The organism is Streptomyces sp. SM11 (genome assembly GCF_002910905.1).
Taxonomy (GTDB): Bacteria; Actinomycetota; Actinomycetes; order Streptomycetales; family Streptomycetaceae; genus Streptomyces.
Map to the genome: position 1 here is coordinate 1 of NZ_NEUE01000226.1, position 41,191 is coordinate 41,191.

At 72.0% G+C, this 41,191-nt stretch carries 41 protein-coding genes and 4 pseudogenes; 28 read left to right on the plus strand and 17 right to left on the minus strand.

What is annotated here, in order from left to right:
* Window positions 1–639 (plus strand): annotated as a pseudogene (locus B9S58_RS22885) (Tellurium resistance); the annotation flags it as partial.
* A gap of 60 nt (window positions 640–699) precedes the next feature.
* Here the strand turns inward: B9S58_RS22885 and B9S58_RS22890 are convergent.
* Window positions 700–1,881 carry a glycosyltransferase gene (locus B9S58_RS22890; protein ID WP_103533952.1) on the minus strand — a complete coding sequence of 394 codons (1,182 nt, stop codon included), beginning with the start codon at window positions 1,879–1,881 and terminating at the stop codon, window positions 700–702.
* Between the two features lie 58 nt (window positions 1,882–1,939).
* Between B9S58_RS22890 and B9S58_RS22895 the strand changes: the two genes are divergently transcribed.
* From B9S58_RS22895 to B9S58_RS22910, 4 genes are all read left to right on the plus strand, one after another.
* Complete coding sequence (locus tag B9S58_RS22895) at window positions 1,940–2,725, plus strand: glutamate racemase (protein WP_103533953.1); 786 nt, start codon at window positions 1,940–1,942, stop codon at window positions 2,723–2,725.
* A 70-nt stretch (window positions 2,726–2,795) separates the two neighbouring features.
* Window positions 2,796–3,359: a hypothetical protein gene (locus B9S58_RS22900; RefSeq protein ID WP_103533954.1), complete on the plus strand. Its 564-nt coding sequence runs from the start codon at window positions 2,796–2,798 to the stop codon at window positions 3,357–3,359.
* A gap of 334 nt (window positions 3,360–3,693) precedes the next feature.
* The gene (lnt, locus tag B9S58_RS22905; protein WP_103533955.1) at window positions 3,694–5,274 is read left to right on the plus strand and encodes an apolipoprotein N-acyltransferase; all 1,581 of its coding nucleotides are present in this window, start codon (window positions 3,694–3,696) and stop codon (window positions 5,272–5,274) included.
* A gap of 33 nt (window positions 5,275–5,307) precedes the next feature.
* Window positions 5,308–5,790 (plus strand): NUDIX domain-containing protein, encoded by a 483-nt coding sequence (locus tag B9S58_RS22910; RefSeq protein WP_103533956.1) that lies wholly within the window; start codon window positions 5,308–5,310, stop codon window positions 5,788–5,790.
* Between the two features lie 4 nt (window positions 5,791–5,794).
* Here the strand turns inward: B9S58_RS22910 and B9S58_RS22915 are convergent, their stop codons facing one another.
* Window positions 5,795–7,855, minus strand: coding sequence for a neutral/alkaline ceramidase (locus tag B9S58_RS22915; protein WP_103533957.1), 2,061 nt, complete (start codon window positions 7,853–7,855; stop codon window positions 5,795–5,797).
* A gap of 170 nt (window positions 7,856–8,025) precedes the next feature.
* On the opposite strand from B9S58_RS22915, the gene B9S58_RS38115 reads away from it, so the two are divergent.
* From B9S58_RS38115 to B9S58_RS22925, 4 genes are all read left to right on the plus strand, one after another.
* Window positions 8,026–8,193, plus strand: coding sequence for a hypothetical protein (locus B9S58_RS38115; RefSeq protein WP_181009416.1), 168 nt, complete (start codon window positions 8,026–8,028; stop codon window positions 8,191–8,193).
* Window positions 8,194–8,359: 166 nt separating this feature from the next.
* Window positions 8,360–8,536, plus strand: a complete 177-nt coding sequence (locus B9S58_RS38120) for a hypothetical protein (RefSeq protein WP_181009417.1) — start codon at window positions 8,360–8,362, stop codon at window positions 8,534–8,536.
* An 18-nt stretch (window positions 8,537–8,554) separates the two neighbouring features.
* Window positions 8,555–9,091 (plus strand): hypothetical protein, encoded by a 537-nt coding sequence (locus tag B9S58_RS22920; RefSeq protein ID WP_258044903.1) that lies wholly within the window; start codon window positions 8,555–8,557, stop codon window positions 9,089–9,091.
* Window positions 9,092–9,105: 14 nt separating this feature from the next.
* Window positions 9,106–10,059: a 5'-nucleotidase gene (locus B9S58_RS22925; protein WP_103533958.1), complete on the plus strand. Its 954-nt coding sequence runs from the start codon at window positions 9,106–9,108 to the stop codon at window positions 10,057–10,059.
* Window positions 10,060–10,082: 23 nt separating this feature from the next.
* Here B9S58_RS22925 and B9S58_RS22930 read toward each other — a convergent pair whose 3' ends face one another.
* A complete protein-coding gene (locus B9S58_RS22930) occupies window positions 10,083–10,664 on the minus strand; it encodes a hypothetical protein (RefSeq protein ID WP_181009418.1) in 582 nt (193 codons plus the stop codon).
* A 289-nt stretch (window positions 10,665–10,953) separates the two neighbouring features.
* A complete protein-coding gene (locus tag B9S58_RS38125) occupies window positions 10,954–11,118 on the minus strand; it encodes a hypothetical protein (RefSeq protein ID WP_181009419.1) in 165 nt (54 codons plus the stop codon).
* A 206-nt stretch (window positions 11,119–11,324) separates the two neighbouring features.
* On the opposite strand from B9S58_RS38125, the gene B9S58_RS22935 reads away from it, so the two are divergent.
* Window positions 11,325–12,110 (plus strand): SAM-dependent methyltransferase, encoded by a 786-nt coding sequence (locus B9S58_RS22935; protein WP_103533959.1) that lies wholly within the window; start codon window positions 11,325–11,327, stop codon window positions 12,108–12,110.
* A gap of 77 nt (window positions 12,111–12,187) precedes the next feature.
* Window positions 12,188–12,343 carry a hypothetical protein gene (locus B9S58_RS39340; protein ID WP_258044905.1) on the plus strand — a complete coding sequence of 52 codons (156 nt, stop codon included), beginning with the start codon at window positions 12,188–12,190 and terminating at the stop codon, window positions 12,341–12,343.
* A 154-nt stretch (window positions 12,344–12,497) separates the two neighbouring features.
* Here the strand turns inward: B9S58_RS39340 and B9S58_RS22945 are convergent, their stop codons facing one another.
* From B9S58_RS22945 to B9S58_RS22955, 3 genes are all read right to left on the minus strand, one after another.
* On the minus strand, window positions 12,498–13,967 hold the full coding sequence (locus B9S58_RS22945) for a SulP family inorganic anion transporter (RefSeq protein ID WP_103533960.1): 1,470 nt from the start codon (window positions 13,965–13,967) through the stop codon (window positions 12,498–12,500).
* A 75-nt stretch (window positions 13,968–14,042) separates the two neighbouring features.
* Window positions 14,043–14,639 (minus strand): carbonic anhydrase, encoded by a 597-nt coding sequence (locus B9S58_RS22950; RefSeq protein ID WP_103533961.1) that lies wholly within the window; start codon window positions 14,637–14,639, stop codon window positions 14,043–14,045.
* A gap of 317 nt (window positions 14,640–14,956) precedes the next feature.
* Window positions 14,957–15,628 carry a class I SAM-dependent methyltransferase gene (locus B9S58_RS22955; RefSeq protein WP_103533962.1) on the minus strand — a complete coding sequence of 224 codons (672 nt, stop codon included), beginning with the start codon at window positions 15,626–15,628 and terminating at the stop codon, window positions 14,957–14,959.
* Between the two features lie 153 nt (window positions 15,629–15,781).
* Here B9S58_RS22955 and B9S58_RS22960 point away from each other — a divergent pair, with 153 nt between their 5' ends.
* Entirely contained in the window at window positions 15,782–16,051 is a 270-nt protein-coding gene (locus B9S58_RS22960) for a hypothetical protein (RefSeq protein WP_103533963.1), read from the plus strand.
* A gap of 63 nt (window positions 16,052–16,114) precedes the next feature.
* Here the strand turns inward: B9S58_RS22960 and B9S58_RS22965 are convergent, their stop codons facing one another.
* Window positions 16,115–18,013: an ABC transporter ATP-binding protein gene (locus B9S58_RS22965; RefSeq protein WP_103533964.1), complete on the minus strand. Its 1,899-nt coding sequence runs from the start codon at window positions 18,011–18,013 to the stop codon at window positions 16,115–16,117.
* 185 nt (window positions 18,014–18,198) lie between these two features.
* On the opposite strand from B9S58_RS22965, the gene B9S58_RS22970 reads away from it, so the two are divergent.
* Window positions 18,199–18,912 (plus strand): ribonuclease H, encoded by a 714-nt coding sequence (locus tag B9S58_RS22970; RefSeq protein WP_103533965.1) that lies wholly within the window; start codon window positions 18,199–18,201, stop codon window positions 18,910–18,912.
* Window positions 18,913–18,984: 72 nt separating this feature from the next.
* Here B9S58_RS22970 and B9S58_RS22975 read toward each other — a convergent pair whose 3' ends face one another.
* Window positions 18,985–19,395 (minus strand): ATP-binding protein, encoded by a 411-nt coding sequence (locus B9S58_RS22975; RefSeq protein ID WP_103533966.1) that lies wholly within the window; start codon window positions 19,393–19,395, stop codon window positions 18,985–18,987.
* Between the two features lie 184 nt (window positions 19,396–19,579).
* Between B9S58_RS22975 and B9S58_RS22980 the strand changes: the two genes are divergently transcribed.
* Together B9S58_RS22980 and B9S58_RS22985 are read left to right on the plus strand one after the other, a co-directional pair.
* Entirely contained in the window at window positions 19,580–20,413 is an 834-nt protein-coding gene (locus B9S58_RS22980; protein WP_103533967.1) for a Scr1 family TA system antitoxin-like transcriptional regulator, read from the plus strand.
* A 68-nt stretch (window positions 20,414–20,481) separates the two neighbouring features.
* Entirely contained in the window at window positions 20,482–21,585 is a 1,104-nt protein-coding gene (locus B9S58_RS22985) for a PP2C family protein-serine/threonine phosphatase (RefSeq protein ID WP_103533968.1), read from the plus strand.
* Window positions 21,586–21,597: 12 nt separating this feature from the next.
* On the opposite strand, the gene B9S58_RS22990 is transcribed toward B9S58_RS22985, so the two are convergent.
* Window positions 21,598–22,662, minus strand: coding sequence for a serine hydrolase (locus B9S58_RS22990; RefSeq protein ID WP_181009420.1), 1,065 nt, complete (start codon window positions 22,660–22,662; stop codon window positions 21,598–21,600).
* 362 nt (window positions 22,663–23,024) lie between these two features.
* Here B9S58_RS22990 and B9S58_RS22995 point away from each other — a divergent pair, with 362 nt between their 5' ends.
* Complete coding sequence (locus B9S58_RS22995) at window positions 23,025–23,291, plus strand: WhiB family transcriptional regulator (protein ID WP_103533969.1); 267 nt, start codon at window positions 23,025–23,027, stop codon at window positions 23,289–23,291.
* Between the two features lie 86 nt (window positions 23,292–23,377).
* On the plus strand, window positions 23,378–23,704 hold the full coding sequence (locus B9S58_RS23000) for a YkvA family protein (RefSeq protein WP_103533970.1): 327 nt from the start codon (window positions 23,378–23,380) through the stop codon (window positions 23,702–23,704).
* A gap of 85 nt (window positions 23,705–23,789) precedes the next feature.
* Here the strand turns inward: B9S58_RS23000 and B9S58_RS23005 are convergent, their stop codons facing one another.
* Window positions 23,790–25,172, minus strand: a complete 1,383-nt coding sequence (locus tag B9S58_RS23005) for a DUF6777 domain-containing protein (protein WP_258044906.1) — start codon at window positions 25,170–25,172, stop codon at window positions 23,790–23,792.
* Window positions 25,173–25,363: 191 nt separating this feature from the next.
* Between B9S58_RS23005 and B9S58_RS23010 the strand changes: the two genes are divergently transcribed.
* Window positions 25,364–26,650 (plus strand): streptophobe family protein, encoded by a 1,287-nt coding sequence (locus B9S58_RS23010; RefSeq protein ID WP_103533971.1) that lies wholly within the window; start codon window positions 25,364–25,366, stop codon window positions 26,648–26,650.
* 7 nt (window positions 26,651–26,657) lie between these two features.
* Here the strand turns inward: B9S58_RS23010 and B9S58_RS23015 are convergent, their stop codons facing one another.
* The 5 genes from B9S58_RS23015 to B9S58_RS23035 all read right to left on the minus strand — a co-directional run bounded on the left by B9S58_RS23015 (window position 26,658) and on the right by B9S58_RS23035 (window position 32,075).
* A complete protein-coding gene (locus tag B9S58_RS23015; RefSeq protein WP_103533972.1) occupies window positions 26,658–27,686 on the minus strand; it encodes a serine/threonine-protein kinase in 1,029 nt (342 codons plus the stop codon).
* A gap of 6 nt (window positions 27,687–27,692) precedes the next feature.
* Window positions 27,693–28,412 (minus strand): hypothetical protein, encoded by a 720-nt coding sequence (locus B9S58_RS23020; protein WP_103533973.1) that lies wholly within the window; start codon window positions 28,410–28,412, stop codon window positions 27,693–27,695.
* Window positions 28,413–28,421: 9 nt separating this feature from the next.
* Complete coding sequence (locus B9S58_RS23025; protein ID WP_103533974.1) at window positions 28,422–30,797, minus strand: FHA domain-containing protein; 2,376 nt, start codon at window positions 30,795–30,797, stop codon at window positions 28,422–28,424.
* 155 nt (window positions 30,798–30,952) lie between these two features.
* Complete coding sequence (locus B9S58_RS23030) at window positions 30,953–31,369, minus strand: ATP-binding protein (protein WP_103533975.1); 417 nt, start codon at window positions 31,367–31,369, stop codon at window positions 30,953–30,955.
* Window positions 31,370–31,475: 106 nt separating this feature from the next.
* Entirely contained in the window at window positions 31,476–32,075 is a 600-nt protein-coding gene (locus B9S58_RS23035) for a hypothetical protein (RefSeq protein WP_103533976.1), read from the minus strand.
* Window positions 32,076–32,160: 85 nt separating this feature from the next.
* Between B9S58_RS23035 and B9S58_RS23040 the strand changes: the two genes are divergently transcribed.
* Entirely contained in the window at window positions 32,161–32,577 is a 417-nt protein-coding gene (locus B9S58_RS23040) for a thioesterase family protein (protein ID WP_103533977.1), read from the plus strand.
* A 408-nt stretch (window positions 32,578–32,985) separates the two neighbouring features.
* Here the strand turns inward: B9S58_RS23040 and B9S58_RS23045 are convergent, their stop codons facing one another.
* Window positions 32,986–33,519 carry an EF-hand domain-containing protein gene (locus B9S58_RS23045; protein WP_103533978.1) on the minus strand — a complete coding sequence of 178 codons (534 nt, stop codon included), beginning with the start codon at window positions 33,517–33,519 and terminating at the stop codon, window positions 32,986–32,988.
* A gap of 190 nt (window positions 33,520–33,709) precedes the next feature.
* Between B9S58_RS23045 and B9S58_RS23050 the strand changes: the two are divergent.
* The 9 genes and pseudogenes from B9S58_RS23050 to B9S58_RS23090 all read left to right on the plus strand — a co-directional run.
* Window positions 33,710–33,916, plus strand: a pseudogene (locus tag B9S58_RS23050) (AraC family transcriptional regulator); the annotation flags it as partial.
* A gap of 185 nt (window positions 33,917–34,101) precedes the next feature.
* The gene (locus B9S58_RS23055) at window positions 34,102–34,275 is read left to right on the plus strand and encodes a hypothetical protein (protein ID WP_374935705.1); all 174 of its coding nucleotides are present in this window, start codon (window positions 34,102–34,104) and stop codon (window positions 34,273–34,275) included.
* A 108-nt stretch (window positions 34,276–34,383) separates the two neighbouring features.
* Entirely contained in the window at window positions 34,384–35,643 is a 1,260-nt protein-coding gene (locus B9S58_RS23060) for a cytochrome P450 (protein WP_258044907.1), read from the plus strand.
* A complete protein-coding gene (locus B9S58_RS23065) occupies window positions 35,582–36,796 on the plus strand; it encodes a type III polyketide synthase (RefSeq protein WP_258044908.1) in 1,215 nt (404 codons plus the stop codon). The genes B9S58_RS23060 and B9S58_RS23065 overlap by 62 nt, the downstream gene beginning before the upstream one ends.
* A gap of 99 nt (window positions 36,797–36,895) precedes the next feature.
* Entirely contained in the window at window positions 36,896–38,086 is a 1,191-nt protein-coding gene (locus tag B9S58_RS23070; protein ID WP_103533981.1) for a S8 family peptidase, read from the plus strand.
* 246 nt (window positions 38,087–38,332) lie between these two features.
* Window positions 38,333–38,602: pseudogene (locus B9S58_RS39345) on the plus strand (hypothetical protein); the annotation flags it as partial.
* Between the two features lies 1 nt (window position 38,603).
* A pseudogene (locus tag B9S58_RS23080) lies at window positions 38,604–39,053 on the plus strand (substrate-binding domain-containing protein); the annotation flags it as partial.
* 44 nt (window positions 39,054–39,097) lie between these two features.
* The gene (locus B9S58_RS23085; RefSeq protein WP_103533985.1) at window positions 39,098–39,415 is read left to right on the plus strand and encodes a cupin; all 318 of its coding nucleotides are present in this window, start codon (window positions 39,098–39,100) and stop codon (window positions 39,413–39,415) included.
* Between the two features lie 364 nt (window positions 39,416–39,779).
* Window positions 39,780–41,108 carry an IS110 family transposase gene (locus B9S58_RS23090; RefSeq protein ID WP_103531105.1) on the plus strand — a complete coding sequence of 443 codons (1,329 nt, stop codon included), beginning with the start codon at window positions 39,780–39,782 and terminating at the stop codon, window positions 41,106–41,108.
* Window positions 41,109–41,191 lie beyond the last annotated feature (83 nt).

A 41,191-nucleotide genomic window follows, 5' to 3' on the forward strand; every position in this document is an offset into this window, starting at 1 on the left:
GTGCGGCTGACCAAGGTCACGCTGACCAAGAGCGCGCCGTCCGTCTCGCTCGCCAAGCAGGGCGGTACCTCCGGCGGACTGCGCGTCAACCTCAACTGGGAGGTGCGCAAGCAGTTCAAGGGCTGGGGAGCGAAGCTCGGCCGGGCCGTCGCCATGCACGCCGATCTCGACCTCGACCTCTGCGCACTGTACGAACTCGCCGACGGCCGGAAGGGAGTCGTGCAGGCGCTCGGAAACGCGTTCGGTTCACTGAGCCGGCCGCCCTTCATCCATCTCGACGGAGACGACCGCACCGGCGCGCTCTCCACCGGCGAGAACATGACCATCAACCTCGACCACAAGGACCTGCTGCGGCGCGTGCTGATCTTCGTCACCATCTACGAAGGCGCCCGGAGCTTCGCCGATCTCCATGCCACGGTCACCCTCCAGCCGCAGAACGGCGCGGCCATCGACTTCTCCCTCGACGAGTGCACCGTGCCGTCCACCGTCTGCGCCCTGGCCCTGATCAGCAACAACGGCGGCGACCTCACCGTGCAGCGCGAGGCACGCTATCTCGTCCCCGAGCGAGGCGTGAGCCCGCAGCGCACCATCGACGCCGCCTACGGCTGGGGCATGAACTGGACGCCCGGCCGCAAGTGACCCGCCCCAGGGTGTGTCTCGCCGCGCCCGCCCGGACCGGCCGCCCGCCTTCCGGCGGCGTCACCGGTCGGGCGCGGCCTCCGGGCGCGCATAGGTACGGCCCTTCCAGGCGGCGCCCCGCCCCCGGTAGTGCTGCACCGCCGAGTCCACCGTCATCAGCAGGTACAGCACCGCCGTCAGCGGGAGCAGCGGACCCAGCCACAGCGACTGGCGGTAGTACGCCAGCATCGGCAGATACGTCGCGGTCATCACCGCCCACGCCGCGCCGCCCGCCCAGGCCGCCGCCCCGTCACCCGTCAGCACCCCCGCCACCAGGGTCGCGGGCGGCGCCACGTAGACGAGCAGCAGCCCCGGGACCGTCCCCGCCAGCAGCAGCGGGCTGTGCCGCAACTGCGCGTACGCGCTCCGCGCGACCATCCGCCAGAGATCCGCCAGACGCGGATACGGCCGCACACTGTCCACCCGCTCCGCGAGCCCCAGCCAGATCCGGCCGCCGCCGCGCCGTACCTCCCGCGCCAGCGACACGTCGTCGATCACCGCCTGCCGGATCGAGTCCGGGATCCGCGCCCGCTCGGCGGCCTCGGTACGCAGCAGGACGCAGCCCCCCGCCGCGGCCGCCGTCCGCGACCGGGCCCGGTTCACCCGGCGGAACGGGTAGAGCTGCCCGAAGAAGTAGACGAACGCGGGCACCACAAGACGCTCCCAGACGCTCTCCACCCGCAGCCGCGCCATCTGCGACACCAGGTCGAAGCCGTCCGGGCCCCCGGAGCCTGCCGCGGCCACCAGATCGCGCAGGCTGTCCGGCTCGTGCGCGATGTCCGCGTCGGTCAGCAGCAGGAAGTCCGGCTTGTCCCGCCGGGCCACCGAGATCCCGTGCCGCAGGGCCCACAGCTTGCCGGTCCAGCCCTGCTCGGGCTCCCCGGGCGACACCACGGTCAGCGGGAGCCCGCCGTACCGGGCGGCCAGGTCCCGCGCCAACTGCCCGGTGCCGTCGCTGCTGCAGTCGTCGACGAGGATGACCCGGGCGTCCCCCGGATAGTCCTGGACCAGCAGCGACGGCAGGCTCACCGGCAGCATCTCCGCCTCGTCGCGGGCCGGCACCACCACCGCCACCGACGGCCAGCGCGCCGGGTCGGTGCGCCGGGGGAGCCGCTGGTCCGTCCGCCAGTAGAAGCCCTGCCCCAGCAGCAGCCACACCCACGCGATCAGCGAACCCACGGCGATCCAGGCAACGGCGCTCATCCGCCGAAGTCTGCCCCACTGAGCCCGGTCCGCAAGGGCTGTCGGCTAGGGTGACCGGGTGAAGATCGCGCTCATGGACTCCGGAATCGGCCTGCTGGCGGCAGCGGCCGCGGTGCGCCGCCTGCGGCCCGACGCCGAACTCGTACTTTCCTCCGACCCGGGCTCCATGCCCTGGGGGCCCCGCACGCCCGAGGAGATCACCGCGCTCGCCCTGGACGTCGCCCGCGCCGCCGCCGCCCACCGGCCGGACGCGCTGATCGTCGCCTGCAACACCGCCTCCGTCCACGCCCTGCCGGCGCTCCGCGCCGAGCTGGAGCCCGCGCTGCCGGTCATCGGCACGGTCCCCGCGATCAAGCCCGCCGCCGCGGGCGGCGGCTCCGTCGCCATCTGGGCCACCCCGGCCACCACCGGCAGCCCCTACCAGCGCGGACTGATCGGTGAATTCGGCGGCTCCGCCGAGGTCACCGAGGTGCCCTGCCCCGGGCTCGCCGACGCCTTGGAGCACGGCGACGAGGCCGGGATCGACCGGGCCGTCGCGGCGGCCGCCGTCCTCACCCCGTCCGACGTGCGGGCCGTCGTCCTCGGCTGCACCCACTACGAGCTGGTCGCGACCCGGATCCGCGACGCCGTGCAGCGGCCCGGCCGCCCGCCGCTCGCCCTGCACGGTTCCGCCGGAGCGGTCGCCGCCCAGGCGCTGCGCCGGATCGGAGCGGCCCCCGCCCCGACGGCCGAACCCTCCGGCGCGCTCACCGTGCTCCGGGGCGGCCGCCCCGCCGGCCTGCCGGAAGCCGCCCTGACCTACTCCGAGGGCCGGATCCTGACCGCCGCGGCCCCCGTCCGCTGACCGCGCTTCTCGCCCGATCGGCCCCCCGCGTCCCCGGCCGGGAGACCGGAACGCGGCTACGCTGCTGAATATGACGGACCACCCCGAGAGTGCGAGGCACGGGTCGAGCCAGGCGCCGCCCACGGCGTGGAACGGCCGCGCCACCAATCGGATCCAGTGGCTGCTGGCCCTCGCGGGCGCGGGCTGTGTGGCCCTCGGCATCGAGCTCGCCGTCGACGGCGCCTGGACCTCGGGCATCGCCCCGCTGCTCATGTCGGTGATCGGCTGCCTCGCCGCCGGACTGCTGATCCTCTTCGGAACGCTCGCGTTCGTCCATGTGGCCGTCAAGGTCGACGGTGACAGCCTGGAGGTGCGCTGCGGCCACGCCGGCCTGCCGCGCCGCCGGATCCTGCTCAGCCATGTGACGGCCGCGGATTTCGTCCCCCGGATCAACCCCCGCCAGTGGGGCGGCTGGGGCTACCGCTGGCGTCCCGAGCAGGGCACCGCCGTCGTCGTCCGCAAGGGCGAGGGCATGGCCCTGCGCCTCGGCGACGGCCGCACCTTCACCGTCACGGTCGACGACGCCGAGACGGCCGTACGGTTCATCCGGCAACGCCTGCACCTGCCGGCCTCCGGCAAACGACCGGGCGACTGACCGGGCCGTCGGCCACCGTCCCGGCGACCGACCTGACCGCCGTCGGAGCGTGAGGTTTCCCCGTGTCACGATCCGTGATCACGCGTCGTCACGTCCGCGGCGGACTCCGCGGGGACGGCCGAGGACCGCGGGTTCGATGATGCCGGTTCCGTACCTCTGCCGAGCGCGGTCCTGGACGGCCTCGATGCGCATCATGCAGCCACGGTACGAATCCGGACCGCACACAGGACCGTTCGGTCACACCTTGGCACCCGCCGCCCGCGCCCCTGCCCGACGCAGGTCGCCGCCGCCGCTCACAGCCGCCCACCGTAGACTCCGCCGAGTGAGCGCCACCATGACTCCCGTCGCCGACCCGCCGCCCCCTTCCCCGGCCACCGGGCCGCTGCTGCGGCTCCTTCGCCCGGCCGCCGCCGTGCTGTCCGGACTGCTGCTCTACGCGAGCTTCCCGCCCCGGCCGCTGTGGTGGCTCGTGCTGCCCGGATTCGCGCTGCTGGGCTGGGTGCTGCACGGGTGCAGGCTGCGGGCCGCCTTCGGCCTCGGTCTCCTGTCGGGTCTCGGCTTCATGCTGCCGCTGCTGCACTGGACCGGCGAGGACGTCGGCCCGGTGCCGTGGCTGGCGCTCGCGGCCGCGGAGGCTCTGTTCATCGCGGTCGGGTGCCTGGGGATCGCCGCGGTGACCCGCCTCGCGTACTGGCCCGTGTGGGCGGCCGCGGTCTGGGTCCTGGACGAGGCGGTCCGCGCCCGGATCCCGTTCGGCGGCTTCCCCTGGGGCAAGATCGCCTTCGGCCAGTCCGAGAGCGTTTTCCTGCCGCTCGCCGCGCTCGGCGGCACCCCACTGCTCTCCTTCGCCGTCGTGCTGTGCGGCTTCGGGCTCTACGAGGCCGTGCGCCGGTGCATCGCGTACCGCAGGACCGGAAAGGTCCCGCGCGCGGCCGTCGCCGCCGCCGTGAGCGTCCTCGTGCCGGTCGCCGGGGCGCTCGCCGCGCTGCCCCTGGTCGACGACTCGGCGGAGAACGGCACGGCCACCGTCGCCGCGATCCAGGGCAACGTGCCGCGTCTGGGCCTCGACTTCAACGCCCAGCGCCGCGCCGTCCTCGACAACCACGCCCGGCGCACCGCGCAGCTGGCCGAGGACGTGAAGGCGGGCAAGGAGAAGCAGCCCGACTTCGTGCTCTGGCCGGAGAACTCCTCCGACCTCGACCCCTACCTCAACGCGGACGCCCGCCAGGTCATCGACGACGCCGTCAAGGCGATCGGCGCCCCCACGGTCGTGGGCTCGGTCGTGGAGAAGGGCTCCGACAGCCTCCGCAACACCCTGATCGAGTGGGACCCCGACCAGGGCCCCGTCGACACCTACGACAAGCGGCACATCCAGCCGTTCGGCGAGTACATGCCGATGCGCACGGTCGCCCGCTTCTTCAGCGAGGACGTCGACCGGGTGCAGCGTGAGTTCGTCCCCGGCACCGAGGTCGGCGTCTTCGACCTCGCGGGGACGAAGGTGGGGCTCGTGACCTGTTACGAGGCCGCCTTCGACGACGCCGTACGCGACACCGTCACGCACGGCGGCCAGATGATCGCCGTGCCGAGCAACAACGCGACCTTCGGCCGCAGCGAGATGACCTACCAGCAGCTGGCCATGTCCCAGGTGCGGGCCGTCGAGCACGGTCGGTCCGTCGTCGTCCCCGTCACCAGCGGGGTGAGCGCGGTGATCCGCCCGGACGGCACGATCGTCGAGAAGAGCGGGATGTTCACCCCCGACGCCCTCGTCGACGAGGTCCCGCTGCGCTCCTCGCTCACCCCCGCGACCCGGATGGGCCCCCTGCCCGAGGGTGTCATCGCGCTGCTGGCCCTGGCGGGCCTGGGCTGGGTGAGCGTCTCGGCGGTCCGGGCACGCCGGAGCAGGGGGACCGCGTAGGAGTACCTGCTGCGGCCACGTAGGCTCGGATCCATGGCTACTCCCGACTTCATCCGCGACATCCGCGCCACCGCCGGGCACCAGTTGCTCCTGCTGCCCGGGGTGACGGCCATTGTCCTCGACGACGAGGGCCGCGTACTGCTCGGGCGGCGCGCGGACACCGGGAAGTGGTCGGTCATCGGAGGAATCTCCGAACCGGGGGAGGAGCCGGCGGCGACGGCGGAGCGCGAGGTGCTGGAGGAGACCGGCGTCCACTGCGTGGCCGAGCGGGTGGTGCTCACGCAGGCGCTGGACCCCGTGCAGTACGCCAACGGCGACCGCTGCCAGTATCTCGACGTCACCTTCCGCTGCCGGGCGACCGGCGGCGAGGCGCGGGTCAACGACGACGAGTCGCTGGAGGTGGGCTGGTTCCCGCTGGACGGGCTCCCGCCGCTTGGCGAGTTCGCCCTATTCCGGATCAAGCAGGCCCTCACCGAGGGCCCCGCCTGGTTCCAGCCCACCCCGCGCACTCCGTAACCCTCTAGTCCACCGTGAAGGTCCCGGTGGCCCCGGTGAACGGCGTGATCTTCCCGAGCAGGCTCCTGGCGTCCCCGTGGTGCACGATCCGGTAGGTGCCGGGTGCGGTGTCTGCCGCGATGTCCCAGGTGACCGTGGCCTTCGAGGTGCCGGTCAGGCCGTTGAGCCTGGTCCAGCGGTAGGTGGTCTCCCAGTCGCCGTCGTCCAGCACCCGTTTCCATGAGCCGTTCTCCAGCCGCTGCACCTCCAGGAAGGTGGAGCCCCGGCGGACGTTGTTCTTCGGGTGGCCGGTGGCGAACTCGACGGTCGCGGTGGAGCCGCGTGCGTACGAGCTCTCCGGGGCCTTCAGGACCGTGCCGAACGCCTTGCCCGCGGGCGGGTTGTCGTACACGACCCCCGTCTGGAAGCTGAACTGCCGGCCCGACTCGTCCGGCGGCGCCGTGCCCCGCTCCAGGTCGGTGCCCTCGCGCAGGGATTCCGCGATCCGGGCGTACTCCTGCTGGTGGGCGGGCAGCGTGTAGCGGCCGTACAGCGTGGAGCCGCCCTCGTAGTTCTGCGTGTCGTACTCCTCCGGTGTCGTGACGTACTGGCTGTAGGCGTTGGCGTACCCCTGGAGCAGTACGCGGTCGAGCGGGACGCCCAGCTGCTCGGCCACCGTGCGGCGGACCCGCAGGCCGGCCGTGATCGTGAACTCGCCCGGAGCGGCCACCAGGTGCAGCTCGCCGATCTTCATGATCTGCAGGGGGAGGCGCTTCGGGGTGACCGGGTGGACGTTGCTCAGCAGGCCCGTGGGGATCAGGCTCGCCTTCGGATACTGGCAGGTCGCGAGCCAGGACGGGGTGTCGATACGCAGCGCGTCGATGATGCCCGCCACCGGGGTGCGGGTGCCCTCCTCGAAGCCGGGGATCGCCGGACCGTCCTCGACGCTGCCCGCGATCGTGGACGCGCCCACGACGGCGGGACAGGTGCGGTGCTCCTTCCCGTCCGGGGTGTACTCGGGGCGTACGGTCACGTTCTCCATGTCGACATAGGCGAGCCGGGAGTCGACTCCTCCGGCGACGGGCCGCGCGTCGGCATAGATCTCGCGGGCCGTCTCGAGCTGGCGCTCGCCGATGATGCGCGTGTTCTCGAACTCGTCCTCGGTGGGCCCGGATCCCGGCTTCAGGTTGAGGTTCGGCGACATGTCGCCGGCGTTGGTGTTGGGGAAGGCCGCGACGAAACCGGGGGAGTCGTCGAGATGGCTCACGTCCTCGTGGTCGTGCTCCCAGGCGTAGGCGGCGTACCCCTTGTTGTCGGGGCTGATGAGCGTGTTCTTGTTGGTGATCGAGGTGTTGTGGGTGGCGAACCAGCTGATCGCACCTGCGTCCTTGTCGCCCTGTTTGAAGCGCAGCACGGTCATCGCCGGGTCGATCGCGTCGGGGAAAGCTGCCCGGTCGGAGGCCGGGTTGCGGTCGAACGCCTCCCGGGAGCGGTTGACGCTGGCGTTGGTGAGGGTCCCCGTGCCCAGGCTCATCGTGCCGGGCTTCAGGTCCTCGTGCGCCTCGGCGACCGAATCGGTGATGCCGTCGACGATCGCCCGGTAGGTCTCCTTCTGGAAGCCGAGGACGGAGAGGTTGTAGGCGACGTGGTGGGAGTATCCGCCGGGCCCCGAGTGGGTGTGGGTGGCCGACAGCAGGACGTTCTCCTCGTCGTACAGGTCCCCGTAACGCTCCTTCAGCCGGGCGATGACCCCCTGCTGGACGGACTGGAAGACCATCGCGAGGTCGGCGTTGACGTACACCACGCGCTTGCCGCTCGACCGGTCGACGACGACGAAGGCGCGCGACCTCTGCCGCTGGTGGATGCCCGACGTCTTCTGGTCGAAGCTGGAGTAGCCCATCATCCCGGTCTCGGCGGCCTCGCCGGTGACATCGGCGATGCCGCGCCCCACGAGGTAGTCCCCGTCGTGAGCGGTGTCCGACGCGGATGCGGGGGAGGGGGTGCCGAGGGTGACCGCTCCGAGGACGGCGGCGAGCACCACGACGGGGAACCTGCGCCGGGAGCGGCGAGTGGTGGGGGGTGGCATGGAACCTCCTGGGGCGGGAGACGGGGATGCCCGGGCCCGGTCGGCGGCTCACCGATGTGGAGGAGGGCGGGGCAGTGCCCCGACCGTAGAGGAGTGTGACCTGCGTCGCATAGATGTCTACCGGACAGTAAAGCGATGCGCCTGTGTCGTGTCCGCGTTGCGCCCGCGTCGTGCTCATCGAGGTCCAGGGCGGAACAGACCGGAACATCGATGATCCGTTCGATCCGGTGATCGGCGATCCGCAACAAGAAATTCCGTCGCTCGCCTCACCGGCGAGATCGGACAGCGGTACCGATCACTCCGGTGCCACCCGGGCGCATCGCGCCTCCCCCAAGTGACGCATCGGAGTGCTGCTGTGCCGGATTCATCTGTGGACACCGAGCCGCTCCGGGAGACGAGTGCGCCCGATGGGCGGCCTCGGTCAGGGGCCGAACGGGACGGATCGCCCCAGCTCTCCCCGGTGGCGTGGTGGATGATCGACGCCGTCCGGAAGAGGGGGGCGAGGTGTTCCCGCCCGTCTTCATGGAAGGCCCCGAAGCGACGGTCGCGATCGACCGGCTGCTCGGCGGCGAGGCCGATGCGCGGATGCTCGAACACACGGTGCGCGACCGGCGGTTCGCTCCACTGTTGGACCTGTTGGACCTGTTGGACCTGTTGGACCTGTTGGACCTGTGGGGCTGACTGGACGCCTGGTGCGTCATGTCCGGACAGCGCTACGTCGGCCTGGGTCTCGCCGCTGTCCCGCCCGAGCACCGCCGACGGAGCCGGCCCGCTCCGTGCAGCCGGCCGGAGCCGCGCTGGACCGGGGCGGACCGGCGGGCCGAGGCGGGGGCCGCACTGCGCGGCGCGCTGACCGCGGCGAGCGACGAGCTGGTCCGGGACTCCGCGCTGTGCCACGGCTGGGCCGGGCTGCCGCAGATCGTCCTGCGTACGGCCCACGACAACGACGACCAGGACCTCCACGCCGTTGCCGACCGGCTGGCGGCACGGGTGCTGGACGGGTTCACCCCCGAGCCCCCGTTCGGCTTCCGCTACGCATACGCTCGCGACGCGCGCACTCGGCCGCTCCGGCTTCCTGGAGGGGGTCGCGGGCATCACCCTCGCCATGCACACGTACGCCACCGGGAGTGTGCCGGGGACATCCTGGGACAGCGCCCTGCTGCTGAGCTGACTTCGGCCCGTGCGGGAACAGCCGTGCGACGGTGCGATAGTGGGGGCGCGTCAGCAAGGGGCTGACCGGAGGGGGTGCCGTGCACTACGAACTGGCCGACCGGCTGGTCATCGGGATCGCGTCCAGCGCTCTCTTCGACCTGACCGAATCGGACGCCGTCTTCCAGGAACAGGGCGAGGAGGGCTACCGCGCCTATCAGGAGCAGCACGTGGGCGACCGGCTCCGCCCGGGGACCGCGTTCCCCTTCATCCGGCGTCTGCTGTCGCTGAACGACCTGGGCGAGGTGAACGACCCCCTGGTCGAGGTCATCGTCCTGTCCCGCAACGACCCGGACACCGGACTGCGGGTCATGCGTTCCATAGAGAGCCACGGCCTGCCCATCAGCCGGGCCGTCTTCATGCAGGGCCGCTCGCCTCACCGGTTCATGCCCGCCCTCAACATGTCCCTGTTCCTGTCGGCGAACGAGAGGGACGTCCGGGAGGCGGTCGCCGCCGGGCTGCCCGCCGGACACGTCCTGGGCGCTGCCTACGAGGACGACGAGGACGACCACGACCTGCGGATCTCCTTCGACTTCGACGGGGTCCTGGCCACGGACGCGTCGGAGCAGGTGTTCCAGGAGGGCGGGATCGAGAAGTTCCGCGCCCACGAGGTCACCAACGCCGGGGTTCCGCACGACGCCGGGCCGCTGAGGGACTTCCTGGCGAACGTGAACCGGATCCAGCAGCGGGAGGAGCAGGAACGCCGGAAGAACCCCGACTACCGGACCCGCCTGCACGTCTCCATCGTCACGGCGCGCAACGCGCCCGCGCACGAGCGTGCGGTGCAGAGCCTCAAGGGATGGGGCGTGACAGTCAACGACGCGTTCTTCCTCGGCGGCATCGACAAGGACCGGATCATGAGGATCCTGAAGCCGCACATCTTCTTCGACGACCAGCAGGGCCACCTGGAGAGCACTGCGCGGACCACCCCGAGCGTGCACGTGCCGTTCGGCAAGCTCAACGAGCTGCTGGCACCCGAGGCCCCGGACGCCTGAGCGCGTACACGGTACGTACTGGATCAGCCGGCGCCCGTCGGCCGGTGGACCGCCACCCGCCCCGGGGAACCGACGACGCCGGGGACGGGCAGCAGGTGGAGCCGGATGTCCGAGAAGGTGGTGAGGCGCACGGTCCCGGGAACGGCCAGCCGGCAGCTCGTCGCGTCGCTGTGCTCCAGCACCCGGGTCGGCCGGGGCCGACAGCCCAGGTCGGTCCCCGGCCCGACCTCCTGGGACAGAGCCAGGACCGGCTGCTCGAAGCGATCGCCGAAGGGCCCGTGCGGGAAGCCGTCCAGATCGACGACCGCGTCGAACCGGCGGTCCTGACGGGCAGCCGACGGCGCGGCCGCACCCCCGAACGAATGCCCGGCCGCCGCGGCCCGCCCGATACCGATCCGCCCGGCCAACAGCCCCTCGGTCTCGCCGCGGTCCAGCCGCTCCAGCCGGCTGAGCACCGCCCGCAGATCCGCGGCGCGCGTCCGGGTCCCCTCGGCCGGCGCCTCGTCCTTCGCCCGGTCACCGGTGGCGGAGACCTCGGCAGGCAGGGTCCGCCCGTCCGACAGGACCAAGGCGGCGGAGCCGTACGGGTGGTCGACGTCCGCCATGACGTAGCCCCGGGGGAGGCCAGTTCCTCCGCCACGAGGTGTTCCGAGTACGTACACCGCCCAGCCCGGGCGAGAACACCACCACCGGGATCATCTGCTGGCGCCGACCCGTCGCGACGAGAACGGTCACCGACCCCACGAACACCGTCCGGTCCCGAGACGGCCCGCCGCATCGCGCTCACATGGCGGCCGTGTGCGGCCTGAGGCGCATGCGGCGGCGCACGGCATCCCGTACGGGTGTCCACCGCACCGACGGACCGGGCCGGACCGGACCCGAGCCGCTCCGCGCTCAGCAGCCGAGCGCGACCTCCTGGCTCCATGCGTCGTGGCTGACGTGGTCGCTGTCCCAGGCGTGCGTCCGCACCTGGTGCGTGTGCGCGCCGCCGTCCGGAGGCAGCGTGGAACAGTTGTCCCTGTCCGGGCCGCCGCACACAGCGGGCGACATCTCACGCATGCGCTGACGATGACGATCATGACGCGCGGGCGATGGCGGGGTGGGCGGCTGGAGCCTGCGGGATGCGCCGCGACCGGCGAGCCGGACGGCCGGCGCGGCCTGTCCCCGCTGCGTACCACCGGGCGGCGCGGTACGGTCGCCACCACGGGCTTGGCCAGGGGAAATCCGGTCAACAGCCTTGCACGGAGAGTGAGTAGAGGAGAGACATGAGCGTCGACGACGACAATTTCCGCCGCAGCATCCGGTCCGACGTTCCCCACTCGGCGCGGGTCTGGAACGCGTGGCTGGGCGGCAAGGACCACTACCCGGTGGACCGGGAGCTGGCCGATGTGGTGAGCGCGGCCTACCCGCAGATGGTCGACATCGCCCGTGCCTCACGCGCGTTCCAGATCCGCGCGATCCACTGCCTCGCCTCGGCGGGAGTGCGTCAGTTTCTGGACGTCGGGACCGGGCTGCCGGTGGCGAACAGCACCCATGAGGTGGCGCAGAGCATCGCGCCCGACTCGCGGATCGTCTACGTGGACAACGACCCGATCGTCCTCGCCCACGCCGAGGCGCTCCTGACCAGCGCCCCGGAGGGCCGCACGGCCTACGTGGACGCCGATCTGTCCGCGGCGGACACGGTGGTGGACGAGGCGGCGAAGACGCTCGACCTGTCCGAGCCCGTCGCGGTGCTCCTGCTCTCGACCCTCGGGCACCTCGACCCGGCCGAAGGCATCGACGTCGTACAGCGGTACCTGGCCCGGATGCCGTCGGGAAGCTACCTGGTCCTCTGCGACACGGTGAAGACACCGCAGACGCTGGCGGCCCAGGAGGCGTACGCGTCGGGCGACAACCCGCCCTATTTCGTCCGGGAGCCGGAGGAGATCACCGGCTGCGCCGAGGGTCTGGAACCGGTCGAGCCGGGATTCGTCTCGATCGACCGCTGGCACCCCGAGGATGACGACGCGGTGCCGGTCGACCAGTGGGGGCTCGTCGCCCGCAAGCCGTAACCCGATCGGTGGGACGGTCGGCGGCCACCGGCCGGGGCCGGCACTCCCGAGCCGAATGGGCAGGCCGGCCGGAGGTGTTGGAGCGTGGCGTCCTCGTCGGCCGGCCGTTCCAGAAGACGGGAGACCTGGCCGGTGCTGCCCCCACGCGGCACCGGCCCGGCCCGCGGGATCAGTTCGACGCCCGGCTGCGCCTCAATCACTCGCTGCACCTGCTCGCCGCCGGGCACAAGTGAGCGTGGTCGTCCCGGGTGGGTTCCCCGGGTGGGTTCGTCTCCACCAACGGCTGCTTCCTGGCCTTCAGGCGCTGCTTCGGCGAAACGCCGGGCGCTTACGTGAAGCGCTCGGCGTCCCGTACCGCTGCCTGATCCCCGCTGCCCCGGTCCCCGGCTACCGGCGGATCGTCACCGGCTCGATCTCCGCGTTGTTGTGCCGGCGCGCCCAGTTCTCCAGGGCTACCCGGCAGGCGTGGTCGAGGTGACGCAGTCCGGTCAGGTCCAGCTCCATGGGCTGGTCCTGCGGGAGCTTCTCCAACTGTTCCAGGATGCGGGGCAGTCGGAGGAAGGTGGCGTTTCCGGTGAGGGTGACCACGACCCGGCCGCCGGTGAGCTCTTGGGTGGTGAGCTGGACGTGTGAGGTCTCCCAGGCCGACTTGACCACGGCCAGCAGCAGGCCGAGCACGACCCCCTCGAAGAGGTTCGTCACCACGATGGCGATCGCGGTGACCGCCAGCAGTACGGCCTCCCCCCGGTGTTCGCGCCACAGCGGGCCGAACTCCTTGGCGGGCACCAGCTTGCACCCGGCGTGCACGAGGATCCCGGCGAGCGCGGCCAGCGGGATGATCCCGACGGCGGCGGGCAGCAGTGCGGCGAAGAGCAGCAGCCACAGGCCGTGGGCGATGCGGGAGAGCGAAGTCGTCGCTCCGGCCTGGACGTTCGCGGCGCTGCGGACGATGACGGCGGTCATCGGCAGCGCGCCGAGCGCCCCGCAGAGGGTGTTGCCGATGCCCTGGGCCACCAGCTCCTTGTCGTAGTCGGTGCGCGGTCCGTCGTGCATCCGGTCGACGGCCGCCGCGCTGAACAGGCTCTCGGCCGAGGCGATCAGGGCGAAGGCCAGGACGGTGCCGATGACCGCCACATCGGCGAGCCGGGCGAACTCCGCCCCGCCGGGCAGATCGATGGCGTGCAGCAGCCCGTTCACATCGGCCACCGCGGGCCGCAGGCCGGTCAGTGAGGCGACGGCGGTGGCCAGGGCGACCGCGGCGAGGGGTGCCGGGACGAGGCGCACGGCGGCCGGGAGCTTCGGCCACAGCAGCAGTACGGCGACCGTTCCGGCGCCGAGGCCGAAGGCGGTCAGGGCCTCCTGGTTCGTGGCGATCTCGATGGCGAGACCGGGGAGTCCGGCCAGCTTGGCGAGACCGCTGCCCGGCTGTTCGGTGTCGGCCATGGCGTACACCTGACCCAGCACGATGATCAGGCCGATGCCGGCGAGCATGCCCTGCACCACGGAGACGGAGATGGCGCGGAACCAGCGGCCGAAGCGTGCCGCGCCAAGCACCACCTGGAGCAGCCCGGCGGCCAGTACGATCGGGCCGAGCGTGCTGAGCCCGAATTCCTTGACCGCCTCGTAGACGAGCACGGTGAGTCCGGCCGCGGGCCCGCTGACCTGGAGTTTGCTGCCCGGCAGGAAGCCGACGACGAGTCCGCCGACGATGCCGGTGACCAGGCCCAGTTCGGCCGGTACCCCGGAGGCGACGGCGACGCCGACGCACAGCGGCAGCGCGACCAGGAAGACGACGAGTGACGCCAGCAGGTCACGCCGTACGACGTGGGGGTTCTTGAGTTCCTTCGCGGAGATCACGGTGGATTCCCTTGTGGGTACGGGTCGCGCCCGGAGGGGGCCGGGCACGTGAGGGTGGTGGGGGGAGGGAAGCCGTCAGAGGCGGGCGAACTCGGTCCCGCGCTCCGGCCGGTGAACGCTGATGGAACCGGTGTCCACTTCGTAGTACCAGGCGTGCAGGCCGAGGGAGCCCTCGGTGAGCCGCTCGCGCACCGCGGGATAGCCCCGCAGGGTGTCGAGCTGGGCCAGGGCGTGGGCCTGGATCGCCCCGGGGAGATCGCCGGGGTCCGCCGCCGGGTCTCTGCCGTTCGTGGAGTGCTCCAGCCAGTGGCGGACGGCGGGCATGGCGGAGAGGTCGTCGCCGCGGAACACGGCGCCCACCGCGCCGCAGTGGGAGTGCCCGCACACGATGATGTCGCGCACCTCGAGTATGCGCAGCGCGTACTCGATGGTCGCGGCCTCGCCGGTGGGCCGGTCCTGCGCGGGGTAGCGCGGCACGATGTTGCCGGCGGTGCGGAGCTCGAAGAGCTGTCCCGGACGGGCACCGGTGAACAGCGAGGGGACGACGCGTGAATCCGAGCACGTGACGAAGAGCGCTTCGGGTGTCTGGCCGTCCGCGAGACGTTCGAAATCCTTTGCGTTCGCGGCGACGTGCTCGGTGAATGTCCGGGCGTGGTCTACAAGGGACTGCATGGTGGCCTGCCTCCTGCATCCGGCGGTGCCGGGGAGCGGTGTGGTCGGGTCATATTGACGAATGCGCTGGTTGTACCCGTGTGAATGTTCGAAATGGGAGAGGTGCCTCACCTCGTGATATGCCGGATGGCAGCCGTCGTGAGGCCCGCTTCGGTCGCTCCTTGCGGAATGCGACTACAGCTGAGCATATAGACCAGGACTTTGCTTTCGCATTACCTTCTCGTGAAGGAACGCGAATGCGCCATTCATGTCATTCATTCGGCTTGTTCTCTGTGATAGCCAATGGACAGAACGGGCCGCGAGGGATCGCTGTGCCGTCAGATGCGCCGGCCGTGCACGAAAAGGTGCGGCTCGGGTGCGCCCGCCGGGTGGTCCGGAGTGAACAGCGCGCTGTGCGCCCACTCCACGGCGACCCCCGCCCGCGCGGTCAGGGCGGTGAACTCCTCGGCGCCGAAGCTGGAGACCCGGACCGGCCGCCCCATGAACACCGCGTCGACGCCCGCGACGTCCACCGGCACCGTCGCGACGGCCAGCAGTCCGCCGGGCCGCAGCGACCGGGCGAGCCGCCCCAGCAGTTCGCACTGCTCGTCGCGCTCCAGCTGCAGCAGCGAGAAGTACACACAGACCGCGTCGAACTCGTGCTCGGGCAGGGGGAGATCACGGATGTCCGCGCACCGGAACTCGGCCCCCGGCACCTGCCGGGCAGCGAGCGCGGTCATCACCGGCGACACGTCGACACCCAGCACCCGGTGCCCCGCGTCCGCCAGGGTCCGCGCGGTGGGCCGGCCCGTCCCGCTGCCCACGTCCAGCACCCGGCTCCCCGGGGCGAGGCCCGCCAGCAGCCTCTCCAGCGACTCCCGATGGGCGGCCGAAGCGGCGAAGGCCCGTTCGTACTCCGCGCCCAGTGCGTCGAACACCGCCGCGGCAGGCCACCCGCGGCCCTCGTCCGGACGTCCCTTGCCGTCACCGTGTTCTTGGCTGTCACCCATCGAGGCGATCCCTCCGTGCTCCGGCGGCCGGTGCCGGGATCCGCGCACCCGGCCGCTGTGAACGTCCCCCCGCGAGCGCCTGAGTATGCGGGTCCTCCACCGCTGAGTACGTACCCCGATGTTCTGGTCCCCGGGCCGATGTCCGATGGACCTATGACCTCCGAAGCGCCGCGCCGCCCCCGTATCCAGCACGTCACGACCGCCGGTTCCGCCCTGGCCGTCACGCTGCTCCCGCTCGTGGTCGGCGTGCTGCTGGCCAAGACCATGGCGGCGGACCCGATGACGTCGGTGAACGCGCTCGTCACCAACGGCGGGCACCGTCCTCGGGTGTCGCCGAAGGAGTGGCGCCGGTGCGGCGGCCACGCACTGCGGCGGCTGCGGACCGCCGAGCGGGCGTCCCTCGCCCGCATCGGCACGCGCTGACGCCGCCCGGCCGGTGAGGTCCGGCCGAACGGCGTGGGCGTGGGCAGGGGGTCGGGGGCCGGGTCAGCGGACCGGCTGGACCGGCCGCTCCCCGTCCGACGACGGCCGCTCGAACTGGGTGCGGTACAGCTCCCCGTACCTCCCGCCGGCCGCCAGCAGCTCGGTGTGCGTGCCGTTCTCGACGACCCGGCCCGCCTCCACGACCAGGATCCGGTCGGCCGCCCGCACGGTCGAGAGCCGGTGGGCGATCACCAGGGCGGTCCGGCCCGCCAGCGCTTCGGCCAGCGCCTCCTGGACGGCGGCCTCGGAGGTGGAGTCGAGGTGCGCGGTCGCCTCGTCGAGGATCACGACCCGCTGACGGGCCAGCAGCAGCCGGGCGATGGTGAGGCGCTGGCGTTCTCCGCCGGAGAGCCGGTAGCCGCGCTCGCCCACCACTGTGTCGAGTCCGTCGGGCAGCGAGGCGATCAGACCGTCGAGCCGGGAGCGGCGCAGGGCGTCCCAGATGTCGTCCTCGGAGGCGTCGGGCCGGGCGAGCAGGAGGTTGGCCCGCACCGACTCGTGGAAGAGGTGCCCGTCCTGGGTGACCATGCCGAGCGTGTCCCGGATCGAGTCGGCGCTCAGATCGCGTACGTCGACCCCGTTCAGCCGTACGGATCCGGCGTCCGCGTCGTACAGCCGGGGCAGCAGTTGCGCGATCGTCGACTTGCCCGCGCCGGAGGAGCCCACCAGAGCGATCATCTGACCCGGTTCGGCGCGGAAGGAGACCTCGTGCAGGACCGGAGTGCCGCCCCGGTCGTCGAGGGTGGCGACCTCCTCCAGTGAGGCGAGGGAGACCTTCTCGGCGGAGGGGTAGCCGAAGGAGACCCGGTCGAACTCCACGGAGACCGGCCCTTCCGGCACCGGACGGGCGTCCGGCTTCTGTTCGATCAGCGGCTTCAGGTCCAGGATCTCGAAGACCCGCTCGAAGCTGACGAGCGCACTCATCACTTCGACCCGGGCCCCGGCGAGGGCGGTGAGCGGGGCGTACAGCCGGGTCAACAGCAGCGCCAGTGCCACGACGGCGCCCGGTTCCAGGCTGCCGCGGAGGGCGTAGAAGCCGCCGAGCCCGTAGACCAGGGCCAGCGCCAGGGCGGAGACCAGGGTGAGCGCGGTGATGAACGCCGACTGGGCCATCGCCGTACGGATGCCGATGTCGCGCACCCGGTCGGCGCGGGCGGCGAACTCGGCGGACTCGTCGGAAGGGCGCCCGAAGAGTTTGACGAGCGTCGCGCCGGGGGCGGAGAACCGCTCGGTCATCTGGGTGCCCATCGCGGCGTTGTGGTCGGCCGCCTCCCGCTGGAGTCCCGCCATCCGGGCCCCCATCCGGCGGGCAGGCACGACGAACACCGGGAGCAGCACCAGCGAGAGCAGCGTGATCTGCCAGGAGATCGTGAGCATCACGGCGAGCGTCAGCAGCAGCGTGACGAGGTTGGAGACGACGCCGGAGAGCGTGTTGCTGAAGGCACGCTGCGCACCGATCACGTCATTGTTGAGCCGGCTGACCAGGGCGCCGGTCCGGGTCCGGGTGAAGAAGGCCACCGGCATCCTCTGCACATGGTCGAAGACGGCGGTGCGCAGGTCCAGGATCAGGCTCTCGCCCAGCGTCGACGACAGCCAGCGGGTGAGCAGGCCGAGGCCGGCCTCGACGACGGCGATGAGCGCGATGAGCAGGGCGAGCCGGGTGACCGTCCCGGTCTCCTCACCGTTCACGATCGCGTCGATGACCTTCCCGGCCAGCACCGGCGTGGCCACCGCGAGCAGCGCGGTCAGGATGCTCAGCAGCAGGAAGCGGTGGATCCGCCGCCGGTGGGGCCGGGCGAAGAGCATGATGCGGCGCAACGCCTTCCGGGAGAAGGGCCGGCGGTCCTGCTGAGCGTTCATCGCGCTGTGCAGCGAATGCCACGCCGTGACTTCCATGTCCATGGGGCGCTCCGAAATCTGATGGCCTGCGTAATAGCTGACGGCCTGCGGACCCCGTCGGCCGTACGGCCCCGGGTTCACTCGGAACACTAAGACCTGAAGTTTAGTTGAGGTCAAGTGGTCGCGGGGTGGTCGCGGCGGTCGTGGGGGCGGTCGGAACGGTCATGCGGGGCTGGCATGATCGGGGGATGAACGAGAGCATCATCGCCGCGTGTGACGGGGCGTCGAAGGGAAATCCGGGACCGGCCGCCTGGGCGTGGGTCGCCGCCGACGCGCAGGGGAATCCGGTGCGCTGGGAGGCTGGTCCGCTCGGCACCGCGACGAACAACGTCGCCGAGCTCACCGCCCTGGCGGAGCTGCTGGAGTCCATCGATCCGGCGGAGCGTGTCGAGGTGCGGATGGACTCGCAGTACGCCATGAACGCCGTGACCAAGTGGCTGCCGGGCTGGAAGCGCAACGGCTGGAAGACCTCCGGCGGCAAGCCCGTCGCCAACCGTGAGCTGGTCACCCGCATCGACGCCCTGCTCGCCGACCGTTCGGTGACGTTCCGCTACGTGCCCGCGCACCAGGTGAACGGCGACCCGCTCAATGCGCTCGCCGACCAGGCCGCCAGCGATGCGGCCGTGTCCCAGTGTCCGGCCGGTACGGCGCACGGCGCCACGGAACCACCGGTGCCCGCGCCCGCGCGGTCCGCGAAGGGGCGCCCGGAGGCGTCCGGGGCGTCGGGCGGTGTCAAGGAGCGGAGCGCCGGGGGCGCGTCCCGGAGCGGGCGGTCCACCGGCACGATCTCGGCGCGCTTCGCGGGCCGGTGCCACTGCGGAAAGCCGTACGCGGCCAAGGAGCCGATCGCGAAGAACCCGAACGGCTGGGGCCACCCGGAGTGCCGCACCGTTCCCGCCTGATCACACGAGGACACCGCGAGGAAGTGATCGAGGGGCGGCGCGGAGGGCGCGCGGGAACGTCGTGGGGCGGTCTCAGACGTCGGCCCAGACGAGCCTGCCCGCCAGCGCGGCGCGGGTGCCCCAGCGGGCCGCCAGCGCGTCGACGAGCAGGAGGCCCCTGCCGTCCTCCGGGAGGCAGTCGAGCGCGTCGTCGTCCGCGTGGCCGCTAACCGTCGGGACCGCGGCGACGGGAAGGCCTGCCGAGTCGCCCGGGGCCGCCGGTGCCGGGATCCGGGCCCGGCCGCGATTCCACACGCAGATGCGCACGCCGTCCGCGGAGCGCAGGAGCCGGCAGCGGATCCGCCGGGTGCTGGTGTGCTGCACGGCGTTGGTGACCAGCTCGGTCACTATCAGAGCCGCCGCCTCGATGCGTTCGGCCGGTTCGCCCCAGGCCCGCATGGCCTCCTGGACCCGGTGACGGGCCTCCGGTACGCCCCCGGGCAATCGGGGAACCCACCAGCTGTGTGCGCCTCGGACACCTCCGGCACCTCGGACACCTCCATCATCGGGAGCATGCTGCGCGCAACTGACTATTTCCGACATGTATGCACTCTCGGCGCAAAACGCATACTTTGCAAGCGACAGAGTGTGTAATGCTCCGCCCCGGGGCTCGACAAGGAAGGTGCGCATGCGAGCCCGCTCAGGTCCCACCGTGGAGCACCGCGTCCTCGCGGTCCGCCTCCGCATGCTGCGGGAACGCGCGGGCATCAGCCTGCGTGCCGCGGCCGAGGCGCTGGACGCCCACCCCGCCACCGTCCGGCGCATCGAACGCGCCGAGACCGGACTCGACGCCCGGCAGGTCGGCGAACTGCTGCGCTGCTACGGCGTGTCCCCAGCCGTGGCCGAGCCCATCATGGCCGGGCTCGGAACCGCGAACCAGCCCGGCTGGTGGCACCGGTGGCGGGACGCGATAGAGAGCTGGCAGCAGGACGTCATCGGCGTGGAGTCCTCGGCGAGCCTCGTACGGACCTGGCACCCGGCGCTGGTGCCCGAGCTGCTGCGCACCCCCGCGTACGCCGCCGCGCTCTACCGCACGCAGTACCCCGAGGACAGCCCCGCCCTCCGCAGCCGGCGAGTCGAGCTGCTGCGGGAACGCCGTCGCCGCATGTGCGAGCGCGGGGCCGCGGTGTGGGCCCTGTTCCCGGCAGCGGCTCTCCACACGCGGGTCGGCGGCCGGGAGACCATGGACGAGCAGCGGGCCGCGCTGACCGAGGCGATGAAGGAACAGCACGTCACCGTCCAGGTGGTGCCCATCGACCACCCGCCGCATCCGCTGACCGGTGTGCCGCCCCTGTACATCCTCCGTGTGCCCGCACCCGAGATCGGGGACCAGGCGGTGCTGGAGACCCCGGGGGTGCGGGTCGACCTCATCGACGACCCCGAGGCCGTGATGGCCCACCGCATCAGGCTGGACGCCGCGTGCGCCGCCGCGCCCGGCCCCGGGACGCCGCTGCCGGAGTGACCCGGCCCGGGGCGCCACCCGGCCACCGCCGGGATGCGGCGAGCCCCGGCCCCGTACAGCGTGGGGGAGTGGTGCAGCTGCGCAGAGCCAAGTGGATCCCGGTGGGGGTCGTCGTGCTGGCCGTCGCGCTGGACCTGGTGACTCCGGCGGACTTCACCTCCGCGCCCCTGCTGATCGCCGCCCCGGTCGCCGCGGCGCCGCTGCTGAGGCTGCGCGGCATCATCGCGATCGGCGCCCTCGCGATGACCGTCCACGCCGTCCTCGCCCGGGTCGACGGCACCTTCGGCTGGCAGCGGGGCGTCGCCAACCAGCTCACCCTTCTGGCCGTAACCGTGCTGGCCGTCCTCATCAACCGCTCCCTGGAGGGCCGGGACGCCCGGACCCGGCGTGCCCGCCAAATCGCCGCCGTGGCCCAGAGCGCCGTCCTGCCCCGGCCCCCGTCGCGCCTCGGTGACCTCAGGGTCGCCGCCCGGTACGTGCCCGCCGAGAACGAGGCCATGATCGGCGGCGACCTCTACGTCGTCCAGGACACTCCGCACGGGGTGCGCGTGATGGTCGGGGACGTACGAGGCAAGGGGCTGGGCGCGGTGAGCGCCGTCTGCGCGAACCTGGGGGCGTTCCGGTACGCGGCGGACGAGGCGGACGACCTGCCAGGCCTGGTGAGCGCGCTGGAGCGGGCTCTCCTGCGCGAGGGCGGCCGGCGCGGCGGCCAGGAGCAGGACGAGGGGTTCACCACCGCGCTCATCGCCGAGTTCGCCGAAGGCCTCGGCGCCGTACGGGTCGTCAACCGGGGGCATCCACCGCCGGTGCTGCTGGACGCCGAGGGCCGGGCCACCGTACTCGAACCGTCCGAGGAGGCGCCCCCGCTCGGCATGAGCGCCCTGGAGACCTGGCCGTCCCCCGTCGACACGTTCCCGTTCCCGCCCGGCGCCACTCTCATCTGCCACACGGACGGGGTCACCGAGGCCCGCGACGAGTCCGGGATCTTCTACGACGTGTCCGTCCGGCTGCCTCTCCTCGTCCACCACCGCGCGCTGATCGGCGACCCGGCCGCCCCGGCGCAGATCCTCCAGCTGCTGATCGAGGACGTCGGGCAGCACACCGGCGGCCGGATCCAGGACGACCAGGCGCTCCTCGCCCTGCACCGCCCCCGGGCCCGCCCGCACGCGTAGCGGCCTCCTCGGTCAGGCGGCGCGGCACAGAGCGTGGTCGACGAGGTCGCGCAGTGCCTCCTCCTGACGGGCCGCGTTCTGCGGGTCCCCGGCGCGGCTGTGCGCGGAGACGGTGACCGTGCGCCGGCCGTCCGTGGTCGTCGCTGCCCGGATGACGTACCCGAAGCCGCTGCCTCCGTGCCCGAGGTAGCCGCCGCCGCAGGACAGGGGGGTGAAGAACAGGCCCAGTCCGTCCCGGGTTCCTGCCGGGTGGCCGCTGTCCTGCGGCACCGGGACCGTGGTCCGCATGGCGGCGAGCTCGGCGGGCTTGAGCAGCCGTCCGTCGGCCAGTGCGGTGAAGAAGCGGCTGAGGTCGCGGGCCGTGCCGGTCATGGAGCCGTCCGCCCCGCTGTCGAAGGGACGGTAGGGGAGAGTGGTGTCGATCATCGGGCCGTCCTCGGTGAACTGCTGGTAGTTGGCCGTGTGCGGATGCGGCAGGAAGGGCCTTGTGCCCGGGGTGTCGGTCCGCCGCAGGCCGAGCGGGCGCAGGATGCGGTCCTTGACCTGCTGTTCCCAGGTGCGGCCGGTGATCTTCTCAATGACCATTCCGGCGAGCACGTAATTCGTGTTGGAGTACTCCCAGCCGGCGCCTGCCGGGAAGGCAGGCTCATGGCGCATGGCCAGGGCGACCAGCTCCTCGGGCGGGTAGGCGTTCCACCGGTCGGCGAAGTAGGTCCGGGCACCGGGGTCGGGGAAGACGTCGTAGATGTAGTCGGACAGGCCGCTGGTGTGCCGCAGCAGGTCTCGGACGGTGATGGTCCGGCCGTCGCTTCCGGCTCCGGACACGACCCCGGGCAGCAGTTGCTCCACCGTCTGGTCCAGGGAGATCCGCTTCTCTCCCACCAGTTGCAGGACGACGGTGGCCACGAACGTCTTGGTGGTACTGCCCAGACGCAGGTAGCCGTCGTCCGGAACCGGGCGGTGAGTGACCAGGTCCCCCACCCCGGAGCGGGCCGTGGTCGTCCCGCGAGGGGTCTCCAGGCGGACCGCGACTCCGGTGACCCCGGTGTCCCGCAGCGCGTCGGCGTCATGCTGCACGGACCAGCCTGGCCGGTGGGGCGTGGCGCGGCCGAGGCCGCGGCGGACGGTAGGGACGAAACAGCCAGGGCGAGCACCGCGACTGATAACCACGAACGACGAAAGATCATGATGCGAGGCTAGGAACGGACGAGGCTAGGAACGGACAAGGTTCACCAGCCATCCGGTACACGCCCCGTCCGGAACGGGGGCCAGCCGGATGAACATCACGCCGGGTACCCGGCACAACCGCCGGGCAGCTCTCGTCCGACCCACCCGCCCCTACGTGTTTGAGGGGCCGCTCAGCGGTCACCCGAACGGAAGACATCTACGGCAAGCGACTGAGGACGTATCGACATCGGGAGTGAGCAGAGTTGAGCAGCATGGAGAACTGGCGCTTGTACGCCGCCTGCCGCGAGGAGGACCCGGACCTGTTCTTCCCCATCGGGAGCACCGGCCCCGCCGTCGTCCGGACAGCGGAGGCCAAGGCCGTCTGCCGGACCTGCCCCGTGCAGGCCGCCTGCCTGGAGTGGGCCCTGGAGAACGGGCAGGACTCCGGCGTCTGGGGCGGCCTGTCCGAGAACGAGCGGCGCGCCCTGAAGCGTCGCAGCCGCAGGCGGGCGGAGACCCGGGGACGCGGTCCGGCCTGATCCGCACCGTGAGAACCCCGGCCCCCGGGCGCCGACACCGCCGCAGCGAGTTCGTCATCCGGGAGCGGGTGGGTACACGATGAGCCATGGACACCACCGTTTGGCTCGTTCTCGGCGCCGTGGCCGTGCTGCTCATGCTGACCCTGGCCGTCGTGCTACTGGTGCGCGTCTTCAAGGCCAGGAAGCTGCTGCTTGACGCCGGGATCCCGCTCCGTAGCAAGGCGCTCGTCTGGGCGGCCGTCATCTACACCGTGTCCCCCGTCGACCTGCTGCCCGACCCCGTCTACCTCGACGACATCGGCTTCCTGCTGGTCGCGCTGCGCTCCCTCCACTCGGCCGCCGCGGCCGCCGGAGTGCGTACGGGTGCGCGGGCGAAGGCCCCGGTGGAGAGCCGCCCGGACGCCGTGAGCTGAGACGACGTCCGGCGCGGGATCCGCAAGGCGTTCCCGCGGCTCTCTCCCGCGACCTTCTGACCGGCGAGGTGTCCTGCGCGGCGATCTAGCCGATCGCGGGTGCTCCCTGCGGGGCCGTCCCCGGTCCGGGATCCTGCGGGTCCGGGGCGTCCGGGGCGGGCGGCTTCGGGGCCGGCTGCGAGCCGGGCGAACCCGGCGGCTCCTCCGGCGCGGGCTCGGTCGCCGGGCCGTCGGGCGGCGGCTCCGAGGTCGCCGGGTCGTCCGGCGGCGGCTCGGAGGTCGCCGGATCGTCACCGGGCCGCGACGCCGGATCGTCCGGCGCCGACTCCGACGGCGTGGCCCCGGACGACGGGGGGCAGGGACGGTCCCCGCCGTCGCCCGATCCGGGCGGACAGGGGGAGGCGGACGCGTCCTTCGGCGGATCCGTCTTCTTGTCGCCGTCGCCCGTGTCGCCGGCCGGCCGCTCGAACCAGTCGCCGTTCTCCGGATCGACCATCACGAACTCCTTCACCGCCTTCGCCGACGGTTCCACCACGACCACGTCGGAGGCCCGGTAGCCCGGCCACGCCTTGCCCCTCTGCCGGGGGGTCTCCTCCTGGGCGACGGGCGGCAGCAGCGGGTTCCCGCACGCACAGCGCACCCGGGGCACGCCCCGGTCGTCGACGAGGACCGCCGTACCCGCCTGAAGCACCGCCTGGTAGGCGTTCGCCTCACCGTCCCGGTAGCCGTGGTTGGTGACGCGGGTGTCCATGCGCAGCGTCACCGGGGTGAGCCCCCGCAGATGGCCGGGGACGGCGGACGGCTCGATGTCCTGGACCGAGGCGAACGCCCGGTTCTTGTCCGGAGCCGCCTGCAACACCTTGATCTGCTGCTCCACATCGCAACTGGCGACCTTGCGGGTGCCCCCGTAGAGACCCGGGGCCGCGCCGTCCACCCCACGCGTCACCTGCGCTCCGGTCTTCGACGCGCTCGGCGCGGCGGAGGGGCTGGCCATGCCGGGCTCGGGGTCGCTCTCGCGGGCCGTGGACTCCGTGAACGGGTCCGGCCCGGACTCGCCGGCCGCCTGGAGGAAGACCTCGCCGCCCGCCTTCGACCCGCCGTCGGGCCGGGTCAGGACGACAATCAGCACAACCGCCGCGACGAGAGCCGTCGCGATCGCCGCGATCCGGGGGACCGAACGCCACCAGGGGCGGCCGGGGCCGGAACCGGGGGCGGCGCCCGAGCCGCCGGGACCGCCCGCACCACTGCCGGAATCGCCGCCCCCGCCCCCGCCCGGACCGTCTCCGCCGTCGGAGTCTCCCGAGCCGCCGGAGCCGTGCGGTCCGCCGTGGCCGGCACCGCTGGGCGGGCCGGGCGGTGGGCCGGACACGGTCGGAGGGGGCGGTGTGGGTTCGGACTGCGAAGGCCCCGAGAGCGGGCCGGACGGCGGTCCTGTGGGGCGGCCGGATGGCGGCGGTCGGTCACTCACGGGCTCTGCTCCCCGATGTCGGCACGCGCCCCGGGCGTCCCTGCCCGGTCCCGATTCCGTACCGGGGCCGCCAGTCGACAATCCGGGGCATATCGCATCATTGTCTGTCCCGCCGCAACGGTCCCCGCAAGCGGAGGGAGGAACCGGTTCCTCGGGGAGCGGAGCGTCGGGTCCCTGCTTAGCGTGGGGGCGTGAACGTCCGGTCGAGCCACGACGAGAACAGGGCACGCACCCCTCACGGCTGGCGTGACGCGCTCCTGGCGGTCCTCACCGGGGTGCTGACCATGGTGGTGACCGCGGCGCTCGGCCTGTGGGCCGCCGGCGCGGCCGGGCTGCCCGGCGGCGCCTTCCCGGCCGTCGTCGCCGCGGTGGTGCTGATGGGCGCGGGCGGCTCCGTCGGGCTTTCCGGGGACGCCGGTTCCCTCGTGGGGACAGAGGCCGACCTCTCGATCCTGCCGCTCTCGGTGACCCTGGTGGGCGCACTCCTGATCGCCCGGGGCTTCCTCCGCCCGCTCCACCACCGCGCCGTCGCCGGGGGCCGCGAACTGGCCGGCTGGGCGGGCCGCGTCGCCGCCCTGTGGATCGTCGCGCTGATCGTGCTCTCGCTGATCGCCCGGCATACCTTCACCCTCTCGGCCGACGACCTCACCGACAGCGGGGCCGGGGACCTCATCGGCGAAGACCCGAAGGTCGGATTCCGGGCGGAGATCCCCCTCACTCTGGTCTTCGGGCTGCTGTGGCTGGCCGGGGTCCTCGTGCTGGCCCTGCTCGTCTCGCGCCGGGCCCCGCTCCCGGCCCGGCTGCTGCGCTTCCAGGAAGCGGTGCGCCCGGCGGCGTTCGCCATGGTGGTGCTGCTCCTCGCGTGCGTCGCGCTCGGCGTCGTCGCCGGCCTCGTCGTGATGGTCACGCGCGGGCACCCCGCCGAGACCGTCGCGGTGCTCCTCCTCGGACTGCCCAACCTGGTCTGGCTCGCGCTCACCCTCGGCCTCGGTGCGTCCTGGGAGGGCAAGGTCGAGGGCCCCTTCGGGCTGCCCATGCCCCAGGTGCTCGACTCCGTCCTGCGCACCCCCGACCTCTCCACCCTGAACCTGAGCACCCTCGCCGAACAGGACGGCCGCGTCCGCTGGCTCGTGATCGTCGTCGCGGTGCTGATGCTCGCCGCCGCGTTCCTCATGGCGGCCCGCTCGCCCGCCCGTACGCGGCTGTGGCAGCACGCGGTCCATATGGCGGTGGCACTCACCCTGACCGTGCTGGTCATCTGTCTCACCGCCCGGATCTCCGCCCACTACGGACTGTCCCTCCTGGGCCTCGGGGACCTCGGCGGCGGACTCGGCGGTGAGGTGTCGCTGCGCCCGAAGCTGTGGACGGCGCTCGGGTTCGCGGTGCTGTGGGGCCTGGTCACCGGCTTCCTCGGTGGCCTCGCGGCCACCCGGGTACACCGGCGCGGCGAAGCCCCGGACCCGGGGCCCGACGCCTGAACCGGCCTCATCGGACCGATCGGCCGGCTTCCGGGAACACCGGGGCGGCCCAACGCGGCGGCGCGGGCGGAGCTTCGGGGGCCGCCGACCAGGAGCCGGCCGGCGCGTCCACCCGGGTCGGCGCATGCTCGCCGGGTCCGATGCCCGTCGCCGCGGCCCGCAGCGCTGCGACAAACCGCAGGCAGGTCTCGTAACGGTCCTGCGGGGACTTGGCGAGCGCCTTCGCCAGTACGCCGTCGACGGTGGCGGGGAGCCCGGGCCGCAGCCCGCTCGGCGGGGTGGGCGGGTCGTACTGGTGGGCCCACAGGAGCGCCATGTCGTCGTCCCGCTGGAAAGGCGGCGCACCGGTCAGGGTCTCCTGGACGACGCAGGCGAGGCTGTACACGTCGCACCGCCCGTCCACCGGCCGCCCGGAGATCTGTTCCGGCGCCACGTAGTCGAGGGTGCCGACGAACTGGCCCACCGTGGTGAACCCGGTCAGCGACAGGGACTTCTTCGTCAGCCCGAAGTCCGTGAGATACACGTGCTCCGGATGGTCGCTGTCCGTACCCGCCGCCACCAGGATGTTGCCGGGCTTCACGTCCCGGTGCACGAGGTCGTGGTCATGGGCCGCGTCGAGCGCGGACGCGACCTGTGCGGCGATCCGGACGGCGGCCGTGAGGTCCAGCGGCCCGCGCCGGTCGATCAGGACGCGCAGATCGGCGCCCGCGACGAAGCGCATGGCGATGTAGAGCAGCCCCTCCGTCTCGCCCGCCTCGAACACCGGCACGATGTGGGGGTGGTCGATCGCGGCCGCCACGCGCGACTCGTGCGTGAACCGCTGCCGGAAGGTGTCGTTGCGGGCCAGCTCGGGTGCGAGCAGCTTCAGCGCGACGATCCGGTCCAGCCGCAGGTCCTTGGCGCGGTAGACGACCGCCATGCCGCCGCGCCCGATCTCGGCCTCCACCAGGTAGCCCGCGATCCGCTTGCCGACGAGATCGTCCTCGCGCCCGGTGGGCAGCCCGGCGTCGTGCGACGGAGACGGCGGTGGCACCATCGGCCGTCACCGCCCGGCATCCCCCGACGTCCCGCCGCCGGACGGTTCGTCGGGCCCGGTGACGGTGATCGCCCGGGTGGGTTCGGGGGCGTCGGGGGGCGCCACGCGTGTTGGTTCCGGCCCGTCGGGCGGTGCCCCGCGGGTCGGCTCCCGCTCCTCACCGGCCACGACCCGCGTCGGTTCCGGAGCCGGGGCCCCCGCCACCCCCGCCTCCCCGGATACCGGTCCCGCCGCTCCCGGGCCCGCCTGCGCCGCGTACGTACTCAGCCGGGTCCCGTCCCAGAAGACCCACCGCTCGTGCTCGGCGTCGTACAGCCAGACCGACTCCCCGTCCACCACCATCCCCACCCGCAGCCCTCGCGTCCGCTGCCGGAAGCCCTCCCCGTCACTGCGGCCCTCGGCCAGGTCCTGCGCCGCGCGGCGGTACCGGCTCAGCGACTCCTCCACCCTGGACAGCAGTGGTCGCGGGTCCGCGGTGCGCGCGAGCGGCGCCCCGGCGGCCGGAGGCGTCTGCGGTACGGAGACGAGGAGCCGCCCGTCGACCCAGGCCGACCAGCCGTTGGAGCAGGCGACACGGGCCCAGTCCCCGCGCCGGTCCTGCAACCGCACCGGAAGCAGGGCGTCCAGCGGATCGGTGGGCCGGGCGACATCGGGCGACTCCCAGGCGGGCAGCCCGTCCGGCGGGACGACGTGCGTGGGCCGGAATTCCGGGGTCGGGGTCGCCATGGAACCGCCTCACTTCCGCATGACCGCGGGCTCGTGCCGCCTCAGCAGTTTCATGACCAGGTATCCGAAGACGAGCGAGAGGACGGCCATCATGCCCATGTTGAGCAGCCAGACCCCCGCCGAGTGCCCGAAGAGCGGATCGGAGGTCAGCTCGCCCGGCACGATCCGCGCCAGGTCGATCGTCCCGGCCATCGCCCCGAGCGCCCACCGCGACGGCACCAGCCACGACAACTGCTCCACCCCGGGCACCCCGTTCAGCTTGAGCAGCGCGCCGCAGAAGACGACCTGGACGATGGCGAGGAGGACGAGCAGGGGCATCGTCACCTCCTCCTTGCGCACCAGCGCGGAGACCAGGAGGCCGAGCATCATCGCGGTGAAGGACAACAGGGCCACGGCCAGCGTGATCTCCACGAGCGGTGGCAGGAACACCCCTTCGCCACCTGGCGCGTCGAGATCGACGCCCACCAGTCCCACCAGGGTCAGCACCACGGCCTGGAGGACGGTGACGGTCCCGAGCACCACGATCTTCGACATCAGGTACGCGGATCTGGAGAGCCCGACGGCCCGTTCCCGCTGGTAGATCACCCGTTCCTTGACCAACTCCCGTACCGCGTTGGCCGCTCCGGTCAGCACTCCGCCCACGCACAGGATCAGCAGGGCGTTCATCGCCGTCTCCTGGGTGAGCCGGCTGCCCGCCAGCGCGCGGGCCATGGCGCCCATGACGAAGGGCAGCGCGATCATGATGATCAGGAACGTCCGGTCGGCGCTCAGCGCGGAGGCGTACCGCCGTACGAGCGTGTGCAGTTGCGCACCCCAGTTACGGGTCTTCGGCGGCGGCGCGACCAGCGCTCCGGGCGCGGCCGGTGGCAGGTGGGGCTGCGCCGTGGCGTTGACGATGTACTGCCGGTGGAAGGGGGAGCCGGAGTAGGTGGCAGCCCAGTCACGGTCACGGTCGTTCTCGAAGGCCTCGAACGCCTCCGGCCATTCCGCGAAACCGAAGAAGGCGAGGGCGTCCTCCGGGGGTCCGTAGTAGGCGATGCGGCCACCGGGCGCGAGGACGAGCAGCCGGTCGCAGACCTCCAGGCTCAGCACACTGTGTGTGACGACGATGACGGTACGGCCGTCGTCGGCCAGGCCGCGCAGCATGTGCATGACCGAGCGGTCCATGCCGGGGTCGAGTCCCGAGGTCGGTTCGTCCAGGAAGAGCAGCGAGGGCTTCGTCAGCAGCTCCAGGGCCACGCTCACCCGCTTGCGCTGACCTCCGGAGAGCGAGTGGATCGGCTGGTCGGCGCGCTGTTCGAGGCCGAGTTCCTGAATCACCTCGGCGACCCGCGCCCGCCGCTCGGCCTTCACGGTGTCCTGCGGGAAGCGGAGCTCGGCGGCGTAACCGAGGGCCTTACGCACGGTCAGCTGGGAGTGCAGGATGTCGTCCTGCGGGACGAGGCCGATGCGCTGGCGCAGTTCGGCGAAGTCGCGGTAGAGGTCACGGCCGTCGTAGAGCACGGTGCCGCTGTCGGCGGGGCGCTGGCCGGTGAGCGCGTTGAGCAGTGTGGACTTCCCCGCGCCGCTGGGCCCCACCACGCCGAGCAGGCACTTCTCGCCGACGGGGAAGGAGACCCGGTCCAGCAGGGTCTTGCCGCCCTTGCCCGCCCGGCCGACCATCACCCCCAGATCCTGGACGTCCAGCGACACCTCACCGGTGTCGACGAACTCCACGAGTGTGTCGCCGACCAGGCAGAACGCCGAGTGGCCGATGCCGACGACGTCACCGGGACCGACCGGCCCGCGGGCGACCGGCTGACCGTTGAGGAAGGTCCCGTTGTGGCTGCCGAGGTCGACGATCTCGTAGGTGCCGTCGGCCGGCGCCCGCAGTTCTGCGTGGTTGCGGGAGACCACCAGGTCGTCGATGACGAGGTCGTTGCCGGGGTCACGGCCGATCCGCACGGTCTTCGCGGGCAGCGGCCGCACGGTCGTCGGCTGCCGGAACGTGCCGGTCGCCGCGGGCATCGAGACGGCCGAGGGGCGGTCGGCGGAGGGGGCGGGGGCGGCGGCGGGCGCGGGAGGTTCCCGGCCCAGCAGGACGGCGCGCGGTCCGTCGCTCGGATTGCCGAAGCGGATCTCGCTGCCCGCGCCGACGTCCGAGGCGTGAATGCGCCGACCGCCGGTGTACGTGCCGTTGGTGCTGTCCTCGTCCTCGATCGTCCAGTGACCGGCCTCGGGATGCAGGATCGCGTGGTGCCAGGAGACCCGGATGTCGTCGATGACGATGTCGCTCCCGGGATCGCGCCCGACGTGGTAGTCCCGGCTCGGACTCATCACCGTGGAGCCCAGATCGGTCTCCAGAACGAGTTCGGGCGCAGTCGGCGTCGCAGGCCGCTCTCCCATGCCCTGAATTCTACCGATACGCAACGATCGGCGCCCGCCGCCGGAGGTTCACGCTCCTGGAGGCCGTGGTCGGGCTCGCGCTCCTGGGCGCCGTGGTCGGGCTCGTGCTCCCGGATGAGGTGGTCGGGCTCGTCGTCGGTGAACGGTCCCTTGGCTCAGCGCGGCACGGTGGCGAGGATGGCCTTCCCGCCGGCCGCCGTCTCGCGGACCCGTACCTCCTGGGCCAGCCGTTGGACCATCGGCCAGCCGAATCCGCCGGTCAACCCGGTCAGGTCCGGCATCCGGTCCCGCGGGTGCGCCGGGCTGGGGTCGGTGACCCGGACCTGGACGCTCCCGCGGTCCGCGGTCAGCCACAGCGAGGTGACGGCCCCCACGTGCCGGACGGCATTGGTGACCAGCTCCGACACGAGGAGCAGGAGGTCCTGGATCGTGTGCGAGGCGGGTGCGGGGTGCAGCCGCGCGACGAAGGCGCTGACCGCCTCCCGCGCGTCGGCGGCCTTCTCCGGCCGGCAGACGAAATCGGTACGGGTCTCGCCGTCCGGTGGAAACGTCATCAGAATGCGGTCGTCCATGGCTTCCACCCCGTCGCGTGAGCTCTCCGTCCGGAGTTCGGGTACCCCCGGAACGGCATTTCATGGGAAATCGGCCGGAGAATATGTGCGCGGCGCATCGAACGGCTCAGTGCCTGCCCGGGAGCCGGTCCCGCTGGACGCGGTGCGCCAGAGCGCGGCGAACCCGGGCGGACCCGGCGACGGCTTCTCCCGCGGGAAGGCCGAGTCCCCGGCTGATCACGTCGTACGCGCTCCGCAGGCTGCCGGGCAGGTCGGCCCGATACTCCGTCAGGTCCTGTTCGACGAGCCGCCGCAGCGCGTCGACGTGTCGCGGCGTGAACGGCTTCCGGCCCCGGCCGAGGGCGTCGACCAGGCGGGTACAGCGGGCGTCGTGGTGGAGGTTCTCGGAGATCTCCTCCGCCAGGCCCCACAGGCGCCCTTCGAGCCAGGCCGTGTCGTGCTGGTCGATGGCGGTGTCCGGCGGGGGAACCGGATTGCCCGGCCGGCCCGCCACCTGCTTGGACACGGCGGGCTGACTCATGCCGGTGAGCCGGGCGATGGTCTCCCGGGTCCAGCCGAGGCCGGCGCACAGCGTGATCATTTCGCTGAGCAGCCTCCGCGTCTCCTCGCCCGCACGAATCACCTCGTTCATACCGGCGAACATCCTGGCCGCCTGTTCCTCGGTCAGGAAGTCGGACTGGTGACGCAGGCCTTCCTCGTGGGTCACAGCAGGTCCTCCCACCGACCACGACCGCCGAACCAGTGCATCGGTGCACCGGAATGGACCGCTGTCCGCAGGTGTTCGCACGGTCATGACCTTCTCCGTTGATGTGACCGTGCGCGGCTACGAGCTCGACACCCAGGGCCATCTGAACCAGGCTGTCTATCTCCAGTACGCGGAGCACGCCCGCTGGGAACTGCTGCGGGCCGCTGGGCTGCCGCAGGAGAAGCTGCTGGCCGGCGGGATCGGCCCGGTCCAGCTGGAGGTGACGGTCAAGTACCGCCGCGAGCTGCGCGGTGGTGAGCGGGTCCGTATCACCTGCCGGTTCGACTACGGCACGGGCAAGACGTTCACCCTGGAGCAGCAGATCATCAAGGAGGACGGCACGGTGGCCGCGGAGATCACCGGAGTGGCCGGTGTCCTCGACCTGACCGAACGCCGCCTCGTCCCGGACCCGCAGGGCCGCCTGGCCGCACTTGCGGGCAACCCGGACCTGCTGACCGGCTGAAGCGGGCGAGCCGCGCTCCGGAATCGGGGGCCTCGGCGAGTCCCGCAGCGGGGGCTTCCGGGGCGTCGGCCGGTCTCCGGACACTGTTTCGGTGCTGCCCGGGAGGGGCGTCGCCTACCGCTCGGGGGAGGGCCCGGCACGGTGCGGCCCAGGACACCATCGCCTTCGAGCGGGACGGCACGCGGATGGTGGGGCCGTGGAGGCCGCCCCGAGCCGGCGCGACGCGAACGAGATACGTGTCCGGTCCTTCGCCAACAGCGTGCACACCACAGGCCGCCGATGTCATGGGCCGCCTCGCCCGACGGTGAGCAACTCTCGGTCCCCGGGCGGCCCGCACCAAGGGGTGGACGCCCCCTCACGACGGGCGGGGGCGTCCGTCCCGGTCCGCCGTCCCCGAGGCGCGTCCGGTCAGACAGCGGTGCCGACGACCAGGTGGTCGCCGGGGATACCTGCCTTCCCCGGCGCGTAGTAGTCCTTGATCCCGGTGACCCACGTCTCCACCCGGATCCGGTCTCCGTCGGTCGGCTCGAAGGCGTCGAAGAGCGCGTCGATGTTCGCGGGCTCGAACCCGATGGCCGTCATCAGCGCCAGGAACAGCGGTCGCTCGATCAGGCCGTCGCCGTCCGGGTCGCCGAGTGCGGCCAGTGCCTCGGCGAACACCCCGACGGTGACGTCGAACCGCTCCGGCGACAGCACGCAGGCCGTGAACTGCTCGAAGCTGATCTCGCCGTCTCCGTTGGCGTCGAGCTCGGTGAGCAGGGTCGTCCAGTACCGGCGGAACGCCGCCCTCATCGCGTCCTTCGCCGCCTGGTCCGACGCATGCGCCTCCCGGACGACGCGGTCGGCCATGAGGTCGAAGTCGTCCGCCTCCAGCACGCCGTTGGCGTTGGCGTCGAACAGGGAGAAGACGAGCGCGACCCGCCTGGTGGCCTCAGTGCTCATGAATCCGTCACCTTTCTCCGCATGTCACGTTCTCTCCGACCGCGGCCCGGTGCCCGGTCGGCCCACCCACTGTCCGTCGGGGAGCGGCGTTCACGGCGAGAGCCGTGGTTCTTTCACCTGAAGGACGTAACTGACCTGCCTAAACGTCGAGTTGAGTCAGTCGGAGGAGCTTGGGGGCTCCGCGCGCCCCCGACCTTGGGCGATCACCCCGGCCCTGGGCCCGTGGATGCCCGCGGGCACCCTGCGCGCCGGATCGGTGACCGCCGGAACCTGGTTCCGGGCGAGTTTCTTCGGATTCCGTACCGTGGCGTCGATCTCCGGCACTCCGGTGGCCGTCGAGATCACCCCGCTGCCGCGCCTGCCGGAGCGGCTCGGCGAACCCGGCCTCGCCGCCGCGTTCGGCGTCGCCTTCCGGTGTACGACGGGGCTGACCCCGGGGACCTTCCGGCCGGACCGGCCGCGGACCGGGGTTTCCGTATAGCTGCGAGACCAGTCCGAACGAGTTGATGGGCGCGCGGTGGACGAACCCTCCGGCGGTCGGCCCGGTGCGTCCGGATCGCCCTCGCCGGCGGCGGACTCCACATGCCCGGCACCCTCGCCGAGGTGCTGGCGGAGGGGACTGTACGGGCGGCGCTCGACCTCGACTGCCGCATCATCGAGGACCCCGTGTCGAGCCGGCCCCCGAGGCTCCCGATCGGCCGCCGCCACGCCCTGGGCCGGGCCGGGGCACTCTCCGTCGGGGGGGCGACCGGCTGAGCGCCGGGGCGTGCGCCCCCCTGATCGGCTGACTGCTGCGTGTCACCGACATGTTTCGTAGAGTGACGGGGCACAGAGGGGAGGTCTGGTCCCGGTTTCCGGTCCGGCATGCCCCCATTCCTCGAAGCGGTCATTGGGAGAACGTCGGTGGAGAACACCTCGGTGCAGAACAAAGAAACCGTACGGAGCTGTCCGTTCGACTACGCGCAGCAGTTGGAGTTCGACCCCCAGCTCAGGCAACTGCTGACCGAGGAGCCGGTGTCCCGCATCCGTATGGCGTACGGAGAGGGCGAGGCATGGCTGGTCACCCGCTACGAGGACGTCCGGACGGTCACCACCGACCGGCGGTTCAGCCGCAGCGCCGTCCTCGGCCGTGACTTCCCCCGGATGACCCCGGAGCCGATCGTCCAGGCGGAGTCCATCAACCTCATGGACCCGCCCGCCAGCAGCCGGCTGCGCAGTCTGGTCGCCAAGAGTTTCACCCCCCGCCGCGTCGAGCAGATGCGCGGCGGGACCCAGCGCGTGGTGGACCGGCTGCTGGACGAGATGGAGGAGGAGGGCTCACCGGCCGACTTCGTCGCCCGGGTCTCCGCGCCGCTGCCGCTGATCACCATCTGCGAGGCGCTCGACATCCCCGAGGCCGACCGCCCCTGGCTCCGCGCCCACGCCATGACGATGATGAACGTCGGGGCCGCGGGCAAGCAGGACGCGGTACGTGCCAAGGCGGAGCTGCGCGGCTACTTCCAGGAGCTGACCGAGGACCGGCGCCGCTCCCCGGGCGAGGACCTCATCAGTACCCTGGCCACCGCCCGGGACGGCGCGGAACTGCTGGATGACGACGAGCTGGCCGTCATGGCGATGGTCCTGCTCATCACCGGCCAGGACACCACGACCTACCAGCTCGGCAACATCGCCTACACCCTGCTCACCCGCCCGGAACTCCTTCACTCCCTCCAGGCCGAACCGCAGCGGCTGCCTCGCACCCTGGAGGAGCTGCTGCGCCACATCCCCTTCCGCAAGGGCGTCGGCATCCCGCGCGTCGCCACCGAGGACGTGGAGCTCGGCGGCGTCCTCATCAGGGCCGGTGACGTGGTGCACGTGTCCTACCTGACGGCCAACCGGGACGCGGCCAAGTTCGACCGTCCCGACGAGCTGGATCCCGACCGGCCGTCCATCCCCCACATGACGTTCGGCTGGGGCGCGCACCACTGCTTGGGCGCGCCGCTGGCCACCATGGAACTGGAAGTGGCCTTCTCCACGCTGCTGACCCGCTTCCCGGCCCTGCGTCTGGACGTGCCGCCCGCCGATGTCTCGTGGAACACGACGTCCATCTGGCGTTACCCGCTCGCCCTGCCCGTCACATGGTGACGAGAGCCTTCGCTCCAGAGAACGAGGAGAACCCATGGCGACCCTGTGCCGACCGGCCATCGCTGTGCCCGAGCACGTCATCACGATGCAGCAGACCCTGGACCTGGCCCGGGAGACCCACGCCGGGCACCCGCAGCGCGACCTCGTCCTGCGGCTCATCCAGAACACCGGCGTTCAGACCCGGCACCTCGTGCAGCCCATCGAGGAGACCCTGAAACACCCCGGATTCGAGCTCCGCAACCGGGTGTACGAGGCCGAGGCCAAGACCAGGGTCCCCGGAGTCGTCCGGCAGGCCCTCGCCAACGCCGAGACCGATCCGGCCGAGATCGACCTGATCGTCTACGTCTCCTGCACGGGCTTCATGATGCCCTCGCTGACCGCGTGGATCATCAACACCATGGGCTTCGGCGCCGAGACCCGCCAACTGCCCATCGCCCAGCTCGGCTGCGCGGCGGGCGGCGCGGCGATCAACCGAGCGCACGACTTCTGCCTGGCCTACCCCGAGGCCAACGTCCTCATCGTCTCCTGCGAGTTCTGCTCGCTGTGCTACCAGCCCACCGACATCGGGGTCGGATCGCTGCTCTCCAACGGACTCTTCGGGGACGCCATCTCCGCGGCCGTCGTACGGGGACAGGGCGGCACCGGCATGCGCCTGGAGCGCAACGGCTCCCACCTGGTGCCCGACACCGAGGACTGGATCTCCTACGCGGTCCGCGACACCGGGTTCCACTTCCAGCTGGACAAGCGGGTCCCGGGCACCATGGAGATGCTCGCCCCGGTCCTCCAGGACCTGGTCGACCTGCACGGCTGGTCCGTCCCGGACATGGACTTCTTCATCGTCCACGCGGGCGGGCCGCGCATCCTGGACGACCTCTGCCACTTCCTGAAGCTGCCGCCCGAGATGTTCCGCTACAGCCGGGCCACCCTCACCGAACGCGGCAACATCGCCAGCTCCGTCGTCTTCGACGCGCTGGCACGGCTCTTCGACGACGGCGGCGCCGCCGAATCCGCGCAGGGCCTCATCGCCGGTTTCGGGCCCGGCATCACCGCCGAGGTGGCCGTGGGCAGCTGGGCGAGCGACGACCTCCGGGCGGGCGTCGAACATGACCTGGACGAGCTGGAGCTGACCGCGGGCGTTGCGCTGTCCGGCTGAACCCGCTAAGGCGACCGACGGACGAGGACGAAGGAACGGGTGCTCGCGCTTCGTGGACCCACTCGCTCCGTGAACGGATCCCCACCCCGAGGAGACTGCATGCGCCTGCCCGCCCGATGGGCCACGGCCGCCCTGCTGCTGATCGCTCCGCTGATCGGCGCGCCCGCCCCGGCCGCCGCCGACACCGGACCGGAAGGGGTCCTGGTGGAGCAGTCGACCCGGGCCGTGCCCGGTCAGTACATCGTCACCCTGGAGCCCGAACTCTCGCCGGAGACCTTCCTGCGGGAGTTCGGGCTCAGCCCGTTGTTCACGTACGGAAGTGTCCTGCACGGTTTCGCCGCCACGTTCACCGCCGCCGAACTCGAAGCGGTACGGGCCGTCCCCGGCGTCCTCGCCGTCGAGGAGAACGCCGAGGTGACCGTCCCCGCGCCCACCGTCGCGAACCTGCTGCGGGCCCCCGCGGCCGGCTGGGGCACCGACCGCATCGACCAGCGCACCCTGCCGCTGGACGACACCTTCACCACCACGGCCACCGGCAAGGGCGTGAAGGCGTACGTCGTCGACACCGGGATCGACGCCGCGCACAGCGAATTCGGCGGCCGGGTCGTGAACGGGTACGACGTTGTCGGCGACGGCCGCGGCGGAATGGACTGCAACGGACACGGCACGCATGTGGCGGGCACCGTCGGCGGCGCGACCTCCGGCGTCGCCGAGGACGCCACGCTGGTCAACGTACGCGTCCTGAACTGTGAGGGCCGGGGCACCTGGGCCGGCATCCTCGCCGGGTTCGACTGGGTCGCCAAGGACGCCGCGCGCGGCGGGACCCCCGCCGTGCTGAACGTCTCGCTCGGCGGAGAGCGCTCCACCGCGGTCGACGCGGCGGTCGAGTCCGTCGCCGACGCGGGCGTGCTGCCCGTCGTAGCCGCGGGCAACGACAACCGGGACGCCTGTGACGTCTCCCCGGCCGCCGCGGACGGCGTGTTCACGGTCGGTGCGAGCGACCGGCAGGACAAGGAGACCTTGTTCAGCAACTGGGGTTCCTGCCTCTCGCTGTACGCCCCCGGCGCCGACATCGTCTCCGCCCGCCTAGGCGGCGGCACCGTCTCGCTGAACGGCACCTCCATGGCCAGCCCGCACGTCGCGGGCGTCGCGGCCCTCTACAAGGAGGAGAACCCCTCGGCCTCTCCCGCCGCCGTCTCGCGGTGGCTGACGGACACGGCCACCCCGGACGTGCTCTCCGGTCTCGGCCAGGGCTCGCCCGGCCTGCTGCTGTACGCCGGCGGCCTCTGACGATCGGTCGGACGGCCTGGCCGGCGGATCGCCCACGGGCCGGGAAGCGGTGACCGCGCGGCGGAATCCGCTCACCGGCCCGGCCGTTCGGCTGTCGCCGGAACGGTGGACGGTCTCTCGTTTCTCTGCGACTCTCTGGATGGTGCACCGTAGAACAGGCCGCAGCGCATGCGGAAGGACGTGTTCCCCGGCCGCGGCCACAGAGCCGCGCACCGGACGCGCCCTGCGCCTCCCCGCTGGTCGTGCAAGACCCTCACCGGCGCGCACGACGGAACCACCGCGGTGGGAGCCACCACCGCACCTGTCCCGCTGGGTACCTGGACCGCGGCCAACGGCTCCTACACCGTACGGACCGTGATCGCGGACGACGCCGACGAACTCCCGGTCAAGCGCGAGAACAGCACCTCCACCCAGGCGCTCTTCGTCGGACGCGGCGCCAACATGCCGTACGGCATGTACGAGGAGGAGGACGGCACGACCGGCCGCGGCTTCCGGGCCGTCGGCCCGAACCGGACCGCGCATCGGCGTGGCGACCGGCTCCTCCGACCGTGTCCTCTCCCGCCGCGAGCTCGCGGCGGCCACCGGCAGGGAGCTGGCCGAAGCGCGTGTCGAGCGCTCGGCGTCCTTCCTGGAGGGCGGCCGGACCGCGGTCTCCCGGCTGCTGGAGCGGGGTGTCACCGGCATCGTCCGCGCCGGCGGCCCCCTGGCGCTCGGCGCCGTGCGTGCGGCCCGCAGGTGCGGTCTACGGGTGCCGTCGGACATCTCGGCCGTCGGATACGACGACTGTGCGTTCATGAACCGCACCGAGCCCCCGCTCACCACGGTCCGCCGGCCCGTCGAGGCCATGGGCCGGGCCGCCGTCGAGCTGCTCCGCGCGGGCATCCAGGGTGGATCGGCCCCTCCGGGCGAGCAGCTGTTCGAGCCGGAGCTGGTGGTGCGGGCTCCCACCGCGAAGGCGGCCCGCTGAGCGCGCGGATCGCGGCGCCGCCGCGGCTGCGGCACAGTGGGCACATGGACGACCTCAACGCACTCGCCGAGGAACACCTGACCGCGGCCCGCGCCGCCGCGCACGGCCGCAGCGCCCACCTCCTGCTCCAGCAGCCCCCTCTGCGGCAGACGGTGATCGCCCTCACCGAGGGGACGGCGCTGGACGAGCACAACGCGCCGCCCGCCGCCTCGCTCCTCGTCCTGCGCGGCAGCGTCCGCCTCACCGCCGCCTCCGGTGACGCCGAACTGCCGGCCGGGACCCTGCACCTGATCCCGCAGGAACGGCACGGGCTGCTGGCGCTCCAGGACGCCGTGGTCCTGCTCACTGCTGTCAACGACTGACAGTGATGATGTTCGTGGTGACGCCGCCGGTGGGTCTGACCCTCCGACTGACTGACGTCTCGACTGTCCTGTCTGGGATTTGTCGGCCCGCCCGGCGTCACCACGCACGCGGCCGGACGGGCGCTTGTGACTTCATAGGAGTCAGCCGTTCACCTGCGGATGACGCCTCGCGGGCGTGAAAATCGGTACGGGGGCTGTCCGCCGACGCCGATCGATGTTTGGGCTGTGAGCCCGCATAGGAGTCTGGTGAGGGAGTCGTCCGAGGGGCCGCACACTGTCGCCTTGAGCACGCCGATCAGCTTCTCCGTTCCCCTCAGGCTCTCCGGGCAGCCCCCGCCCGCGCGAGTACGACAGGGAGTGTGTGATGGAGGAGTTGAGAGAGGATCACGACGACGGAACGGTGGGCAGGGTCGCGGCGATCGACATCGCCAAAGCATCGGGGATGGTCTGCCTGCGCGTCCCGCACGACACCATCGAGGGCCGGCGCGTCCAGCAGGTCTGGAACGTCGCCTCGACCACCAATGCGATCCTGGAACTCGGAGACCGGCTCGTCTGCCAGGGCGTCGAGCGCGTGGTGATGGAGGCGACAGGCAACTACTGGCGCTCCTTCTTCTACCTGCTGGAAGCCCGCGGCCTTCAGTGCTGGCTGGTCAACGCCCGTGACGTGAAGAACGTCCCCGGCCGGCCCAAGACCGACAGGCTGGACGCGGTCTGGCTGGCGAAGCTCGCTGAACGCGGCATGGTCCGGGCCTCGTTCGTCCCGCCCGAACCCGTCCGGCAGCTGCGGGACTTCACCCGCACCCGCACCGTGTTCGTCCAGGAACGCACCCGGCACAAGCACCGAGTGGACAAGGCCCTGCAGGACGCGCAGATCAAGCTGTCCGGGGCCGTCTCGGATCTGTTCGGCCTGTCGGGGCGGGCCATGATGGACGCCATGGTCGCCGGTGAACGCAACCCGCGTGCCCTCGCCGAGCTTGCCCAGGGCAGCCTGGTCAAGAAGAAGGCGCTGCTGGTGGAAGCCCTGACCGGCCAGTTCGAGGACCACCACGCTCGGCTGCTCGGGGTGCTGCTGGCCACGGTCGATCATCTGACCACACAGGTCCACGAACTCGACCGGCTCATAGCCCGGACGCTGGAGGAGATCACCACACCGCACGACGGCACGGGCGCCGATGACGAGCCTGCCGCCCCGGTGAGTGCGCGAGTCCTGGTCGAACGTCTCGATGCCGTTCCCGGTATCGGGCCGACCACCGCGCAGACCATTGTCGCCGAGATCGGCGCGGACATGAGCCGCTTCCCCACCCCCGAGCACCTGGCCTCATGGGCGAAGCTGTGCCCCAGAACCATCCAATCCGGCGCGAAACACACCACAGGCCCGGCCGGACAGGGTAATCCCTGGCTCAAGGGCGCGCTCGGCGAGGCCGCCAACGCCGCCGCCCGCACCGACACCTTCCTCGGCGCCCGCTACCGCAGGATCGTCAAACGCCGCGGACACGCCAAAGCCCTCGTCGCCGTCGCCCGCTCGATACTCATCATCGCCTGGCACCTGATCAACGACCCGGACGCCTCCTGTCAGGAGCTTGGTGCCGACTGGCACCGGCGCCATCTCGACTCCGCCCGCAAGACCCGCGACCTCGTCCGCCAGCTCCAAGCCCTCGGCCACCAAGTCGCCCTCACTCCGACAGCAGCCTGACCGTCCGGTCACCGTCATCCGGTCCGCAGGCGGCCCGGATGCTGCCGCCTGCCCTCCCGAAGGTCGATTTTCCGTTCAGCATC

Bases quoted from the DNA above. Each gene is read 5' to 3' on its own strand.
- B9S58_RS22890 (WP_103533952.1), bottom strand. From the start codon at position 1,881: ATGAGCGCCGTTGCCTGGATCGCCGTGGGTTCGCTGATCGCGTGGGTG.
- B9S58_RS22900 (WP_103533954.1), top strand. From the start codon at position 2,796: ATGACGGACCACCCCGAGAGTGCGAGGCACGGGTCGAGCCAGGCGCCG.
- lnt (WP_103533955.1), top strand. From the start codon at position 3,694: ATGACTCCCGTCGCCGACCCGCCGCCCCCTTCCCCGGCCACCGGGCCG.
- B9S58_RS22910 (WP_103533956.1), top strand. From the start codon at position 5,308: ATGGCTACTCCCGACTTCATCCGCGACATCCGCGCCACCGCCGGGCAC.
- B9S58_RS22915 (WP_103533957.1), bottom strand. From the start codon at position 7,855: ATGCCACCCCCCACCACTCGCCGCTCCCGGCGCAGGTTCCCCGTCGTG.
- B9S58_RS22920 (WP_258044903.1), top strand. From the start codon at position 8,555: ATGTCCGGACAGCGCTACGTCGGCCTGGGTCTCGCCGCTGTCCCGCCC.
- B9S58_RS22930 (WP_181009418.1), bottom strand. From the start codon at position 10,664: ATGGCGGACGTCGACCACCCGTACGGCTCCGCCGCCTTGGTCCTGTCG.
- B9S58_RS38125 (WP_181009419.1), bottom strand. From the start codon at position 11,118: ATGCGTGAGATGTCGCCCGCTGTGTGCGGCGGCCCGGACAGGGACAAC.
- B9S58_RS22935 (WP_103533959.1), top strand. From the start codon at position 11,325: ATGAGCGTCGACGACGACAATTTCCGCCGCAGCATCCGGTCCGACGTT.
- B9S58_RS22950 (WP_103533961.1), bottom strand. From the start codon at position 14,639: ATGCAGTCCCTTGTAGACCACGCCCGGACATTCACCGAGCACGTCGCC.
- B9S58_RS22955 (WP_103533962.1), bottom strand. From the start codon at position 15,628: ATGGGTGACAGCCAAGAACACGGTGACGGCAAGGGACGTCCGGACGAG.
- B9S58_RS22960 (WP_103533963.1), top strand. From the start codon at position 15,782: ATGACCTCCGAAGCGCCGCGCCGCCCCCGTATCCAGCACGTCACGACC.
- B9S58_RS22965 (WP_103533964.1), bottom strand. From the start codon at position 18,013: ATGGACATGGAAGTCACGGCGTGGCATTCGCTGCACAGCGCGATGAAC.
- B9S58_RS22970 (WP_103533965.1), top strand. From the start codon at position 18,199: ATGAACGAGAGCATCATCGCCGCGTGTGACGGGGCGTCGAAGGGAAAT.
- B9S58_RS22980 (WP_103533967.1), top strand. From the start codon at position 19,580: ATGCGAGCCCGCTCAGGTCCCACCGTGGAGCACCGCGTCCTCGCGGTC.
- B9S58_RS22995 (WP_103533969.1), top strand. From the start codon at position 23,025: ATGGAGAACTGGCGCTTGTACGCCGCCTGCCGCGAGGAGGACCCGGAC.
- B9S58_RS23000 (WP_103533970.1), top strand. From the start codon at position 23,378: ATGGACACCACCGTTTGGCTCGTTCTCGGCGCCGTGGCCGTGCTGCTC.
- B9S58_RS23015 (WP_103533972.1), bottom strand. From the start codon at position 27,686: ATGGTGCCACCGCCGTCTCCGTCGCACGACGCCGGGCTGCCCACCGGG.
- B9S58_RS23020 (WP_103533973.1), bottom strand. From the start codon at position 28,412: ATGGCGACCCCGACCCCGGAATTCCGGCCCACGCACGTCGTCCCGCCG.
- B9S58_RS23025 (WP_103533974.1), bottom strand. From the start codon at position 30,797: ATGGGAGAGCGGCCTGCGACGCCGACTGCGCCCGAACTCGTTCTGGAG.
- B9S58_RS23030 (WP_103533975.1), bottom strand. From the start codon at position 31,369: ATGGACGACCGCATTCTGATGACGTTTCCACCGGACGGCGAGACCCGT.
- B9S58_RS23040 (WP_103533977.1), top strand. From the start codon at position 32,161: ATGACCTTCTCCGTTGATGTGACCGTGCGCGGCTACGAGCTCGACACC.
- B9S58_RS23045 (WP_103533978.1), bottom strand. From the start codon at position 33,519: ATGAGCACTGAGGCCACCAGGCGGGTCGCGCTCGTCTTCTCCCTGTTC.
- B9S58_RS23055 (WP_374935705.1), top strand. From the start codon at position 34,102: ATGCCCGGCACCCTCGCCGAGGTGCTGGCGGAGGGGACTGTACGGGCG.
- B9S58_RS23060 (WP_258044907.1), top strand. From the start codon at position 34,384: ATGCCCCCATTCCTCGAAGCGGTCATTGGGAGAACGTCGGTGGAGAAC.
- B9S58_RS23065 (WP_258044908.1), top strand. From the start codon at position 35,582: ATGTCTCGTGGAACACGACGTCCATCTGGCGTTACCCGCTCGCCCTGC.
- B9S58_RS23070 (WP_103533981.1), top strand. From the start codon at position 36,896: ATGCGCCTGCCCGCCCGATGGGCCACGGCCGCCCTGCTGCTGATCGCT.
- B9S58_RS23085 (WP_103533985.1), top strand. From the start codon at position 39,098: ATGGACGACCTCAACGCACTCGCCGAGGAACACCTGACCGCGGCCCGC.
- B9S58_RS23090 (WP_103531105.1), top strand. From the start codon at position 39,780: ATGGAGGAGTTGAGAGAGGATCACGACGACGGAACGGTGGGCAGGGTC.